This window comes from Cupriavidus sp. WGlv3 (genome assembly GCF_023952475.1).
In the GTDB taxonomy this organism is placed as follows: domain Bacteria; phylum Pseudomonadota; class Gammaproteobacteria; order Burkholderiales; family Burkholderiaceae; genus Cupriavidus; species Cupriavidus phytorum.
In genome coordinates, this window is record NZ_JALHRX010000012.1 from 1 (window position 1) to 55,637 (window position 55,637).

The 55,637-nt window shown below is 64.5% G+C and carries 60 protein-coding genes, 4 tRNA genes and 1 pseudogene (1 of these 65 running past the window's edge); 61 read left to right on the forward strand and 4 right to left on the reverse strand.

Translation table 11 applies throughout. The features are described 5' to 3' along the window. The first annotated feature begins 244 nt into the window (after positions 1–244). The 19 genes from MKD38_RS19435 (at position 245) to rpsJ (ending at position 21,880) form a co-directional block, all read left to right on the forward strand. Positions 245–330 (forward strand) — tRNA-Tyr (locus MKD38_RS19435). 51 nt (positions 331–381) lie between these two features. After that, a tRNA-Gly gene (locus tag MKD38_RS19440) sits at positions 382–455 on the forward strand. Positions 456–494: 39 nt separating this feature from the next. After that, positions 495–569, forward strand: a tRNA-Thr gene (locus MKD38_RS19445). A 45-nt stretch (positions 570–614) separates the two neighbouring features. Beyond that, entirely contained in the window at positions 615–1,805 is a 1,191-nt protein-coding gene (gene tuf / locus MKD38_RS19450) for an elongation factor Tu (RefSeq protein WP_252679083.1), read from the forward strand. An 83-nt stretch (positions 1,806–1,888) separates the two neighbouring features. Further along, positions 1,889–1,964: transfer RNA gene (locus MKD38_RS19455), tRNA-Trp, on the forward strand. A 59-nt stretch (positions 1,965–2,023) separates the two neighbouring features. Continuing rightward, a complete protein-coding gene (secE, locus tag MKD38_RS19460) occupies positions 2,024–2,404 on the forward strand; it encodes a preprotein translocase subunit SecE (RefSeq protein WP_029049797.1) in 381 nt (126 codons plus the stop codon). A gap of 10 nt (positions 2,405–2,414) precedes the next feature. Beyond that, entirely contained in the window at positions 2,415–2,996 is a 582-nt protein-coding gene (gene nusG, locus MKD38_RS19465; protein WP_010810468.1) for a transcription termination/antitermination protein NusG, read from the forward strand. A gap of 162 nt (positions 2,997–3,158) precedes the next feature. Next, the gene (gene rplK / locus MKD38_RS19470; protein WP_010810467.1) at positions 3,159–3,590 is read left to right on the forward strand and encodes a 50S ribosomal protein L11; all 432 of its coding nucleotides are present in this window, start codon (positions 3,159–3,161) and stop codon (positions 3,588–3,590) included. Then, positions 3,591–4,286, forward strand: coding sequence for a 50S ribosomal protein L1 (rplA, locus tag MKD38_RS19475; protein ID WP_252679084.1), 696 nt, complete (start codon positions 3,591–3,593; stop codon positions 4,284–4,286). It abuts the gene before it with no gap. Positions 4,287–4,693: 407 nt separating this feature from the next. Further along, a complete protein-coding gene (rplJ, locus tag MKD38_RS19480) occupies positions 4,694–5,215 on the forward strand; it encodes a 50S ribosomal protein L10 (RefSeq protein ID WP_115705207.1) in 522 nt (173 codons plus the stop codon). Between the two features lie 69 nt (positions 5,216–5,284). Further along, entirely contained in the window at positions 5,285–5,659 is a 375-nt protein-coding gene (gene rplL / locus MKD38_RS19485) for a 50S ribosomal protein L7/L12 (RefSeq protein WP_010810464.1), read from the forward strand. A gap of 429 nt (positions 5,660–6,088) precedes the next feature. Then, positions 6,089–10,195: a DNA-directed RNA polymerase subunit beta gene (gene rpoB / locus MKD38_RS19490; RefSeq protein WP_252679086.1), complete on the forward strand. Its 4,107-nt coding sequence runs from the start codon at positions 6,089–6,091 to the stop codon at positions 10,193–10,195. Positions 10,196–10,309: 114 nt separating this feature from the next. Next, positions 10,310–14,551 carry a DNA-directed RNA polymerase subunit beta' gene (rpoC, locus tag MKD38_RS19495; protein ID WP_116338083.1) on the forward strand — a complete coding sequence of 1,414 codons (4,242 nt, stop codon included), beginning with the start codon at positions 10,310–10,312 and terminating at the stop codon, positions 14,549–14,551. A 185-nt stretch (positions 14,552–14,736) separates the two neighbouring features. Continuing rightward, positions 14,737–16,584 carry a DNA helicase RecQ gene (gene recQ / locus MKD38_RS19500; protein ID WP_252679089.1) on the forward strand — a complete coding sequence of 616 codons (1,848 nt, stop codon included), beginning with the start codon at positions 14,737–14,739 and terminating at the stop codon, positions 16,582–16,584. 338 nt (positions 16,585–16,922) lie between these two features. After that, on the forward strand, positions 16,923–17,300 hold the full coding sequence (gene rpsL / locus MKD38_RS19505) for a 30S ribosomal protein S12 (RefSeq protein ID WP_010810460.1): 378 nt from the start codon (positions 16,923–16,925) through the stop codon (positions 17,298–17,300). A 224-nt stretch (positions 17,301–17,524) separates the two neighbouring features. Further along, positions 17,525–17,995, forward strand: a complete 471-nt coding sequence (rpsG, locus tag MKD38_RS19510) for a 30S ribosomal protein S7 (protein WP_010810459.1) — start codon at positions 17,525–17,527, stop codon at positions 17,993–17,995. Positions 17,996–18,112: 117 nt separating this feature from the next. Continuing rightward, a complete protein-coding gene (fusA, locus tag MKD38_RS19515; RefSeq protein ID WP_115705200.1) occupies positions 18,113–20,221 on the forward strand; it encodes an elongation factor G in 2,109 nt (702 codons plus the stop codon). An 82-nt stretch (positions 20,222–20,303) separates the two neighbouring features. Beyond that, positions 20,304–21,494, forward strand: a complete 1,191-nt coding sequence (tuf, locus tag MKD38_RS19520) for an elongation factor Tu (protein WP_252679083.1) — start codon at positions 20,304–20,306, stop codon at positions 21,492–21,494. Positions 21,495–21,571: 77 nt separating this feature from the next. Beyond that, complete coding sequence (rpsJ, locus tag MKD38_RS19525) at positions 21,572–21,880, forward strand: 30S ribosomal protein S10 (protein ID WP_006160488.1); 309 nt, start codon at positions 21,572–21,574, stop codon at positions 21,878–21,880. Positions 21,881–21,983: 103 nt separating this feature from the next. Here rpsJ and MKD38_RS19530 read toward each other — a convergent pair whose 3' ends face one another. After that, positions 21,984–22,997 carry an AraC family transcriptional regulator gene (locus MKD38_RS19530; RefSeq protein ID WP_252679090.1) on the reverse strand — a complete coding sequence of 338 codons (1,014 nt, stop codon included), beginning with the start codon at positions 22,995–22,997 and terminating at the stop codon, positions 21,984–21,986. Positions 22,998–23,276: 279 nt separating this feature from the next. Here MKD38_RS19530 and MKD38_RS19535 point away from each other — a divergent pair, with 279 nt between their 5' ends. The 34 genes and pseudogenes from MKD38_RS19535 to dsbD all read left to right on the forward strand — a co-directional run bounded on the left by MKD38_RS19535 (position 23,277) and on the right by dsbD (position 44,302). Next, positions 23,277–24,506 (forward strand): dienelactone hydrolase family protein, encoded by a 1,230-nt coding sequence (locus tag MKD38_RS19535; protein ID WP_252679091.1) that lies wholly within the window; start codon positions 23,277–23,279, stop codon positions 24,504–24,506. A gap of 89 nt (positions 24,507–24,595) precedes the next feature. Then, positions 24,596–25,384 (forward strand): SDR family oxidoreductase, encoded by a 789-nt coding sequence (locus MKD38_RS19540; RefSeq protein ID WP_252679093.1) that lies wholly within the window; start codon positions 24,596–24,598, stop codon positions 25,382–25,384. A gap of 33 nt (positions 25,385–25,417) precedes the next feature. Beyond that, entirely contained in the window at positions 25,418–26,659 is a 1,242-nt protein-coding gene (locus MKD38_RS19545; protein WP_252679094.1) for a styrene monooxygenase/indole monooxygenase family protein, read from the forward strand. Between the two features lies 1 nt (position 26,660). Continuing rightward, a complete protein-coding gene (locus MKD38_RS19550) occupies positions 26,661–27,161 on the forward strand; it encodes a flavin reductase family protein (RefSeq protein ID WP_252679104.1) in 501 nt (166 codons plus the stop codon). 303 nt (positions 27,162–27,464) lie between these two features. Then, positions 27,465–28,115, forward strand: a complete 651-nt coding sequence (gene rplC / locus MKD38_RS19555) for a 50S ribosomal protein L3 (protein ID WP_010812397.1) — start codon at positions 27,465–27,467, stop codon at positions 28,113–28,115. A 12-nt stretch (positions 28,116–28,127) separates the two neighbouring features. Further along, positions 28,128–28,748 carry a 50S ribosomal protein L4 gene (gene rplD, locus MKD38_RS19560; RefSeq protein ID WP_022536862.1) on the forward strand — a complete coding sequence of 207 codons (621 nt, stop codon included), beginning with the start codon at positions 28,128–28,130 and terminating at the stop codon, positions 28,746–28,748. Further along, positions 28,745–29,059, forward strand: coding sequence for a 50S ribosomal protein L23 (gene rplW, locus MKD38_RS19565; protein WP_006576245.1), 315 nt, complete (start codon positions 28,745–28,747; stop codon positions 29,057–29,059). Before rplD ends, rplW begins: the two co-directional genes overlap by 4 nt. 2 nt (positions 29,060–29,061) lie before the next feature. Further along, entirely contained in the window at positions 29,062–29,892 is an 831-nt protein-coding gene (rplB, locus tag MKD38_RS19570) for a 50S ribosomal protein L2 (protein ID WP_115705188.1), read from the forward strand. Positions 29,893–29,914: 22 nt separating this feature from the next. Continuing rightward, positions 29,915–30,190, forward strand: coding sequence for a 30S ribosomal protein S19 (rpsS, locus tag MKD38_RS19575; protein ID WP_115705186.1), 276 nt, complete (start codon positions 29,915–29,917; stop codon positions 30,188–30,190). A 9-nt stretch (positions 30,191–30,199) separates the two neighbouring features. Then, positions 30,200–30,529 carry a 50S ribosomal protein L22 gene (rplV, locus tag MKD38_RS19580; RefSeq protein WP_003271370.1) on the forward strand — a complete coding sequence of 110 codons (330 nt, stop codon included), beginning with the start codon at positions 30,200–30,202 and terminating at the stop codon, positions 30,527–30,529. 9 nt (positions 30,530–30,538) lie between these two features. Then, complete coding sequence (gene rpsC, locus MKD38_RS19585; RefSeq protein WP_115705184.1) at positions 30,539–31,336, forward strand: 30S ribosomal protein S3; 798 nt, start codon at positions 30,539–30,541, stop codon at positions 31,334–31,336. A 2-nt stretch (positions 31,337–31,338) separates the two neighbouring features. Beyond that, a complete protein-coding gene (gene rplP, locus MKD38_RS19590) occupies positions 31,339–31,755 on the forward strand; it encodes a 50S ribosomal protein L16 (protein ID WP_006576240.1) in 417 nt (138 codons plus the stop codon). 11 nt (positions 31,756–31,766) lie between these two features. Beyond that, positions 31,767–31,961: a 50S ribosomal protein L29 gene (gene rpmC, locus MKD38_RS19595; protein ID WP_010812390.1), complete on the forward strand. Its 195-nt coding sequence runs from the start codon at positions 31,767–31,769 to the stop codon at positions 31,959–31,961. After that, positions 31,958–32,236 (forward strand): 30S ribosomal protein S17, encoded by a 279-nt coding sequence (gene rpsQ, locus MKD38_RS19600; protein ID WP_010812389.1) that lies wholly within the window; start codon positions 31,958–31,960, stop codon positions 32,234–32,236. Before rpmC ends, rpsQ begins: the two co-directional genes overlap by 4 nt. A gap of 281 nt (positions 32,237–32,517) precedes the next feature. Then, the gene (gene rplN, locus MKD38_RS19605) at positions 32,518–32,886 is read left to right on the forward strand and encodes a 50S ribosomal protein L14 (RefSeq protein WP_010812388.1); all 369 of its coding nucleotides are present in this window, start codon (positions 32,518–32,520) and stop codon (positions 32,884–32,886) included. A 9-nt stretch (positions 32,887–32,895) separates the two neighbouring features. Then, on the forward strand, positions 32,896–33,204 hold the full coding sequence (rplX, locus tag MKD38_RS19610) for a 50S ribosomal protein L24 (RefSeq protein ID WP_010812387.1): 309 nt from the start codon (positions 32,896–32,898) through the stop codon (positions 33,202–33,204). 25 nt (positions 33,205–33,229) lie between these two features. Then, a complete protein-coding gene (gene rplE, locus MKD38_RS19615; protein WP_010812386.1) occupies positions 33,230–33,772 on the forward strand; it encodes a 50S ribosomal protein L5 in 543 nt (180 codons plus the stop codon). Between the two features lie 9 nt (positions 33,773–33,781). Continuing rightward, positions 33,782–34,087, forward strand: a complete 306-nt coding sequence (gene rpsN / locus MKD38_RS19620) for a 30S ribosomal protein S14 (protein ID WP_011299304.1) — start codon at positions 33,782–33,784, stop codon at positions 34,085–34,087. A 27-nt stretch (positions 34,088–34,114) separates the two neighbouring features. Further along, a complete protein-coding gene (gene rpsH / locus MKD38_RS19625; protein ID WP_010812384.1) occupies positions 34,115–34,510 on the forward strand; it encodes a 30S ribosomal protein S8 in 396 nt (131 codons plus the stop codon). A 10-nt stretch (positions 34,511–34,520) separates the two neighbouring features. After that, positions 34,521–35,054, forward strand: coding sequence for a 50S ribosomal protein L6 (gene rplF, locus MKD38_RS19630; protein ID WP_116320346.1), 534 nt, complete (start codon positions 34,521–34,523; stop codon positions 35,052–35,054). Between the two features lie 11 nt (positions 35,055–35,065). After that, positions 35,066–35,422, forward strand: a complete 357-nt coding sequence (gene rplR, locus MKD38_RS19635; RefSeq protein ID WP_010812382.1) for a 50S ribosomal protein L18 — start codon at positions 35,066–35,068, stop codon at positions 35,420–35,422. A gap of 21 nt (positions 35,423–35,443) precedes the next feature. Then, the gene (rpsE, locus tag MKD38_RS19640; protein WP_006160449.1) at positions 35,444–35,962 is read left to right on the forward strand and encodes a 30S ribosomal protein S5; all 519 of its coding nucleotides are present in this window, start codon (positions 35,444–35,446) and stop codon (positions 35,960–35,962) included. A 10-nt stretch (positions 35,963–35,972) separates the two neighbouring features. Continuing rightward, entirely contained in the window at positions 35,973–36,155 is a 183-nt protein-coding gene (rpmD, locus tag MKD38_RS19645) for a 50S ribosomal protein L30 (RefSeq protein ID WP_010812381.1), read from the forward strand. Between the two features lie 19 nt (positions 36,156–36,174). Continuing rightward, the gene (rplO, locus tag MKD38_RS19650) at positions 36,175–36,609 is read left to right on the forward strand and encodes a 50S ribosomal protein L15 (RefSeq protein WP_012354135.1); all 435 of its coding nucleotides are present in this window, start codon (positions 36,175–36,177) and stop codon (positions 36,607–36,609) included. Between the two features lie 47 nt (positions 36,610–36,656). Beyond that, positions 36,657–38,000, forward strand: coding sequence for a preprotein translocase subunit SecY (gene secY / locus MKD38_RS19655; protein ID WP_062801963.1), 1,344 nt, complete (start codon positions 36,657–36,659; stop codon positions 37,998–38,000). 23 nt (positions 38,001–38,023) lie between these two features. After that, positions 38,024–38,242, forward strand: coding sequence for a translation initiation factor IF-1 (infA, locus tag MKD38_RS19660; protein ID WP_010812378.1), 219 nt, complete (start codon positions 38,024–38,026; stop codon positions 38,240–38,242). Positions 38,243–38,272: 30 nt separating this feature from the next. After that, the gene (gene rpmJ / locus MKD38_RS19665; protein WP_008642959.1) at positions 38,273–38,389 is read left to right on the forward strand and encodes a 50S ribosomal protein L36; all 117 of its coding nucleotides are present in this window, start codon (positions 38,273–38,275) and stop codon (positions 38,387–38,389) included. A gap of 19 nt (positions 38,390–38,408) precedes the next feature. After that, positions 38,409–38,774, forward strand: coding sequence for a 30S ribosomal protein S13 (gene rpsM, locus MKD38_RS19670; RefSeq protein WP_010812377.1), 366 nt, complete (start codon positions 38,409–38,411; stop codon positions 38,772–38,774). Positions 38,775–38,798: 24 nt separating this feature from the next. Beyond that, positions 38,799–39,197 (forward strand): 30S ribosomal protein S11, encoded by a 399-nt coding sequence (gene rpsK / locus MKD38_RS19675; protein WP_010812376.1) that lies wholly within the window; start codon positions 38,799–38,801, stop codon positions 39,195–39,197. Positions 39,198–39,501: 304 nt separating this feature from the next. After that, positions 39,502–40,125, forward strand: a complete 624-nt coding sequence (rpsD, locus tag MKD38_RS19680; RefSeq protein ID WP_252679108.1) for a 30S ribosomal protein S4 — start codon at positions 39,502–39,504, stop codon at positions 40,123–40,125. A 165-nt stretch (positions 40,126–40,290) separates the two neighbouring features. Further along, positions 40,291–41,271 carry a DNA-directed RNA polymerase subunit alpha gene (locus tag MKD38_RS19685; RefSeq protein ID WP_010812374.1) on the forward strand — a complete coding sequence of 327 codons (981 nt, stop codon included), beginning with the start codon at positions 40,291–40,293 and terminating at the stop codon, positions 41,269–41,271. A gap of 135 nt (positions 41,272–41,406) precedes the next feature. After that, positions 41,407–41,802 (forward strand): 50S ribosomal protein L17, encoded by a 396-nt coding sequence (gene rplQ / locus MKD38_RS19690; RefSeq protein WP_010812373.1) that lies wholly within the window; start codon positions 41,407–41,409, stop codon positions 41,800–41,802. 125 nt (positions 41,803–41,927) lie between these two features. Then, positions 41,928–42,275, forward strand: a pseudogene (cutA, locus tag MKD38_RS19695) (divalent-cation tolerance protein CutA); the annotation flags it as partial. A 101-nt stretch (positions 42,276–42,376) separates the two neighbouring features. Next, a complete protein-coding gene (gene dsbD / locus MKD38_RS19700) occupies positions 42,377–44,302 on the forward strand; it encodes a protein-disulfide reductase DsbD (RefSeq protein ID WP_252679112.1) in 1,926 nt (641 codons plus the stop codon). A 30-nt stretch (positions 44,303–44,332) separates the two neighbouring features. Here the strand turns inward: dsbD and MKD38_RS19705 are convergent, their stop codons facing one another. From MKD38_RS19705 to yihA, 3 genes are all read right to left on the reverse strand, one after another. Further along, positions 44,333–45,553 (reverse strand): magnesium transporter CorA family protein, encoded by a 1,221-nt coding sequence (locus tag MKD38_RS19705; protein ID WP_252679114.1) that lies wholly within the window; start codon positions 45,551–45,553, stop codon positions 44,333–44,335. A gap of 17 nt (positions 45,554–45,570) precedes the next feature. Continuing rightward, a complete protein-coding gene (hemB, locus tag MKD38_RS19710; RefSeq protein WP_252679116.1) occupies positions 45,571–46,563 on the reverse strand; it encodes a porphobilinogen synthase in 993 nt (330 codons plus the stop codon). A 252-nt stretch (positions 46,564–46,815) separates the two neighbouring features. Then, the gene (yihA, locus tag MKD38_RS19715; protein ID WP_252679131.1) at positions 46,816–47,517 is read right to left on the reverse strand and encodes a ribosome biogenesis GTP-binding protein YihA/YsxC; all 702 of its coding nucleotides are present in this window, start codon (positions 47,515–47,517) and stop codon (positions 46,816–46,818) included. Positions 47,518–48,013: 496 nt separating this feature from the next. Between yihA and MKD38_RS19720 the strand changes: the two genes are divergently transcribed. The 8 genes from MKD38_RS19720 to msrQ form a co-directional block, all read left to right on the forward strand. Beyond that, positions 48,014–48,673, forward strand: coding sequence for a c-type cytochrome (locus tag MKD38_RS19720; protein ID WP_112776690.1), 660 nt, complete (start codon positions 48,014–48,016; stop codon positions 48,671–48,673). A 188-nt stretch (positions 48,674–48,861) separates the two neighbouring features. Beyond that, a complete protein-coding gene (locus MKD38_RS19725; RefSeq protein WP_252679133.1) occupies positions 48,862–51,081 on the forward strand; it encodes a cytochrome c biogenesis protein ResB in 2,220 nt (739 codons plus the stop codon). 49 nt (positions 51,082–51,130) lie between these two features. Continuing rightward, positions 51,131–52,297, forward strand: a complete 1,167-nt coding sequence (gene ccsB, locus MKD38_RS19730; protein WP_252679441.1) for a c-type cytochrome biogenesis protein CcsB — start codon at positions 51,131–51,133, stop codon at positions 52,295–52,297. 158 nt (positions 52,298–52,455) lie between these two features. After that, complete coding sequence (locus MKD38_RS19735) at positions 52,456–52,893, forward strand: COG4315 family predicted lipoprotein (protein WP_252679136.1); 438 nt, start codon at positions 52,456–52,458, stop codon at positions 52,891–52,893. 51 nt (positions 52,894–52,944) lie between these two features. Beyond that, positions 52,945–53,484, forward strand: a complete 540-nt coding sequence (locus MKD38_RS19740) for an RNA polymerase sigma factor (RefSeq protein WP_115705171.1) — start codon at positions 52,945–52,947, stop codon at positions 53,482–53,484. After that, on the forward strand, positions 53,481–54,344 hold the full coding sequence (locus MKD38_RS19745) for an anti-sigma factor family protein (RefSeq protein WP_252679139.1): 864 nt from the start codon (positions 53,481–53,483) through the stop codon (positions 54,342–54,344). Before MKD38_RS19740 ends, MKD38_RS19745 begins: the two co-directional genes overlap by 4 nt. A 169-nt stretch (positions 54,345–54,513) precedes the next feature. Further along, complete coding sequence (msrP, locus tag MKD38_RS19750; RefSeq protein WP_252679141.1) at positions 54,514–55,515, forward strand: protein-methionine-sulfoxide reductase catalytic subunit MsrP; 1,002 nt, start codon at positions 54,514–54,516, stop codon at positions 55,513–55,515. After that, on the forward strand, positions 55,515–55,637 hold the beginning of the coding sequence (gene msrQ / locus MKD38_RS19755) for a protein-methionine-sulfoxide reductase heme-binding subunit MsrQ (RefSeq protein WP_252679144.1). Its footprint extends 576 nt past the window's final position; 123 of the gene's 699 nt are visible here — the first part of the coding sequence; it begins with the start codon at positions 55,515–55,517; its stop codon lies off the right edge, out of view. The genes msrP and msrQ overlap by 1 nt, the downstream gene beginning before the upstream one ends.

A 55,637-nucleotide genomic window follows, 5' to 3' on the forward strand; every position in this document is an offset into this window, starting at 1 on the left:
GCTTTTCCGTCGCCCGTTCGCGCGACGCCTCGCAACTCCGCCAGGCCGCTCCAGAGCCTCCAGGAGCCGTCCGACAAAGCCCCTATAGGGTGAGAACGCAGAAATCCAAACTGCGCTTGTGGGAGCGGTCAGGCAGCGCCAGACGCGAAGCCGGAACGGCCTCCCGATCCATGGCAGCACAGCATCCGCAACGGAAAGTGCTTGACAGGAGCGGCGAGGAAGCCCATAATCGATAGTTCTCTGCGGAGAGGTGCCCGAGTGGCTAAAGGGGGCAGACTGTAAATCTGTTGGCTTACGCCTACGCTGGTTCGAATCCAGCCCTCTCCACCAGAATGCAAGACAGCAGCCGGCAACGCCGGTGAAGAAGCAGGAAAGACCCGGGCGGGTGTAGCTCAATGGTAGAGCAGAAGCCTTCCAAGCTTACGACGAGGGTTCGATTCCCTTCACCCGCTCCAGTCGCGCGGTTGCTGTCATAAAGTAGTACGTCTAGTTTCGCCCATGTGGCTCAGTGGTAGAGCACTCCCTTGGTAAGGGAGAGGTCGGCAGTTCGATCCTGCCCATGGGCACCAAATACCACGCACTGGCAATATCGCTACCGAGACAGGAGTCGCGAAATGGCAAAGGAAAAGTTCGAGCGGACCAAGCCGCACGTGAACGTTGGTACGATTGGTCACGTTGACCATGGCAAGACCACGCTGACCGCAGCGATCGCCACGGTGCTGGCAGCGAAGTTCGGCGGTGCCGCCAAGAAGTACGACGAAATCGACGCAGCGCCGGAAGAAAAGGCCCGCGGTATTACCATCAATACCGCCCACGTCGAATACGAGACGGCCAACCGCCACTACGCGCACGTTGACTGCCCGGGCCACGCCGACTACGTCAAGAACATGATCACCGGTGCCGCCCAGATGGACGGCGCGATCCTGGTGTGCTCGGCCGCTGACGGCCCGATGCCGCAGACCCGCGAGCACATCCTGCTGGCCCGCCAGGTCGGCGTGCCGTACATCATCGTGTTCCTGAACAAGTGCGACATGGTGGACGACGCCGAACTGCTCGAGCTGGTCGAGATGGAAGTGCGCGAGCTGCTGTCGAAGTACGAGTTCCCCGGCGACGACACCCCGATCATCAAGGGTTCGGCCAAGCTGGCGCTGGAAGGCGACAAGGGCGACCTGGGCGAAGAAGCCATCATGCGCCTGGCCGAAGCGCTGGACACCTACATCCCGACGCCGGAGCGTGCCGTTGACGGTACCTTCCTGATGCCGGTGGAAGACGTGTTCTCGATCTCGGGTCGCGGCACCGTGGTGACCGGCCGTATCGAGCGCGGCGTGGTGAAGGTCGGCGAAGAAATCGAAATCGTCGGTATCAAGCCGACCGTGAAGACCACCTGCACCGGCGTGGAAATGTTCCGCAAGCTGCTGGACCAGGGCCAGGCTGGCGACAACGTCGGTCTGCTGCTGCGCGGCACCAAGCGTGAAGACGTCGAGCGCGGCCAGGTGCTGTGCAAGCCGGGTTCGATCAAGCCGCACACCCACTTCACCGGCGAGGTGTACATCCTGTCGAAGGACGAGGGCGGCCGTCACACCCCGTTCTTCAACAACTATCGCCCGCAGTTCTACTTCCGTACCACCGACGTGACCGGCTCGATCGAGCTGCCGAAGGACAAGGAAATGGTCATGCCGGGTGACAACGTGTCGATCACCGTCAAGCTGATCGCCCCGATCGCCATGGAAGAAGGCCTGCGCTTCGCTATCCGCGAAGGTGGCCGTACCGTCGGCGCCGGCGTCGTGGCAAAGATCCTCGACTAAGCTGTTCGATAGCGAATGCGGCACCAACCGGCCGCATTCGTTGCCAGAGGGGTTGGCGCAAGCGTCGACCCCGAAGTTGTTTTAGGGGTATAGCTCAACTGGCAGAGCGTCGGTCTCCAAAACCGAAGGTTGGGGGTTCGATTCCCTCTGCCCCTGCCAAATCAATCAGCCGCGTCGCGAGGAGCAATCGTGACGCGGCTTAGTCTCGTTTGCGAAACATGGCCAATCCCAATGTTGAAACCGTGAACGCCAACAGCGGCAAGTGGATGCTCGGCGTCGCGGTGCTGCTGGTGGTTGCCGGCGTCATCGGTTTCTATGCACTCGCACAGCAACCGTCCTATGTACGTGGCGCTGCGCTGTTCGGCGGTATTGCACTGGGCGTCGTCGTTGCACTGGTGTCTGCACCGGGCAAGGACTTCATTGGGTTCGCCAAAGAATCGTATCGGGAAGTTCGCAAGGTCGTCTGGCCGACGCGCAAGGAATCCGGGCAGATGACCGGACTGGTCTTTGTCTTTGTCGTCATCATGGCACTGTTCCTGTGGTCGGCGGACAAGCTCATCGAGTGGATTGTGTTTTCGCTCGTACTGGGCTGGAAATAAGAGGTAGCACATGACGGATAACGCTCAGCAGGAAACCACCGCGCCGGAATCGCCTTCGTCGAAGAAGCGCTGGTATGTCGTGCATGCCTACTCCGGCATGGAGAAGAGCGTGCAACGCGCGCTGCAGGAGCGCATCGAGCGCGCCGAGATGCAGGACAAGTTTGGCCGCATCCTGGTGCCGTCCGAGGAAGTGGTCGAAATCAAGGGTGGCCACAAGTCGGTCACCGAACGTCGTTTCTTCCCCGGCTACGTGCTGGTGGAAATGGAGATGACCGACGAGACCTGGCACCTGGTGAAGAACACCAGCAAGGTCACTGGTTTCGTGGGCGGCGCCCGCAATCGCCCGAGCCCGATTTCGCAGCGCGAAGTCGACAAGATCATGACCCAGATGCAGGAAGGGGTCGAGAAGCCGCGTCCAAAGACGCTGTTCGAAGTGGGCGAAATGGTGCGCGTCAAGGATGGCCCGTTCACCGACTTCAACGGCAACGTCGAAGAAGTGAACTACGAGAAATCGCGCCTGCGCGTCTCGGTCACCATCTTCGGGCGGGCCACGCCGGTCGAGCTCGAGTTCGGCCAGGTCGAGAAGGTTTAAGGAATTTGCCGGTTGTCGGCCGCAAGGTCGGCAACGGGCAACGGCAGTGCCCCAGGGCACTGCCAAAGAGGAGCGTGAGGCCGTGCCACCGGTGCGGCGACAGCGCGTTACGACTCAACAGGATCGCAACCCCTCCGTGGAGCGGTCCGGATTGGAGTAGAGATGGCCAAGAAGATCATTGGCTTTATCAAGCTGCAGATTCCGGCTGGTAAGGCAAATCCCTCCCCGCCCGTTGGTCCCGCACTGGGTCAGCGTGGTCTGAACATCATGGAGTTCTGCAAGGCGTTCAACGCCCAGACCCAGGGTATGGAACCCGGTCTGCCGGTGCCGGTGGTGATTACCGCCTTCGCCGACAAGAGCTTCACCTTCGTGATGAAGTCGCCGCCGGCGACCGTGCTGATCAAGAAGGCAGCCGGCATCACCAAGGGTTCGCCGAAGCCCCACACCGACAAGGTTGGCAAGATCACCCGCGCCCAGGCTGAAGAAATCGCCAAGGCCAAGAACGCTGACCTGACCGCCGCCGACCTGGACGCCGCCGTGCGTACCATCGCCGGTTCGGCTCGTTCGATGGGCATTACCGTGGAGGGTCTGTAAATGGCTAAGGTTTCCAAGCGCGTCGCCGCCAACAAGGCGAAGATCGAGCGTACCAAGTTCTACCCGATCGACGAGGCCCTGGGCCTGGTGAAGGGCTGCGCCTCGGCGAAGTTCGACGAGTCGATCGATGTGGCCGTGCAACTGGGCATCGACGCCAAGAAGTCGGACCAGGTGGTTCGTGGTTCCGTGGTGCTGCCCGCCGGTACCGGCAAGTCGGTGCGCGTGGCTGTGTTCGCTCAAGGCGAAAAGGCCGAGGCCGCCAAGGCCGCCGGTGCCGACATCGTCGGCATGGAAGACCTGGCTGAGCAAGTCAAGGCCGGCAACCTGAACTTCGACGTCGTGATCGCTTCGCCGGATACGATGCGTATCGTCGGTACGCTGGGCCAGATCCTGGGCCCGCGCGGCCTGATGCCGAACCCGAAGGTTGGCACCGTGACCCCCGACGTGGCCCAGGCCGTGAAGAACGCCAAGGCCGGTCAGGTCCAGTTCCGTGTCGACAAGGCCGGTATCATCCACGCCACCATCGGCCGTCGTTCGTTCGAAGACACCGCGCTGAAGAGCAACCTGTCGGCGCTGCTGGACGCGCTGGTCAAGGCCAAGCCGGCCACCAGCAAGGGCGTTTACCTGCGCAAGATCGCCGTCTCGTCGACCATGGGCGTGGGCGTGCGTGTCGACCAGGCTACGCTGGCAGCCTGAGCTGACGGCAAATTGCTGACCGGAACCCGATAACACCGGTCGGCAAGAAGAATTGAAGATCCCGGCCGATGGCGGGGGTCATCTCCGGACCGCAAGGAATGGAGCAAGGCTTTGGGCAGTGGTGTCGTGATGGATGCGCAAGCATTGGCGGCACTGCTGGTTATCAAAGACCGCTGGTGTCCTTGTCCGCGGCAGTGATGCGGAAAGGGCTTAATCGGTCGGAGCAGGAGCGAAGGCTTCACGCCTGAGCCATGTCTTCCGGCCAGCCAGCGCAGATGGCGCACCCGAAGGGATTGAAGCAACCGGGCACTGACCCGGCTGATTCGGGCCAATCGGACGCCGTTCGTTTGTGCTGACGTGAAGGCTCCGGTATTGCCGGAGACACAGCGTCATTTTGGAGCTTAACCGTGCCACTCAATATTGAAGATAAGAAGGCCGTCGTTGCTGAGGTCTCGGCGCAAGTCGCCAAGGCCCAGACCATCGTCGTCGCCGAATATCGCGGCATTGCGGTTGGCGATCTGACCAAGCTGCGTGCTACCGCTCGCCAGCAAGGCGTGTACCTGCGCGTTCTGAAGAACACGCTGGCCCGCCGCGCCGTCGAAGGTACGCCGTTTGCAGGCCTCGCAGAGCAGATGACCGGTCCGCTGATCTACGGTATTTCCGAAGATGCAGTGGCCTCGGCCAAGGTTCTGAACGACTTCGCCAAGACCAACGACAAGCTGGTCCTGCGCGCCGGGTCGTATGACGGCAAGGTTCTCGACGCTGCCGCCGTGAAGGCGCTGGCCTCGATCCCGAGCCGCGACGAACTGATTGCTCAGCTGCTGGGCGTGATGCAGGCACCGGTGTCGGGCTTCGCCCGTCTGCTGGCTGCCCTGGCCGCCAAGAAGGAAGAAGGCGCTCCCGCGGAAGCGGAAGCTGCCGGCGCCTAAGGCAATCCAGGCCGCGCATCGAAAGATCGCATTACCGATACCGAATCAAATCTAGTAGGAGTATTTCAAATGGCAATCACCAAAGACGACATCCTGGAAGCCGTTGGCGCGATGTCCGTGATGGAACTGAACGACCTGGTCAAGGCGTTCGAAGAGAAGTTTGGCGTGTCGGCTGCTGCCATGGCCGTGGCTGCTGCTCCGGGCGCTGGCGGTGCTGCTGCTGCCGAAGAGCAGACCGAGTTCAACGTGATCCTGGCCGAAGTCGGCGCCAACAAGGTCGGCGTGATTAAGGCTGTTCGCGAAATCACCGGTCTGGGCCTGAAGGAAGCCAAGGACCTGGTCGATGGCGCACCGAAGCCCGTCAAGGAAGGCGTGGACAAGGCCGCTGCTGCCGAAGCCAAGAAGAAGCTGGAAGACGCCGGCGCCAAGGTCGACGTCAAGTAATGCTGTACTCGCGTGCCCTCGCGGCACGCGAATGGGGCTGGCAAAGGGAAATTTCCCGGCGCCAGCCTTTTTGCGCTTGTGCGATTGTGTTTTAGTCACCACTCGGCACAGCGCCGATTGCGGAAAAAGTGATGTTTGCGATTCGCGGCGAGGTTCGATTTGCCGGCGATTCAGCAGAGGCCAAACATCAGTGGCACACTAAGTGGTTGCTGCTGATGTTTGTCTTCTGAACCGACTGCAGAAGACAAGTTTGGTCGGGTGTCCCCCGGGCGAGTACAGGCGTTGCGCTGAAGCGACGACCACACCGCCCGCAGCGTGCGGACACCGTCAGCCAGAGGTTGGTAGCGGCCAACCGCCAAATCCCCTCCCAGTCGCTGAACACCTCAGGCGCGGCCAGGTCCAGCCGTCCTGCGATGATTCGGAGATCCCATGGCGTACAGCTTCACCGAAAAGAAGCGCATTCGCAAAAGCTTTGCGAAGCGCGCTACGGTACATCAGGTTCCATTCCTGCTTGCCACCCAGATTGAATCCTACACCCAGTTCTTGCAAGCGGAAACGCCGACCGCGCGTCGCAAGACCGAAGGCCTCCAGGCCGCTTTCAACGCAATCTTCCCGATCTCCTCGCATAACGGGCTCGCCCGTATGGAGTTCGTCTCGTATCACCTGTCCAACCCGCCGTTCGACGTCAAGGAATGTCAACAGCGTGGCCTGACGTTCCATTCGGCCCTGCGTGCCAAGGTTCGCCTGATCATCAACGATCGCGAGAACCCGGGCAAGGTCAAGGAAGTGAAGGAGCAGGAAGTCTACATGGGCGAGATTCCGCTCATGACTTCCACGGGTTCGTTCGTCATCAACGGCACCGAGCGTGTCATCGTCTCGCAGCTGCACCGCTCGCCGGGCGTGTTCTTCGAGCACGACAAGGGCAAGACCCACAGCTCGGGCAAGCTGCTGTTCTCGGCACGTATCATCCCCTACCGCGGTTCGTGGCTGGACTTCGAATTCGATCCGAAGGACATCCTGTACTTCCGCGTCGACCGCCGCCGCAAGATGCCGGTGACGATTCTGCTGAAGTCGATCGGCCTGACCCCGGAACAGATCCTGGCGCACTTCTTCGTGTTCGACAACTTCACGCTGCAGTCGGAAGGCGCGCAGCTGGAGTTCGTGCCCGAGCGCCTGCGCGGTGAAGTCGCGCGCTTCGACATCGCCGACAAGAACGGCCGCGTGGTGGTCGAGAAGGACAAGCGGATCAACGCCAAGCACATCCGCGACCTGGACTCCGCCGGCACCAAGCTGATCAGCGTGCCGGAAGACTATCTGCTGGGCCGCGTGCTGGCCAAGAACATCATCGACCCGGATACCGGCGAGGTGATTGCCAACGCCAACGACGAGCTGACCGAAGCGCTGCTGGAAAACCTGCGCGAAGCCGGCGTCAAGCAGATTCAGACCCTCTACACCAACGACCTGGACCAGGGCCCGTACATGTCGCAGACGTTGCGCGTGGACGAGACCGCCGACCAGACCGCCGCGCGTATCGCTATCTACCGCATGATGCGCCCGGGCGAGCCGCCGACCGAAGAAGCCGTGGAAGCGCTGTTCCAGCGCCTGTTCTACAGCGAAGAGTCGTACGACCTGTCGCGCGTTGGCCGCATGAAGGTCAACAGCCGCCTGGGCCGCCCCAGCGGCGAAGGCGCCATGGTGCTGCAGGACGAGGACATCCTCGAGACCATCAAGATCCTGGTCAACCTGCGCAACGGCAAGGGCGAGGTCGATGACATCGACCACCTGGGCAACCGTCGCGTGCGTTGCGTTGGCGAACTGGCCGAGAACCAGTTCCGCGCCGGCCTGTCGCGCGTGGAGCGTGCCGTCAAGGAACGTCTGGGCCAGGCCGAGACCGAGAACCTGATGCCGCACGACCTGATCAACTCGAAGCCGATCTCGTCGGCGATCCGCGAGTTCTTCGGTTCGTCGCAGCTGTCGCAGTTCATGGACCAGACCAACCCGCTGTCCGAGATCACGCACAAGCGTCGTGTCTCCGCACTGGGCCCGGGTGGCCTGACCCGCGAGCGCGCAGGCTTTGAAGTCCGCGACGTGCACCCGACCCACTACGGCCGCGTGTGCCCGATCGAAACGCCGGAAGGTCCGAACATTGGTCTGATCAACTCGCTGGCACTGTATGCGCGCCTGAACGAGTACGGCTTCCTGGAAACCCCGTACCGCAAGGTCGAGAACAGCAAGCTGACCGACCAGGTCGACTACCTGTCCGCGATCGAGGAAGGCAAGTACGTGGTGGCGCAGGCCAACGCGACGGTCGATGCCGACGGCAACCTGACCGACGAACTGGTGTCGGCGCGTGAAGGTTCCGAGCGTGAAACCCGTATGGTGACGCCGGACCGCGTGCAGTACATCGACGTGGCGCCGTCGCAGATCGTGTCGGCCGCTGCCTCGCTGGTGCCGTTCCTGGAGCACGATGACGCGAACCGTGCACTGATGGGCGCGAACATGCAGCGTCAGGCCGTGCCTTGCCTGCGTCCGGACAAGCCGCTGGTCGGCACCGGCATCGAGCGCACCGTTGCGGTCGACTCGGGTACTGCCGTGCAGGCCATGCGTGGCGGCCTGGTGGACTACGTCGACGCGATGCGTATCGTGATCCGCGTGAACGACGACGAAGCCGTGGCCGGTGAAGTCGGCGTGGACATCTACAACCTGATCAAGTACACGCGCTCGAACCAGAACACCAACATCAACCAGCGTCCGATGGTCAAGGTGGGCGACCACGTGGCCCGCGGCGACGTCATCGCCGACGGCGCCTCGACCGACCTGGGCGAACTGGCCCTGGGCCAGAACATGCTGGTGGCGTTCATGCCGTGGAACGGCTACAACTTCGAGGATTCGATCCTGATCTCGGAGCGTGTGGTGGCCGAAGACCGCTATACCTCGATCCACATCGAGGAACTGTCGGTCGTCGCCCGCGACACCAAGCTGGGACCGGAAGAAATCACGCGCGATATCTCGAACCTGGCCGAAGCCCAGCTGGCGCGCCTGGACGAGTCGGGCATCACCTACATCGGTGCTGAAGTCGAAGCCGGCGACGTGCTGGTGGGCAAGGTCACGCCGAAGGGCGAGACCCAGCTGACCCCGGAAGAGAAGCTGCTGCGCGCGATCTTCGGCGAGAAGGCGTCGGACGTGAAGGACACCTCGCTGCGCGTGCCGTCGGGCATGAGCGGCATCGTGATCGACGTCCAGGTCTTCACCCGCGAAGGCGTGACCCGCGACAAGCGTGCCCAGTCGATCATCGACGACGAACTGAAGCGCTACCGCCTGGACCTGAACGACCAGCTGCGTATCGTGGAAGGCGACGCGTTCCAGCGTCTGGAGCGTCTGCTGGTCGACAAGACCGTCAACGGCGGTCCGAAGAAGCTGGCCAAGGGTGCCAAGATCACCAAGGAGTACCTGGCGGACATCGACAAGTACCACTGGTTCGACATCCGCCCGGCCGACGAGGAACTGGCTGCCCAGCTGGAAGCCGTCAAGGAAGCCATCGAGCAGAAGCGCCACGAGTTCGACCTGGCCTTCGAAGAAAAGCGCAAGAAGCTGACGCAGGGCGACGAACTGCCGCCGGGCGTGATCAAGATGGTCAAGGTGTACCTGGCCGTCAAGCGCCGCCTGCAGCCTGGCGACAAGATGGCAGGCCGTCACGGTAACAAGGGTGTGGTGTCGAAGATCGTCCCGATCGAAGACATGCCGTACATGGCGGACGGTACCCCGGCCGACATCGTGCTGAACCCGCTGGGCGTGCCGTCGCGGATGAACGTGGGCCAGATCCTGGAAACCCACCTGGGCTGGGCCGCACGCGGCCTGGGCCAGCGCATCGGCGACATGCTCAAGGCCTCGGCCAAGGCGCAGGAACTGCGCACGCTGCTCTCCCAGATCTACAACGAGAGCGGCAAGCCGGAAGACCTGGACAGCCTCTCCGACGCCGAAGTGCTGGAACTGGCGACCAACCTGAAGAAGGGCGTGCCGTTTGCGACCCCGGTGTTCGACGGTGCCCACGAGGACGAAATCCGCCGCATGCTGGATCTGGCTTACCCGGACGACGTCGCCCGCGAAAAGGGCCTGACGGCTTCCAAGCAGCAGGTCACGCTGCACGACGGCCGCACCGGCGAAGCGTTCGAGCGTCCGGTCACGCTGGGTGTGATGCACATGCTGAAGCTGCACCACCTGGTCGACGACAAGATGCACGCACGTTCCACCGGCCCGTACTCGCTGGTGACGCAGCAGCCGCTGGGCGGCAAGGCCCAGTTCGGTGGCCAGCGTTTCGGTGAGATGGAAGTGTGGGCACTGGAAGCCTACGGCGCGTCGTACGTGCTGCAGGAAATGCTGACGGTCAAGTCCGATGACGTGAACGGCCGTACCAAGGTGTACGAGAACATCGTCAAGGGCGAGCACTCGATCGATGCCGGCATGCCGGAATCGTTCAACGTGCTGGTGAAGGAAATCCGCTCCCTGGGTATCGACATCGACCTCGATCGCTACTGATCGAGACGATGCGGGTGCCGGCCACGGCGGGCACCCACCAGCGAAGGATTTCCCACAGATTGAATGCCACGGCACCGGACAGACTCCGGCGCGGTGGCGAAACAAGGAGTTGCAATGAAAGCATTGCTCGATCTCTTTAAGCAGGTACAGCAGGAAGAGCAGTTCGACGCGATCAAGATCGGCCTGGCCTCGCCCGAGAAGATCCGTTCGTGGTCTTACGGCGAAGTGAAGAAGCCGGAAACGATCAACTACCGTACGTTCAAGCCGGAACGCGACGGCCTGTTCTGCGCCAAGATCTTTGGCCCGATCAAGGACTACGAGTGCCTGTGCGGCAAGTACAAGCGCCTGAAGCACCGTGGCGTGATCTGCGAGAAGTGCGGCGTTGAAGTGACGCTGGCCAAGGTGCGCCGCGAGCGCATGGGCCACATCGAACTGGCCGCGCCGACCGCACACATCTGGTTCCTGAAGTCGCTGCCGTCGCGCCTGGGCATGGTCCTGGACATGACGCTGCGCGACATCGAGCGCGTGCTGTACTTCGAAGCATTCGTGGTGATCGAACCCGGCATGACCCCGCTCAAGAAGAGCCAGATCATGTCCGAAGACGACTACCTCGCGAAGTGCGACGAGTACGGCGAGGGCGAGTTCGTCGCCATGATGGGTGCCGAGGGCATCCGTGAACTGCTGCGCGGCATCGACATCGAGAAGCAGATCGAACAGATCCGCGCCGAGCTGCAGGCCACCGGTTCCGAAGCCAAGATCAAGAAGTTCGCCAAGCGCCTGAAGGTGCTCGAGGCCTTCCAGCGTTCGGGCATCAAGCCCGAGTGGATGATCCTCGAGGTGCTGCCGGTGCTGCCGCCCGAGCTGCGCCCGCTGGTGCCGCTGGATGGCGGCCGCTTCGCGACCTCGGACCTGAACGACCTGTATCGCCGCGTCATCAACCGTAACAACCGCCTGAAGCGCCTGCTGGAGCTGAAGGCGCCTGAGATCATCGTGCGCAACGAAAAGCGCATGCTGCAGGAAGCGGTTGACTCGCTGCTGGACAACGGCCGTCGCGGCAAGGCGATGACCGGTGCTAACAAGCGTCCGCTGAAGTCCCTGGCCGAAATGATCAAGGGCAAGGGCGGCCGTTTCCGTCAGAACCTGCTGGGCAAGCGCGTCGACTACTCGGGCCGTTCGGTCATCGTGGTCGGCCCGACGCTCAAGCTGCACCAGTGCGGCCTGCCCAAGCTGATGGCGCTCGAGCTGTTCAAGCCGTTCATTTTCCACAAGCTGGAAACGATGGGCATCGCCACCACCATCAAGGCGGCGAAGAAGGAAGTCGAAAGCCAGACCCCGGTGGTGTGGGACATCCTCGAAGAGGTGATCCGCGAGCACCCGGTGATGCTGAACCGCGCGCCGACGCTGCACCGCCTGGGCATCCAGGCGTTCGAGCCGGTGCTGATCGAAGGCAAGGCGATCCAGCTGCACCCGCTGGTCTGCGCGGCGTTCAACGCCGACTTCGACGGTGACCAGATGGCTGTTCACGTGCCGCTGTCGCTGGAAGCGCAGATGGAAGCCCGCACCCTGATGCTGGCCTCCAACAACGTGCTGTTCCCGGCCAACGGCGACCCGTCGATCGTGCCGTCGCAGGACGTGGTGCTGGGCCTGTACTACACCACCCGCGACAAGATCAACGGCAAGGGCGAGGGCATGACCTTTGCCGACATCAGCGAAGTGATCCGCGCCTACGAGAACAAGGAAGTCGAACTGGCTTCGCGCGTGAACGTGCGTATCACCGAGTATGAGCTGGTCGACAAGGACGCCGAAGGCGACGCGCGTTTCGCGCCCAAGATCACGCTGCAGGCCACCACGGTCGGCCGCGCGATCCTGTCCGAGATCCTGCCCAAGGGCCTGCCGTTCTCGGTGCTGAACAAGCCGCTGAAGAAGAAGGAAATCTCGCGCCTGATCAACACGGCGTTCCGCCGCTGCGGCCTGCGCGAGACCGTGATCTTCGCCGACAAGCTGCTGCAGTCGGGTTTCCGCCTGGCGACCCGCGCCGGTATCTCGATCGCGATCGACGACATGCTGGTGCCGCCGGCCAAGGAAAAGATCATTGCCGAGGCCTCGGCCAAGGTGAAGGAATACGACAAGCAGTACATGTCGGGCCTGGTGACCGACCAGGAGCGCTACAACAACGTCGTGGACATCTGGGGCGCCGCCGGCGACCAGGTGGGCAAGGCGATGATGGAGCAGCTCCAGCACGAAGACGTGGTCGACCGCGAAGGCAAGACCGTGAAGCAGGAGTCGTTCAACTCCATCTACATGATGGCCGACTCGGGCGCACGGGGTTCCGCCGCGCAGATCCGCCAGCTGGCCGGCATGCGTGGCCTGATGGCCAAGCCGGATGGCTCGATCATTGAAACGCCGATTACGGCGAACTTCCGTGAAGGCCTGAACGTTCTGCAGTACTTCATCTCGACCCACGGTGCCCGTAAGGGCCTGGCCGATACGGCACTGAAGACCGCGAACTCGGGTTACCTGACCCGTCGTCTGGTCGATGTGACCCAGGATCTGGTCGTGGTCGAAGACGATTGCGGCACCTCCAACGGCGTGGCCATGAAGGCCCTGGTCGAAGGCGGTGAAGTGATCGAAGCCCTGCGCGACCGTATCCTCGGCCGCGTGACCGTGGCCGACGTGGTCAACCCGGAAACCCAGGAAACCGCGATCGAGTCCGGCACGCTGCTGGACGAAGACCTGGTCGAGCTGATCGACAACATCGGCGTCGACGAAGTCAAGGTCCGCACCCCGCTGTCGTGCGACACGCGCTACGGCCTGTGCGCCAAGTGCTACGGCCGCGACCTGGGCCGCGGCGTGCTGGTGAACTCGGGCGAAGCGGTGGGCGTGATTGCCGCCCAGTCGATCGGTGAGCCGGGCACGCAGCTGACCATGCGTACGTTCCACATCGGTGGTGCGGCATCGCGTGCGGCAGTGGCCTCGAGCGTGGAAGCGAAGGCGACCGGTACGGTCCGCTTCACCGCGACCATGCGCTACGTGACCAACGCCAAGGGCGAACTGATCGTGATCTCGCGTTCGGGCGAGGCGCTGATCACCGACGACCATGGCCGCGAGCGCGAGCGCCACAAGATCCCGTACGGCGCCACGCTGCTGGTGCAGGACGGCCAGTCGATCAAGGCCGGCACGCAGCTGGCCACGTGGGACGCGCTGACGCGCCCGATCGTTTCGGAATACTCGGGCACGATCAAGTTCGAGAACGTCGAAGAGGGCGTGACCGTCGCCAAGCAGATGGACGAAGTGACGGGCCTGTCGACCCTGGTGGTGATCGACGCCAAGCGTCGCACGGCTGCAACCAAGGGCATCCGCCCGCAGGTGAAGCTGCTCGACGCCAACGGCCAGGAAGTGAAGATCCCGGGCACGGACCACTCCGTGACCATCGGCTTCCAGGTCGGCGCGCTGATTACCGTGAAGGACGGCCAGCAGGTGCACGTGGGTGAAGTGCTCGCGCGTATCCCGACCGAATCGCAGAAGACCCGCGACATTACCGGTGGTCTGCCGCGTGTGGCCGAGCTGTTCGAAGCGCGTTCGCCGAAGGACGCCGCCGTGCTGGCGGAAGTCACCGGCACGACTTCGTTCGGCAAGGACACCAAGGGCAAGCAGCGCCTGGTCATCACCGACCTGGACGGCAATGCGCACGAGTTCCTGATCGCGAAGGAAAAGCAGGTGCTGGTGCACGACGGCCAGGTGGTGAACAAGGGCGAAATGATCGTGGAAGGTCCGGCGGACCCGCACGACATCCTGCGCCTGAAGGGCATCGAAGAGCTGGCGCACTACATCGTCGACGAAGTCCAGGACGTGTACCGTCTGCAGGGCGTGAAGATCAACGACAAGCACATCGAGGTGATCGTGCGCCAGATGCTGCGCCGCGTCCAGATCGCCGACGTGGGCGACACCAAGTTCATCCCGGGTGAACAGGTGGAGCGCTCGGAACTGCTCGACGAGAACGACCGCGTGATCGCCGAAGGCAAGCGTCCGGCGACCTACGAGAACCTGCTGCTGGGTATTACCAAGGCGTCGCTGTCGACCGACAGCTTCATCTCGGCGGCATCGTTCCAGGAAACCACGCGCGTGCTGACCGAAGCCGCGATCATGGGCAAGACCGACGACCTCCGTGGTCTGAAGGAAAATGTGATCGTCGGCCGTCTGATCCCGGCCGGTACCGGCCTGGCCTATCACCGTGCCCGCAAGGCGCGCGAGGCCTCCGAGCGCGAACGCGCCCAGGCGATCGCCGAAGAAGAGCAGTCGCTCTTCATCGAGCCGCCGGTGGTGCAGGCGACCGAGGGCGAAGGCGACAACGCCTGATCTCGTAGCAGCAATGGCCGCCGCAAGGCGGACCAAAGCCCGGCTGATCCAGCCGGGCTTTTTTTTTGTCCGCGCACGGCGGCGCCTTTCGTGAGAAACATCGGAGAGTTTGGCGCGCAGGTGCGGCGGCCGGCCCCCTTAGTGGTAAGGTTACGGCTTTTCCGGCTCCAGCATTTCCGTTGTCCATGTCGCAAGCACTGGCGATCCTCAAGGATGTCTTCGGTTACCACGCCTTCCGCGGGCGCCAGGCCGAGATCATCGACCACGTCGCCACGGGCGGCGATTGCCTGGTGCTGATGCCGACCGGCGGCGGCAAGTCGCTGTGCTACCAGATCCCGGCGCTGCTGCGCCAGCGTGCCGGCGATGGCGTCGGCATCGTGGTGTCGCCGCTGATCGCGCTGATGCAGGACCAGGTCGCGGCGCTGACCGAGGCCGGCGTGCGCGCCGCGGTGCTCAACTCGACGCTGACCGGGGCCGAGGCCTCGGCGGTCGAGCGCGACCTGCTGGCAGGGCGCATCGAGATTCTCTACGTGGCGCCGGAACGTCTGATGACGCCGCGCTTCCTTGACCTGCTGGAGCGCACCCGCGTCGGCCTGTTCGCGATCGACGAGGCCCACTGCGTGTCGCAATGGGGCCACGACTTCCGGCCCGAATACATCCAGCTGTCGGTGCTGCACGAGCGCTTCCCGTACGTGCCGCGCATCGCGCTGACCGCGACCGCCGACGCGCTGACGCGCGACGAGATCGTCGAGCGCCTGGCGCTGCACGACGCGCGCATCTTCATTTCCAGCTTCGACCGGCCCAACATCCGCTACCGCATCGTCGAGAAGGACAATGCGCGCCAGCAGTTGCTGGCCTTTATCAAGGCCGAACATACCGCGGCCGACGGCACCCATGACAGCGGCATCGTCTATTGCCTGTCGCGCAAGAAGGTCGAGGACACCGCGCAGTGGCTGAGCGGCCAGGGCATCAACGCGCTCGCCTACCATGCCGGCATGGACGCCCAGGTGCGCCAGCACCACCAGGCGCGCTTCCGCGAAGAGGAAGGGCTGGTAATGGTGGCGACGATCGCCTTCGGCATGGGCATCGACAAGCCCGACGTGCGCTTTGTCGCCCACCTGGATCTGCCCAAGAGCATGGAGGGCTATTACCAGGAAACCGGCCGCGCCGGCCGCGACGGGCTGCCCGCCAATGCCTGGATGGCCTACGGCCTGGGCGACGTGGTGCAGCAGAAGCGCATGATCGACGAGTCCGAGGCCGACGAGGCGTTCAAGCGTGTGTCGTCGTCCAAGCTCGACGCGTTGCTGGGCCTGTGCGAGACCGCGGGCTGCCGGCGCGTGCGCATCCTGGCCTATTTCAACGAGGCCAGCGAACCCTGCGGCAACTGCGATACCTGCCTCGAGCCGCCCGCCACGTGGGATGGCACGCGCGAGGCGCAGATGGCGCTGTCCTGCGTGTACCGCACCGCGCAGGCAAGTCGGATCCACTTTGGCGCGACCCACCTGGTCGACGTGCTGCGCGGCAATGCCTCGGAAAAGATCAAACAGTGGGGCCATGACAAGGTATCGACCTTTGGCATCGGCAAGGACCGCTCGGTGCATGAATGGCACACGGTGTTCCGCCAGCTGATTGCGCAGGGCTTGCTGACCATCGACCATGGCGGCCACGGCGCGCTGCTGCTGGGCGAACGCGCGCGCGAAGTGCTCAAGGGCGAGCGGCAGATCATCCTGCGACGCCAGGCTGCCAAGCCGGGCAAGTCCGGCGAGCGCGCGGCGCGCGGCACGCGCATCGACCATACCGCCGACATGGACGCCGATACGCTGGCCAACTGGGAGGCGCTGCGCCGCTGGCGTACCGAGGCCGCGCGCGAGCATGGCGTACCGGCCTACGTGATCTTCCATGACGCCACGCTGGCCGAACTGGCGCGCACCGCGCCGGATTCGCTGTCGGCGATGCAAGGCATTCCCGGAATTGGCGCCTCCAAGCTGGAGCGCTACGGGCAGGGCATCCTCGACACCCTGCGCGGGGCCTAGCCGCTACGGTCCGCCAGTCGGGTATACGGCTTGACGGTATACGATTCCGCTGCTAGGATGCCAGATTCGAGTTTTTGGCTTTGGATTTCGCTCGCCCGTCGGATAAGTGGCCTTCAGGTCGCGGCCGGCAAGCCTACCGGACTGGGTTTCTTCCATGGACGGGTGGCGGCAGACGCGGGATCCGGGTGCCGGCTCGCGCTCTTTGGCATGCTGTTACCGCACAGTCCCGTCTCCAGAGCGCCCGCTCACCTCTCCCGTCCAAAACCCGTAGTTGCCTCTCCAGCCTGGCGCATGCCGGCGCGAGGGGCGTTTTTCGTAAAACCAAGCTGGATTGAACAATGCCAACTATCAACCAACTGGTTCGCAAGCCGCGCGTCTCGGAAGTCGTCAAGAGCAAGAGCCCGGCGCTTGAGAACTGCCCCCAGCGTCGTGGCGTGTGCACCCGTGTGTACACCACGACGCCTAAGAAGCCGAACTCGGCACTGCGTAAGGTCGCCAAGGTGCGCCTGACCAACGGTTTCGAAGTCATTTCGTACATCGGCGGTGAAGGCCACAACCTGCAGGAACACTCGGTCGTGCTGATCCGCGGCGGTCGTGTGAAGGATCTGCCGGGTGTGCGTTACCACATCGTCCGTGGTTCGCTGGATCTGCAAGGCGTGAAGGACCGCAAGCAGGCCCGTTCGAAGTACGGCGCGAAGCGTCCGAAGGCAGCCTAAGTTTTGGCCGCCTGGGCCCGCGAGGCCCGAAGCAACAGACGATAGCCTGTGGCGTGAGTCATGGTGCTGTCACCAGGCGGCGGTACAACGGAGCGCCTTTTTGGCAACCGTGCCGTCGAGTAAGTGGTCACCCGGCGAATTTGCTGTCTTTGCATGCAAGCTAGTTGGTGGCCGGAGAGCGGGAAATTCTGACCGCGCTCTCAACTGAATCTAAAGGAAAGAAGATGCCACGTCGTCGTGAAGTCCCCAAGCGGGATGTTCTGCCTGATCCGAAGTTCGGCAACGTTGAAGTTGCCAAGTTCATGAACGTGCTGATGCTGGACGGCAAGAAGTCGGTTGCCGAACGTATCGTTTATGGCGCGTTCGACCAGATCGAAAAGAAGGCAGGCAAGGCCCCCATCGAGGTGTTCTCCGTTGCGATCAACAACGTGAAGCCGGTGGTGGAAGTGAAGAGCCGTCGCGTGGGCGGCGCCAACTATCAGGTTCCGGTCGAAGTCCGTCCGTCGCGTCGTTTGGCATTGGCGATGCGTTGGCTGCGCGAGGCCGCGAAGAAACGCAGCGAGAAGTCGATGGCGCTGCGCCTGGCAGGTGAGCTGCTGGAAGCATCGGAAGGCCGTGGCGGCGCGATGAAGAAGCGCGACGAAGTGCACCGCATGGCCGAAGCCAACAAGGCGTTCTCGCACTTCCGCTTCTAAAGCGAGCGAAAACATTGTTGGTTGCCGGGCGGGTTGTGTTTTTACACATCTCGCCCGTTTGTGTTAGGGGCGCGGGCCATGAGATGCCGGCGCCTCACGGACGAATAGAGGATTAAAGTGGCTCGTAAGACTCCCATCGAGCGTTACCGTAACATCGGTATTTCGGCTCACATTGACGCGGGTAAAACCACCACGACCGAGCGCATCCTGTTCTACACCGGTGTGAACCACAAGATCGGTGAAGTGCACGACGGCGCCGCCACCATGGATTGGATGGAGCAGGAGCAGGAGCGTGGTATTACCATCACCTCCGCTGCCACCACCGCCTTCTGGAAGGGCATGGCCGGCAACTACCCCGAGCACCGCTTCAACATCATCGACACCCCGGGCCACGTGGACTTCACCATCGAGGTGGAGCGTTCCATGCGCGTGCTGGACGGCGCCTGCATGGTGTACTGCGCAGTGGGTGGCGTGCAGCCGCAGTCCGAAACCGTCTGGCGTCAGGCCAACAAGTACAAGGTTCCGCGTCTGGCATTCGTCAACAAGATGGACCGTACCGGCGCGAACTTCTTCAAGGTCTACGACCAGCTGAAGACCCGCCTGAAGGCCAACCCGGTGCCCGTGGTGGTGCCGATCGGCGCTGAAGACGGCTTCCAGGGCGTCGTCGATCTGCTGGAAATGAAGGCGATCGTTTGGGACGAAGCCAGCCAGGGCGTGAAGTTCGAATACCAGGACATCCCGGCCGAGCTGCAAGCCACCGCTGACGAATGGCGCGAGAAGATGGTCGAGTCCGCCGCCGAAGCCAGCGAAGAGCTGATGGAAAAGTACCTGGGCGGCGAAGAGCTGACCCGCGCCGAGATCGTCAAGGCGCTGCGTGACCGTACCATCGCCTGCGAAATCCAGCCGATGCTGTGCGGCACCGCGTTCAAGAACAAGGGCGTGCAGCGTATGCTCGACGCCGTGATCGACTTCCTGCCGTCGCCGGTCGACATTCCGCCGGTTACGGGCACGGACGAGGACGACAGCGAGAAGAAGCTCGAGCGCAAGGCTGACGACAACGAAAAGTTCTCGGCACTGGCGTTCAAGATCATGACCGACCCGTTCGTTGGCCAGCTGATCTTCTTCCGCGTCTACTCGGGCAAGATCAATTCGGGCGACACCGTGTACAACCCGGTGAAGCAGAAGAAGGAGCGTCTGGGCCGTATTCTGCAGATGCACGCCAACCAGCGCGAAGAAATCAAGGAAGTGCTGGCCGGCGACATCGCCGCTGCGGTGGGCCTGAAGGATGCCACCACGGGCGATACGCTGTGCGATCCGGCTGCCCCGATCGTGCTCGAGCGCATGGTGTTCCCGGAGCCGGTGATCTCGCAGGCTGTCGAGCCGAAGACCAAGGCTGACCAGGAAAAGATGGGCATCGCCCTGAACCGCCTGGCCGCTGAAGATCCGTCGTTCCGCGTGCGTACCGATGAAGAATCGGGCCAGACCATCATTTCGGGCATGGGCGAGCTCCACCTCGAAATTCTGGTCGACCGCATGAAGCGCGAATTCGGCGTGGAAGCCAACATCGGCGCGCCGCAGGTGGCCTACCGCGAAACCATTCGCAAGACCGCCGAAGGCGTCGAGGGCAAGTTCGTCAAGCAGTCGGGCGGCCGCGGCCAGTACGGTCATGCTGTGATCACGCTGGAACCGCAAGAGCCGGGCAAGGGCTTCGAGTTCATCGACGCCATCAAGGGCGGTGTGATTCCTCGCGAATACATCCCGGCGGTCGAAAAGGGTATCGTCGACACGCTGACGGCCGGTATCCTGGCTGGCTTCCCGGTGGTGGACGTGAAGGTCACGCTGACGTTCGGTTCGTACCACGACGTGGACTCGAACGAAAACGCGTTCCGCATGGCCGGCTCGATGGCTTTCAAGGAAGCCATGCGCAAGGCCAGCCCGGTTCTGCTCGAGCCGATGATGGCCGTGGAAGTGGAAACGCCGGAAGACTACACCGGTACCGTGATGGGCGACTTGTCGTCCCGCCGCGGCATCGTGCAGGGCATGGACGACATGGTGGGCGGCGGCAAGATCATCAAGGCCGAAGTCCCGCTGTCGGAAATGTTCGGTTATTCGACGTCGCTGCGCTCGGCCACGCAAGGCCGCGCCACGTACACCATGGAATTCAAGCACTACGCCGAGGCGCCGAAGAACATCGCCGAAGCAGTGATGGCGGCCAAGGGCAAGTAAATAAGCTGTATGCCGCCGCACCCACCGGGGTGCGGCGGCGTGATGAATCGACAAGACTGCATTCCATTAGGAGCTGAAAAAAATGGCAAAGGAAAAGTTCGAGCGGACCAAGCCGCACGTGAACGTTGGTACGATTGGTCACGTTGACCATGGCAAGACCACGCTGACCGCAGCGATCGCCACGGTGCTGGCAGCGAAGTTCGGCGGTGCCGCCAAGAAGTACGACGAAATCGACGCAGCGCCGGAAGAAAAGGCCCGCGGTATTACCATCAATACCGCCCACGTCGAATACGAGACGGCCAACCGCCACTACGCGCACGTTGACTGCCCGGGCCACGCCGACTACGTCAAGAACATGATCACCGGTGCCGCCCAGATGGACGGCGCGATCCTGGTGTGCTCGGCCGCTGACGGCCCGATGCCGCAGACCCGCGAGCACATCCTGCTGGCCCGCCAGGTCGGCGTGCCGTACATCATCGTGTTCCTGAACAAGTGCGACATGGTGGACGACGCCGAACTGCTCGAGCTGGTCGAGATGGAAGTGCGCGAGCTGCTGTCGAAGTACGAGTTCCCCGGCGACGACACCCCGATCATCAAGGGTTCGGCCAAGCTGGCGCTGGAAGGCGACAAGGGCGACCTGGGCGAAGAAGCCATCATGCGCCTGGCCGAAGCGCTGGACACCTACATCCCGACGCCGGAGCGTGCCGTTGACGGTACCTTCCTGATGCCGGTGGAAGACGTGTTCTCGATCTCGGGTCGCGGCACCGTGGTGACCGGCCGTATCGAGCGCGGCGTGGTGAAGGTCGGCGAAGAAATCGAAATCGTCGGTATCAAGCCGACCGTGAAGACCACCTGCACCGGCGTGGAAATGTTCCGCAAGCTGCTGGACCAGGGCCAGGCTGGCGACAACGTCGGTCTGCTGCTGCGCGGCACCAAGCGTGAAGACGTCGAGCGCGGCCAGGTGCTGTGCAAGCCGGGTTCGATCAAGCCGCACACCCACTTCACCGGCGAGGTGTACATCCTGTCGAAGGACGAGGGCGGCCGTCACACCCCGTTCTTCAACAACTATCGCCCGCAGTTCTACTTCCGTACCACCGACGTGACCGGCTCGATCGAGCTGCCGAAGGACAAGGAAATGGTCATGCCGGGTGACAACGTGTCGATCACCGTCAAGCTGATCGCCCCGATCGCCATGGAAGAAGGCCTGCGCTTCGCTATCCGCGAAGGTGGCCGTACCGTCGGCGCCGGCGTCGTGGCAAAGATCCTCGACTAAGCACTTCCTGGGACATGCCCGCGGGCATGTCCCCATTCAACGGGCAGCTTGCCCAATCGCTCTTTTAAGGAAATATCATGCAGAACCAGAAGATCCGTATCCGCCTGAAGGCTTTCGACTATCGCCTGATCGACCAGTCGGCTGCCGAAATCGTGGATACCGCCAAGCGTACCGGCGCGATCGTCAAGGGCCCGGTGCCCCTGCCGACCCGCATCCAGCGCTTCGACATCCTGCGTTCGCCGCACGTCAACAAGACCAGCCGCGATCAGTTCGAGATCCGCACCCACCAGCGCCTGATGGACATCGTCGACCCGACCGACAAGACGGTTGACGCGCTGATGAAGCTCGACCTGCCGGCAGGCGTGGACGTCGAGATCAAGGTGTAACTATGTTTCGGGCCGCCCACGCGGCTTGATGCAGCAAAACGGCGAACCTCGGTTCGCCGTTTTTGTTTGGTGGCGCGCCGCACCGGCAGCGCCCGACAGGCCCTTACACGCTGCCGCGCCGGCGCAGCGTCTCGGCCGGGCACTCGCCGAACGCGCGCCGGTATTCGGCGCTGAAGCGCCCCAGGTGGGTAAAGCCCCAGCGCAGCGCGGCGCCCGTCACCGACGCCAGCGCCGCATCGTTGAGCAGGTCGTGCCGTACCCGGTCGAGCCGGACCGTGCGCAGATAGGCCATCGGGCTCAGCCCGCGATGCTCGCGGAACCCCGCATACAGGCTGCGCAGGCTGACGCCCGCGATCTCCGCCAGCAGCGCCGGCGTCAGCGCGGCGGCGGCATGAGCGTGGATATACTCCTCGACCACTTTCACATGGCGCGGCGCCAGTGGCTTGCCGTGCCGCTGCAGCGCCTCCGACAGGCTGTGCGGCTGCAGCGTCAGCAGCGCGCCGATCACCAGTTGCTCGAGCTGACATGCCGTCAGCGGATGGCGCGCCGCTGCCGGTGCCACCGACAGCATCTGCGCCAGATACTCCATCAATGAATACCAGCCGGCGCTGCGCCAGGCCATGGCGAGCTGGAAGCGCAGCGGCGGGTCCGGGCGATGTCCAAGATAGGCGGCGCACACGCGCTCCAGCGCGCTGCGCTCGATGCGCACGATCAGTTGGTCGTTGTCCGCGCTCCAGCGCATCAGCAGCGGATCGCTGGGCGTCAGCACGGAAGCGCAGTCCGGCGTCGACACGATCTGCTGCGCGCCGCAACGAATCTCAGCCTGGCCGCTGAGCGGCATCTGCACCAGCAGGAAGTCTCCGAGCGGCCCCGGGTCGATGGTGACATCGGCTCCGTAGGCGAGCCGGTTGAGCGACACCGCGCCCAGCGGGGCGTGGTGCATGCGGGCCGACAGGCTGGTCCCGCGGATATCGAGCCGGTGAGGCTTGAAGACCTTGCCGACCGCCGCGCGCGTCTGCCCGAGGTCGGTCGAGGCGAACACCTGGCGCCCGGCATCGTGTAGCAGGGCATGCGCCAGCGGCGCCGGCGCGCGGGCAGTCGGGGGCAGCTGCAACATGGTCTCGCTCCTCTGGCGTGGCCGCGGCGCTGGCTGGCGTCCACGGCGGCGGGCCGGGTCGCCATGCGCGCAGCATGGTCCACGCAACCACTATAGCGGATCGACCCGCGCGACCCTGGCCTTGCGTTGACCGAAGCCTGACTTTCCTGCACTAATCGGATAGCCGCTGCACTCGGCGGCTAGTTTGCTGCGGTGCGGAGCCACCATCATGGGATCCAGCACGGCAGCGCAACCCTCCACCAGCTGTCAGCCAACAGAGAACGACAAGGAGCGCAGGCCATGGGCCAGACCATCCAGATCCAGACCACCGAAGGCAGTTTCAGCGGCTATCTCGCCACCCCGGCGGCGGGCAAGGGCCCCGGCATCGTGCTGTGCCAGGAGATCTTCGGCGTCAATGCCACCATGCGCCAGGTGGCCGATTACTACGCCGAGGAGGGCTATACGGTGCTGGTGCCGGACCTGTTCTGGCGCATCGCACCCGGGGTTGAGCTGACCGACCGCGGCGAGGACTTCCAGCGCGCGCTCGGCCTCTATCAGCAGTTCGACGAAGCGAAGGGCGTGCAGGATGTGGGCGCGGCGCTGGAGACGTTGCGCGCGCGGACCGAATGCGTCGGCCGGACCGGCGTGCTGGGCTTCTGCCTGGGCGGCAAGCTGGCCTACCTGGCGGCCTGCCGGCTGCCCGACGTGGCCTGCGCAGTGGCGTACTACGGCGTCGGCATCGAGCACGCGCTGGCCGAGGCCGTCAACGTGCGGGGCCGCCTGGTGCTGCATATCGCCGAGAAGGACGGCTTCTGCCCGCCGCAGGCACAGGTGGCGATCCGCGAGGCGCTGGCCGGCCGGGACCACATCGAGGTGTACGTCTATGCCGGCGTCGATCATGCCTTTGCGCGCTCCGGCGGCGAGCATTTCGACAAGCCCTCGGCGCTGATGGCGCACCAGCGCTCGATCGCCGCGCTGCGCCGCGAGCTGGGTCCGCACTACGACTTCTCGGCGCTGTGGGACAAGCATTGCGAGTATGAATTCGCCACCCGCGATGTCGATGCGACCATGGCGACGATGGTGGCGCAGCCCTACGTGAACCATATCCCGACCATGACCGGTGGCGTCGGCCACGCGCAGCTGCGCCGCTTCTACCAAAACCATTTCGTCCACAGCAATCCGCCCGACACCACGCTGATCCCGCTGTCGCGCACGGTCGGCGCCTCGCAGATCGTCGACGAGCTGCTGTTCTGCTTTACCCACACCAGCGAGATCGACTGGATGCTGCCCGGCGTGCCGCCGACCGGCAGGCGCGTGGAGATCCCGCTGATCGCCATCGTCAAGTTCCGCGGCGACAAGCTGTACCACGAGCATATCTATTGGGACCAGGCCAGCGTGCTGGTGCAGATCGGCAAGCTGGATCCCGTGGGTTTGCCGGTGGCAGGCGTGGAGACCGCGCGAAAGCTGCTGGACGAGACCCTGCCGTCGAACACGCTGATGGCGCGCTGGCAGCAGAGCGAAGGCAAGTAAGCGGGCGGCAAGGAACGGGAGCAGGCCCGCAGAGGCCTGCCCCGCCCCGGACACCGGTGACCGAACCGGCGACCAACAAGGAGACAACCATGAAGGGATTGCAGGACAAGGTGGCCATCGTCACCGGCGGCGCCACGCTGATCGGCGCGGGCGTGGCACGGGCCTTCATCGAGGCCGGGGCGCGCGTGGCGATCTTCGATATCGACGCCGCCAATGGCGAGTGCGTCGCCGCGGAACTGGGCCAGGGCGCGCTGTTCATCGCGGCGGACATCACGCGGGACCAGCAGGTCCGCGATGCGGTGAGCCAGGTAGCGCAGCGTTTTGGCGGCGTCGATTTCCTGGTCAACCTGGCCTGCACCTATCTCGACGACGGCTTCCGCTCGAATCGTGCCGACTGGCTGGCGGCGCTCGATGTCAATGTGGTTTCCGGCGTGATGCTGGCGCAGGCGGTGCATCCGCTGATGCGCGCGCGCGGCGGCGGCGCCATCGTCAATTTCACCAGCATTTCCGCCCACGTGGCGCAGACCGGGCGCTGGCTCTATCCAGTATCGAAAGCCGCGATCGCGCAGCTGACGCGCAGCATGGCGATGGACCTGGCGCCCGACCGCATTCGCGTCAACGCGGTGTCGCCGGGCTGGACCTGGTGCCGCCTGATGGACGAGGTCAGCGGCGGCAACCGCGCCCGCACCGATGCGGTGGCCGCGCCGTTCCACCTGCTCGGCCGCGTCGGCGAGCCCGACGAAGTGGCGCAGGTGGTGCTGTTCCTCTGCTCCGACCACGCCAGCTTCGTCACCGGCGCCGACTATGCCGTTGACGGCGGCTACTCCGCCATGGGTCCGGAGCAGAACGTGCCTGCCATCGGCAAGCTGGCCGGCTGAACGCCCTACCACGATCCCTCAGGAGACCACCTCATGCACCAACGCATCGCCATCGTCGGAGCGGGCCAGTCGGGCCTGCAAATGGCCCTCGGGCTGCAGGCCCACGGCTACCGCGTCACGCTGCTGTCCAACCGCACGCCGGCACAGATCCGCGCGGGCAAGGTCATGTCCAGCCAGTGCATGTTCGACCGCGCGCTGCAGACCGAGCGCGAGCTCGGCCTGAACTGGTGGGACGATGCCTGCCCGCCGGTGCAGGGCATCGGCCTGGCCGTGCCCCATCCCGAGCTGCCCGGCGCCAAGGTCATCGACTGGGCCGCGCCGCTGGATCGTCCGGCGCAGGCGGTCGATCAGCGCCTGAAGATGCCGGCGTGGATGGAGGCCTTTGTGGCGCGCGGCGGCGACCTGCGCATCCTCGATGTCGGTGTCGACGAGCTTGAGGACCTGACCCGCGAGCATGACCTGGTGCTGCTGGCCGCGGGCAAAGGCGAGATTGTCAGCCGTTTCGAGCGCGATGCGTCGCGCAGCCCGTTCGACCGGCCCCAGCGCGCGCTGGCGCTGACCTATGTGACCGGCATGCTGCCGCGCGAGCCGTTCTCGCGGGTTTGCTTCAACTTGATTCCCGGCGTCGGCGAGTACTTCGTCTTTCCCGCACTGACGCTGTCGGGGCCGTGCGAAATCATGGTGTTCGAGGGCATCCCGGGCGGCCCGATGGACCGCTGGGCCGAGGCCAGCACGCCCGAACAGCACCTCGCTGAAAGCCTGCGCATCCTGCGCACCTATGCGCCGTGGGAAGCCGAGCGCTGCGCGCAGGTGGCGCTGACCGACGACAACGGCATCCTGTCGGGCCGCTTCGCGCCGACGGTACGCAAGCCGGTGCTGACGCTGCCGTCGGGGCGGCTGGTATTCGGCATGGCCGATGCCGTGGTGGTCAATGACCCGATCACCGGCCAGGGCTCCAACAATGCCGCCAAGTGCTGCAAGGTCTATCTCGATGCCATCGTCGGGCACGGCGAGCGGGCGTACGACCGCGACTGGATGGAACAGACCTTCGCCCGCTACTGGCAATACGCCGGCGATGTGGTGGCGTGGACCAACTCGCTGTTGACCCCGCCGCCGCCGCACATCCTGGCGCTGCTGGGCGCGGCGGGGCAGGCGCCGGCGCTGGCGGCCCGCATCGCCAACGGCTTCGACAATCCGCCCGACTACTTCCCCTGGTGGATGGATCCGCAGGCCTGCCACCAGCTGATCGACCACCACCTGCCGCAGGCCGCCTGAGATGGACACCATCAGCCATGCCGCCCCCTCGCTCGATCCGCGCGAACTGCGCCGCGTTTGCGGCCGCTACGCGACCGGCGTGGCGGTCATCGGTGCCTGTACGCCGCAGCGGCGGCCGGTCGGCATCACCGTCAACTCGTTCGCGTCGCTGTCGCTGGCGCCGCCATTGATCCTGTGGAGCCTGGCCAGGCATTCGCCCAATGCGGGCCTGTTCGCCCCGGGCGCGCCGTTCGGCGTCAGCATCCTGCGCGCCGGTCACGGCGAACTGGCGCGCCGCTTTGCCACGCCGTTGCCGGACAAGTTCGCCGGCATTGGCCATCGCCGCTGCCCGCAAGGCGTGCCTTACCTGGACGAGGCACTGGCGACGCTGTCGTGCCGGGTCGAGCGCGCCGATCCGGTGGGCGACCACCTGTTGATCGTCGGCGCCGTCGAAGCATTCACGGCAGGGGAGGGGGAGCCGCTGGTTTTCTATGGCGGCGACTTCGTCCGCATCGCGGCCTGACCTGCCTTTTTGCTGTGCCTGAGGGGCCGCTCGGATTGCGGCCCGTCGTCCCGATACCACAACCAGGCAACGCAAGCGTCACTGCTGCGCCGTCCCTGCCTACAACATTGCAGGGAAATCCGCAATTCATATTGCCCTTTCCAAACTGCTGCGATATAGTGTAAGGCTACCCATCGGGTAGTGGGCTGGCCATTTTGGCCGCGCGCAGTCTTGTTTAGCGCAAGTCCATCCGCGCACAAGCGCAAGCACAGTTTTCGTGTATCAATCAGCCCCGGCCAATCGCAGCTGGGAATGGAGCAAACCATGAGCCTTGGCCTTGTAGGTCGCAAGGTTGGCATGACCCGTATTTTCACGGACGACGGTGAAGCGATTCCCGTGACCGTGGTCGAGGTCGGCGACAACCGCGTGACGCAAATCAAGACGGACGAGACCGACGGTTACACCGCGGTTCAAGTCACCTTCGGCGCACGACGCGCAAGCCGCGTCACCAAGCCGCTGGCGGGTCACCTCGCCAAAGCCGGCGTGGAAGCCGGCGAAATCATCCGCGAATTCCGTATCGACGCAGCCAAGGCTGCCGAACTGCAAGCTGGCGGTTCGCTGTCGGTCGACCTGTTCGAAGTCGGTCAGAAGATCGACGTGCAGGGCGTGACCATCGGTAAGGGCTACGCCGGTACCATCAAGCGCTACCACTTCGCCTCCGGCCGTGCCACCCACGGTAACTCGCGCTCGCACAACGTGCCGGGCTCGATCGGTATGGCGCAGGATCCGGGCCGCGTGTTCCCGGGCAAGCGCATGACCGGTCACCTGGGCGATGTCACCCGCACCGTGCAGAACCTGGAGATCGCCAAGATCGACGCAGAGCGCAAGCTGCTGCTGGTCAAGGGCGCCATTCCCGGCTCCAAGAACGGCAAGGTCATCGTTACCCCGGCCGTCAAGGCCAAAGCCAAAGCTTAAGGAGCGCATGTAATGGAACTCAAGCTCCTCCAGGACAATGGCCAGATCGGCGCCGGCGTTGACGCGTCGCCCGAAGTGTTCGGCCGTGACTACAACGAAGCCCTCGTTCACCAGATCGTCGTCGCTTACCAGGCCAACGCTCGCAGCGGCAACCGTAAGCAAAAGGATCGTGAAGAGGTCAAGCACACGACCAAGAAGCCGTGGCGCCAGAAGGGTACGGGTCGCGCCCGTGCCGGTATGTCCTCGTCGCCGCTGTGGCGCGGGGGTGGCCGTATCTTCCCGAATTCGCCGGAAGAGAACTTCAGCCAGAAGGTCAACAAGAAGATGTTCCGTGCCGGCATGCGCTCGATTTACTCGCAGCTCGCACGTGAAGGTCGTATCAATGTGGTGGACGGTTTCACCGTCGACGCGCCCAAGACCAAGCTCTTGGCCGACAAGTTCAAGGCCATGGGCCTGGACTCGGTGCTGATCATCACCGACAGCCTCGACGAAAACCTCTACCTGGCTTCGCGCAACCTGCCGCACGTGGCAGTTGTCGAGCCGCGCCAGGCTGATCCGCTGTCGCTCGTGCACTACAAGAAGGTGCTGGTGACCAAGGCAGCCGTCGCGCAGATCGAGGAGTTGCTGAAATGACGCAAGTAGCCAAGAACGATCATCGTTTGATGCAGGTGCTGCTCGCGCCGGTGGTTTCCGAAAAGGCAACCCTGGTCGCCGACAAGAATGAACAAGTCGTGTTCGAAGTGGCTCGCGATGCCAACAAGGCAGAAGTGAAGGCCGCCGTCGAACTGCTGTTCAAGGTCGAGGTGCAGTCCGTTCAGATCCTGAACCAGAAGGGCAAGCAGAAGCGCTTTGGCCGTTTCATGGGGCGTCGCAACCACGTGAAGAAGGCCTACGTTTCGCTGAAGCCGGGTCAGGAAATCAATTTTGAAGCGGAGGCCAAGTAATCATGGCACTCGTCAAGACCAAGCCGACTTCCCCGGGTCGTCGCTCGATGGTGAAGGTGGTCAACAAGGACCTTCACAAGGGCGCCCCGCACGCTCCGCTGCTGGAAAAGCAATTCCAGAAGTCGGGCCGTAACAACAATGGTCATATCACCACCCGCCACAAGGGCGGTGGTCATAAGCACCACTACCGCGTGGTCGACTTCAAGCGCAACGACAAGGACGGCATCCCCGCCAAGGTCGAGCGCCTGGAATACGATCCGAACCGCAGCGCCAACATCGCGCTGGTCGTGTTCGCCGACGGTGAGCGCCGCTACATCATCGCCACCAAGGGCATGGTTGCCGGCCAACCGCTGATGAACGGCTCGGAAGCGCCGATCAAGGCGGGCAACAACCTGCCGATCCGCAACATTCCGGTCGGTACCACGATCAACAACGTGGAAATGCTGCCCGGCAAGGGTTCGCAGATCGCACGCGCCGCCGGCGGTTCCGCCGTGCTGCTGGCTCGTGAAGGCCTGTACGCCCAGGTTCGTCTGCGCTCGGGTGAAGTCCGCCGCGTGCACATCGAGTGCCGCGCCACCATCGGTGAAGTGGGCAACGAAGAGCACAGCCTGCGTGTCATCGGCAAGGCCGGTGCGACCCGCTGGCGCGGTATCCGCCCGACGGTGCGTGGTGTCGTGATGAACCCGGTGGATCACCCGCACGGTGGTGGTGAAGGCAAGACTGCTGCTGGTCGTGATCCGGTTTCGCCGTGGGGTACCCCGGCCAAGGGTTACCGTACCCGCAGCAACAAGCGCACGGACAGCATGATCGTCCAGAAGCGCCACAAGCGCTAATCGGTAGGTAGGAGCTAAAGATATGACTCGTTCCGCTAAAAAGGGTCCGTTCTGCGACGCCCACCTGCTGAAGAAGGTGGAAGTTGCAGTCAGCGGCAAGGACAAGAAGCCCATCAAGACGTGGTCGCGCCGCTCGACCATCATGCCGGAATTCATCGGCCTGACGATCGCCGTGCACAACGGCCGTCAGCACGTGCCGGTGTACGTGACGGAAAACATGGTTGGCCACAAGCTCGGCGAATTTGCGATTACCCGCACGTTCAAGGGCCACGCGGCTGACAAGAAAGCGAAGAGGTAAGGTGCCATCATGGAAGTGAAAGCGATTCATCGCGGTGCCCGCATCTCCGCCCAGAAGACGCGCCTGGTCGCTGACCAGATCCGTGGTCTGCCGATCGAGCGTGCGCTCAATGTCCTGACGTTCAGCCCGAAAAAGGCTGCCGGGATCGTGAAGAAGGTGGTCGAATCGGCCATCGCCAACGCCGAGCACAACGAAGGCGCCGACATCGACGAACTCAAGGTCAAATCGATCTACGTCGACAAGGCAACCTCGCTCAAGCGCTTCACGGCACGGGCAAAGGGCCGCGGCAACCGCATCGAGAAACAAACCTGTCACATCACTGTGACGCTCGGCAACTAAGGAGTCACGATGGGACAGAAGATTCATCCGACTGGCTTCCGTCTGGCTGTCAGCCGTAACTGGGCTTCGCGCTGGTACGCCAGCAACACGAAGTTCGCCGGCATGCTGAAGGAAGACATCGAAGTTCGCGACTTCCTGAAGAAGAAGCTCAAGAACGCATCGGTTGGCCGCGTCGTGATCGAGCGCCCCGCCCGCAATGCACGCATCACCATTTACAGCTCGCGTCCGGGCGTGGTGATCGGCAAGAAGGGTGAGGACATCGAACTGCTGAAGGCCGAACTGCAGCGTCGCATGGGCGTGCCCGTGCACGTGAACATCGAGGAAATCCGCAAGCCGGAAACCGATGCTCAGCTGATCGCCGATTCGATCACCCAGCAGCTCGAGCGCCGCATCATGTTCCGCCGCGCCATGAAGCGCGCCATGCAGAACGCGATGCGCCTGGGTGCCCAGGGCATCAAGATCATGAGCGCCGGCCGTCTGAACGGTATTGAAATCGCCCGTACCGAGTGGTACCGCGAAGGCCGTGTGCCCCTGCACACCCTGCGCGCCGACATCGACTACGGCTTCTCCGAAGCAGAAACCACCTACGGCATCATCGGTGTCAAGGTGTGGGTCTACAAGGGGGATCACCTCGGCCGCAATGACGCGCCGGTGGTGGAAGAGCCGCAAGACGAGCGTCGTCGTCGCCCGGGTCGTCCGGAAGGCCGCCGCCGTGAAGGCGAAGGCCGTCCGGGTGGCAACCGCCGTGGCGGTGCCGGTGCCGGTCGTCGCGCTGCGCCTGGCGCAGATGGGAAGAGTGGAGAATAACGATGCTGCAACCTAAGCGCAGAAAATACCGCAAGGAGCAGAAAGGCCGCAACACGGGTAAGGCTACCCGTGGCAACGCCGTGTCTTTCGGCGAATTCGGCCTGAAGGCAATGGGCCGTGGCCGTCTGACGGCTCGCCAGATCGAGTCGGCACGTCGTGCGATGACCCGTCACATCAAGCGTGGCGGCCGCATCTGGATCCGGATCTTCCCGGACAAGCCGATCTCGAAGAAGCCCGCCGAAGTCCGTATGGGTAACGGCAAGGGCAATCCGGAATACTACGTGGCTGAAATCCAGCCGGGCAAGATGCTGTACGAAATGGATGGCGTGAGCGAAGAGCTGGCGCGTGAGGCGTTCCGCCTCGCGGCGGCCAAGCTGCCGATCGCCACCAATTTCGTGGTGCGCCAGGTCGGGACGTAAGGAGAGCAGGAATGAAAGCATCCGAACTTCGCGGCAAGGACGCCGCAGGCCTGAACCAGGAGCTCTCCGAGCTGCTGAAGGCCCAATTTAGCCTGCGCATGCAAAAGGCAACCCAACAGCTGCAGAACACCAGCCAGCTGAAGAAGGTTCGCAAGGACATCGCGCGCGTGCAAACCGTGCTGACTCAAAAGGCGAACGCGAAATGACTGAAGCTGCACAAACGGAAAAGTCGCTTCGCCGTACCCTGGTCGGCCGTGTCGTGAGCGACAAGATGGACAAGACCGTTACGGTCTTGGTGGAAAACCGCGTCAAGCATCCCCTGTACGGCAAGTACGTGCTGCGTTCCAAGAAGTACCACGCACACGACGAAGCCAACCAGTACAAGGAAGGCGACAAGGTCGAAATCCAGGAAGGCCGTCCGCTGTCGCGGACCAAGTCCTGGGTGGTTTCCCGGCTGGTAGAGGCTGCACGCGTCATCTAAGAACAACACGTTCTTAGCTTGACTTGCAAGTCCAGGATTATGTAGCTATAATCCTGGACTTCCGCTTTATTGCGTTCGCCTTAGCTGTACCACCCGGGCGGGCCTGTTGAGCGAGCCAGGGTCAGGCGGCCCCGATAGTTTTTCATTGGGATTGCCGGGCTCCTACCGACTTCAAAGTTGATCAACCCATACGGTGCTGGCGCAAGGCCGGAACCGACGGGACCAAGACTGACCGACGGGCGCTATCGCACCTGGCGGATTAAGTTGGGAAGACAAACACCATGATTCAGACAGAAAGCCGGCTCGAAGTGGCCGATAACACTGGTGCGCGCGAAGTGCTGTGCATCAAGGTGCTGGGTGGCTCCAAGCGCCGCTACGCAAGCGTTGGCGACATCATCAAGGTGACCGTCAAGGACGCAGCGCCGCGCGGTCGCGTCAAGAAGGGCGACATCTACAACGCCGTCGTCGTGCGTACCGCCAAGGGCGTGCGCCGCGCTGACGGTTCGCTGATCAAGTTCGACGGCAACGCCGCCGTCCTGCTGAACAACAAGCTCGAGCCGATCGGCACCCGTATCTTCGGGCCGGTGACTCGTGAACTCCGTACCGAGCGCTTCATGAAGATCGTGTCGCTCGCTCCGGAAGTGCTGTAAGGAGCCGCCATGAACAAGATTCGCAAAGGCGACGAAGTCATCGTGCTGACCGGCAAGGACAAGGGCAAGCGCGGTACCGTGCAAGCCGTCCTCGGCGACAAGGTTGCGGTGCAAGGCGTGAACATCGCCAAGAAGCATGCCCGCCCGAACCCGATGCTGGGCACTACCGGTGGTGTGGTCGACAAGGTCATGCCGCTGCATATTTCCAACGTTGCGCTCGTGGATGCCAATGGCAAGCCGTCGCGCGTCGGCATCAAGGTGGAAGACGGCAAGCGCGTGCGCGTGCTGAAGACCACCGGCGCCGTCGTGGCAGCTTGATTCTGGGCACGTATAGGAGTTGAGCATGGCAGCACGTCTGCAAGAGTTTTACAAAGAACAGGTTGTGCCGAAGCTGATCGAGCAGTTCGGCTACAAGTCGGTCATGGAAGTGCCGCGCATCACCAAGATCACCCTGAACATGGGTCTTGGCGAAGCCATCAATGACAAGAAGATCATTGAAAACGCCGTGGGCGACCTGACCAAGATCGCCGGTCAGAAGCCGGTCGTGACGAAGGCCAAGAAGGCCATCGCCGGCTTCAAGATCCGCCAGGGCTACCCCATCGGTGCGATGGTGACCCTGCGCGGCGAGCGCATGTTCGAATTCCTCGATCGTTTCGTCACCGTGGCCCTGCCGCGCGTGCGTGACTTCCGTGGTGTGTCGGGCCGCTCGTTCGACGGTCGTGGCAACTACAACATCGGTGTGAAAGAGCAGATCATTTTCCCCGAAATCGAGTACGACAAGATCGACGCACTGCGTGGTCTGAACATCAGCATCACGACGACGGCGAAGAACGACGAGGAAGCCAAGGCCCTCCTCGGCGCGTTCAAGTTCCCGTTCCGCAATTAAGGGGTAACCGTGGCTAAACTGGCTCTGATTGAACGTGAGAAGAAGCGCGCCAAGCTGGCGGCGAAGTTCGCCCCCAAGCGCGCTGCCCTCAAGGCCATTATCGACGACCAAGAAAAGTCGGAAGAAGAGCGTTATATGGCGCGCCTCGAGCTGCAACAGCTCCCGCGCAACGCGAACCCGACTCGCCAGCGTAACCGCTGCGCGATCACCGGTCGTCCCCGCGGTACCTTCCGCAAGTTTGGCCTGGCGCGTAACAAGATCCGCGAAATCGCCTTCAAGGGCGAAATCCCGGGTCTGACGAAAGCCAGCTGGTAATTACGCACAGGCTACAGGAGAAACAGTATGAGCATGAGCGATCCTATCGCCGATATGCTGACGCGCATCCGCAACGCCCAGGGCGTGCAGAAAGCGTCGGTTGTCATGCCGTCGTCGAAGCTGAAAGTGGCAATCGCCAAGGTCCTGAAGGACGAAGGCTATATCGACGACTACGCCGTCCAGGAAGATGGCGGCAAGGCACAACTGAGCATCGGTCTCAAGTACTACGCCGGCCGTCCGGTGATCGAGCGCATCGAGCGCGTCTCGAAGCCCGGCCTGCGCGTGTACAAGGGCCGCAGCGACATTCCGCAAGTGATGAACGGCCTCGGTGTGGCGATCATCTCGACCCCGCAGGGTCTGATGACCGACCGCAAGGCTCGCGCCACCGGCGTGGGCGGCGAAGTTCTCTGCTACGTCGCTTAAGGAGAGAACCATGTCCCGTGTAGGTAAGGCTCCCATCGCGCTCCCCAAGGGCGCGGAAGTGAACGTGGCAGCTGGCGTGCTCTCCGTGAAGGGCCCGCTGGGTACGCTGTCCCAGCCGATTCACAGCCTGGTCAAGGTCAATGTCGAGAACGACACGCTGACCTTCTCGCCGGCTGACGAGTCGCGTGAAGCAAACGCCCTGCAAGGCACCATGCGCGCCCTGGCGGCGAACATGGTCAAGGGCGTGACCACCGGTTTCGAGCGCAAGCTGAACCTCGTTGGCGTGGGTTACCGTGCCCAGCTGCAAGGTGCTGCGCTGAAGCTCCAGCTTGGTTTCTCGCACGACGTGATCCATGAGATGCCGGAAGGCGTGACGGCGGCAACGCCGACGCAGACCGAGATCATCATCAAGGGTGCGGACAAGCAGAAAGTCGGTCAGGTTGCCGCGGAAGTCCGCGCGTACCGTCCGCCCGAGCCCTACAAGGGCAAGGGTGTGCGTTACAGCGACGAGCGCGTCATCCTGAAGGAAACCAAGAAGAAGTAAGGGGTGCAATGATGAACAAGAAAGACGCTCGTTTGCGCCGTGCACGTCAGACCCGCGCCAAGATCGCGGAGATGAAAGTCAATCGTCTGACCGTGTTCCGTACGAATTCGCATATTTACGCCCAGGTCTTCTCGGAGTGCGGCACCAAGGTGCTGGCTTCGGCTTCGACCGCAGAGGTGGAAGTGCGCAAGGAACTGGATGGCAAGGGCGCTACCGCCGCTGCCGCTACCGTCGTGGGCAAGCGCATCGCCGAGAAGGCGAAGGCTGCCGGCGTGGAAACCGTCGCGTTCGATCGCGCCGGCTTCCGTTTCCATGGCCGCGTGAAGGCCCTGGCAGACGCCGCCCGCGAAGCTGGCCTGAAGTTCTAAGCGCATAAAGAGAGATACGTCATGGCAAAGATGCAAGCAAAAGTCCAACAGGACGAACGCGACGACGGCCTCCGCGAGAAGATGATCTCGGTCAACCGTGTCACCAAGGTGGTGAAGGGTGGCCGGATTCTCGGTTTCGCTGCGCTGACCGTGGTTGGTGACGGCGATGGCCGCATCGGCATGGGCAAGGGCAAGGCCAAGGAAGTGCCTGTCGCCGTTCAGAAGGCAATGGACGAAGCCCGTCGCAAGATGGTCAAGGTCTCGCTGAAGAACGGCACGCTGCAACACGAAGTCGTTGGCAAGCACGGCGCCGCCAAGGTGCTGATGATGCCCGCCAAGGAAGGTACCGGCGTGATCGCCGGCGGCCCGATGCGCGCGATCTTCGAAGTGATGGGCGTCACCAACGTGGTGACCAAGTCGCACGGCTCCACCAACCCGTACAACATGGTTCGCGCCACGCTGGACGGCCTTCAGAAGATGAGCACGCCGGGCGAAATCGCCGCCAAGCGTGGCAAGTCGGTCGAAGACATCCTGGGTTAAGGTGAACGCAATGTCGCAGAAAACCGTAAAAGTGCAACTCGTGCGCAGCCTGATCGGCACGCGCGAGGATCATCGCGCCACCGTTCGTGGCCTGGGCCTGCGCCGCATCAACTCGGTGTCGGAGCTGCAGGACACGCCCGCCGTGCGCGGCATGATCAACAAGGTCTCGTACCTGGTCAAGGTTCTGGCCTGATCGGGACTTGGAGAGCAAGATGCAACTGAACAACCTGAAACCGGCTGCCGGTTCGAAGCACGCCAAGCGTCGCGTCGGCCGCGGTATCGGCTCCGGCCTGGGCAAGACCGCCGGTCGCGGTCACAAGGGTCAGAAGTCGCGTTCGGGCGGCTTCCACAAGGTGGGCTTCGAAGGCGGCCAGATGCCGCTGTATCGTCGCCTGCCGAAGCGCGGCTTCACCTCGCTGACCAAGGCGTTCACCGCCGAAGTCACGCTGCGTGACATCGAGCGCCTGGAAGCGGCCGAAGTCGACCTGCTGGTCCTGAAGCAGGCTGGCCTGGTCGGCGACCTGGTCAAGAGCGCCAAGGTCATCAAGGCCGGCGAGCTGACCCGCAAGGTGACGATCAAGGGTCTGGGCGCCACCGCTGGCGCCAAGGCCGCGATCGAAGCCGCCGGCGGCCAGATCGCAGCCTGATACGGCAGCATTCATCGCAGCATAGGCAGTCATAGTCGGAGCATCGTTTGGCCACGGCGAAACCCAATGCAAGCGCGCAAGCCAGGAACACGGCGAAGTACGGCGACCTCAAGCGCCGGCTGATGTTTCTGGTGCTGGCCCTGATCGTGTACCGCATCGGCGCTCATATTCCGGTGCCCGGTATCGATCCGGAGCAGCTTGCGAAGCTTTTCCAGAGTCAGTCGGGTGGCATCCTCGGGATGTTCAACCTGTTCTCGGGCGGGGCGCTGTCGCGCTTTACCGTCTTCGCGCTCGGCATCATGCCGTACATCTCGGCGTCGATCATCATGCAGTTGCTGACGATCGTGCTGCCGCAGCTGGAGTCGCTGAAGAAGGAAGGGCAGGCAGGGCAGCGCAAGATCACGCAGTACACGCGCTACGGCACCGTGGTTCTGGCCACGTTCCAGGCGCTGTCGATCGCGGTCGCGCTGGAGTCGCAGCCGGGGCTGGTGCTGGATCCGGGCCTGATGTTCCGGGCCACGGCAGTGATCACGCTGGTGACCGGCACGATGTTCCTGATGTGGCTGGGTGAGCAGATCACCGAGCGCGGTCTGGGCAACGGCATCTCGATCATCATCTTCGGCGGTATCGCGGCGGGCCTGCCCAATGCGATCGGCGGACTGTTCGAACTGGTCCGCACGGGTTCCATGAGCATCATCGCGGCGATCTTCATCGTGGCGATCGTGATCGGTGTGACCTTCGCCGTGGTGTTCGTCGAGCGTGGCCAGCGCAAGATCCTGGTGAACTATGCCAAGCGTCAGGTCGGCAACAAGGTGTACGGCGGCCAGTCGTCGCACCTGCCGCTGAAGCTGAACATGGCAGGGGTGATTCCGCCGATCTTCGCATCGTCGATCATCCTGTTCCCGGCGACGATCGCGGGCTGGTTTACGTCTGACTCGACGGGTACGGTCGGCCGGTTCATCAAGGACCTGGCTGCCACGCTGTCGCCGGGCCAGCCGGTCTACATCCTGCTTTACGCTGCTGCGATTGTATTTTTCTGCTTCTTCTACACGGCCCTGGTGTACAACAGCCGTGAAGTGGCAGACAACCTGAAGAAAAGCGGTGCCTTCATTCCGGGCATTCGTCCGGGCGAGCAGACGACGCGCTATATCGACAAGATCCTGGTGCGTTTGACGCTGGCTGGTGCGATCTACATCACACTGGTCTGCCTGTTGCCGGAATTCCTGGTGCTGCGCTGGAACGTTCCGTTCTATTTCGGCGGAACCTCCCTGCTGATCATCGTGGTCGTCACGATGGACTTCATGGCCCAGGTTCAGTCCTATGTCATGTCGCAGCAGTATGAGTCGCTGCTGAAGAAGGCGAATTTCAAGGGCAATCTGACCTTGCGCTGACTTCGGATCGGTACAGGCTAGGTATGGCTAAAGACGACGTCATCCAGATGCAGGGCGAGGTCCTGGAAAACCTGCCCAATGCGACGTTCCGAGTCAAGCTGGAGAATGGCCATGTAGTGCTGGGCCATATCTCCGGCAAGATGAGAATGAACTACATCCGGATTCTTCCGGGTGACAAGGTGACGGTCGAGCTGACCCCATATGATCTGTCGCGCGCACGAATCGTCTTCCGGACGAAGTGAGCGAACAGGAATTGAAGGAAGAGGAAAATTATGAAAGTGCTGGCTTCTGTTAAGCGCATTTGCCGCAACTGCAAAATCATCAAGCGCAACGGTGTCGTGCGCGTGATCTGCTCGTCGGATCCCCGCCACAAGCAACGCCAAGGCTAATCGGAAAGAGGATTGACGAATGGCACGTATCGCAGGGGTTAACATCCCGAACCACAAGCACACCGAAATCGGCCTGACGGCCATTTATGGTGTCGGCCGCTCGCGCGCTCGCAAGATTTGCGAGGCCACCGGTGTACCGTTTGACAAGAAGGTCAAGGATCTGACCGACGCCGACCTGGAAAAGCTTCGTGACGAAGTGGGCAAGGTCACGGTCGAGGGTGACCTGCGTCGTGAAACCACGATGAACATCAAGCGTCTGATGGACCTTGGTTGCTATCGTGGCATGCGTCACCGCAAGGGCCTGCCCATGCGCGGTCAGCGTACCCGTACCAACGCCCGTACCCGCAAGGGTCCGCGCAAGGCCGGCGTGGCTCTGAAGAAGTAAAGCCGAAGGCAGAGGAAGAAACTAATGGCAAAAGGTCCGAATAACGCCGCTCGCGCGCGTAAAAAGGTCAAGAAGAACGTTGCCGACGGCATTGCGCACGTCCACGCTTCGTTCAACAACACCATCATCACGATCACCGATCGCCAGGGCAATGCCCTGTCGTGGGCGACCGCCGGTGGCCAGGGCTTCAAGGGTTCGCGCAAGTCGACCCCGTTCGCTGCCCAGGTCGCTGCCGAAAACGCCGGCCGCGTGGCGCAAGACCAGGGCATCAAGAACCTGGAAGTGCGTATCAAGGGTCCCGGCCCGGGTCGTGAATCGGCTGTCCGCGCGCTGAACGCGCTGGGCATCAAGATCGCGATCATCGAAGACGTCACGCCGATTCCGCACAACGGCTGCCGTCCGCCGAAGCGCCGCCGCATCTGATGCGTTGGCGCGTCCGGAGCCGGCGGGTTTACCTGCCGGTTTTGGATATGGTAGTATCGCGCGCTGACCTGCTGCATTTCAATGCGGCAGGTTTTTGTTTTGCGTCGGAGCAGTGGCTTTCGCGGCACATTGCGATGCCGGCGCATTGGTAAATGCTTGCAGCGACGCCTCCGGCAACGGAGCGCGCTTAATAAGCCCACCGTCCGTCACGGTCTGGCGCGTGCCTCCATGCACCGCGGCAGCACTGCGTTGGCGGACTCACGGCGCGTCCTGAAGGCGCCGTGATCGATTAAAGGAAGACAACGTGGCACGTTATACCGGCCCGAAGGCCAAACTTTCCCGCCGTGAAGGCACCGACCTGTTCCTGAAGAGCTCGCGCCGCTCGCTGGCCGACAAGTGCAAGCTGGACAGCAAGCCGGGCCAGCATGGCCGCACCTCGGGTGCCCGCACCTCGGACTACGGCAACCAGCTGCGCGAAAAGCAGAAGGTCAAGCGCATCTACGGCGTGCTCGAGCGCCAGTTCCGCCGCTACTTCGCCGAAGCCGACCGCCGCAAGGGCAACACCGGCGAAAACCTGCTGCAACTGCTGGAATCGCGCCTGGACAACGTGGTGTACCGCATGGGCTTCGGCTCGACCCGCGCTGAAGCGCGTCAGCTGGTGTCGCACAAGGCGATCCTGGTGAACGGCCAGACCCTGAACGTGCCGTCGGCCCAGGTCAAGTCGGGCGACATCATCACCATCCGCGAGCAGTCGAAGAAGCAGGTCCGTATCGCCGAAGCACTGTCGCTGGCCGAGCAGTCGGGCTTCCCGACCTGGGTCGCAGTGGATGCCAAGAAGTTCGAAGGCACCTTCAAGCAAGTCCCGGATCGCGCCGATATCTCGGGCGACATCAACGAAAGCCTGATCGTCGAACTGTACTCGCGTTAATCCGCGAGCACCCGGCCCAGAGCTTGCGTTCGTCGCAAAGCTTCTCCTTCAGCCCGACGCGCCTGGCGCGCGTCGGGCTTCGCCCATCGTTACGATGGGATTTCCAGGTTCCAAACGTCAGCCTTATCGGTGTAACGAGCCGAGGGTATTGAAAAGGACAACCTAATGCAAACAGCACTCCTCAAGCCAAAAATTATCGCCGTCGAGCCTCTGGGCGACCATCACGCCAAAGTCGTGATGGAGCCGTTCGAGCGCGGCTACGGCCATACGCTCGGTAACGCCCTGCGTCGCGTGCTGCTGTCGTCGATGGTCGGTTATGCCCCGACCGAAGTCACGATCGCTGGGGTGGTCCACGAGTATTCCACCATCGACGGCGTGCAGGAAGACGTCGTCAACCTGCTGCTCAACCTGAAGGGCGTGGTGTTCAAGCTGCACAACCGCGACGAAGTCACGGTGTCGCTGCGCAAGGATGGCGAAGGCGTGGTCACGGCCGCCGATATCGAGCTGCCGCACGACGTCGAGATCATCAACCCGAACCACGTGATCGCGCATCTGTCGGCCGGCGGCAAGCTGGACATGCAGATCAAGGTCGAGCAGGGCCGCGGCTATGTGCCGGGCAACGTGCGCAAGTTCGGCGACGAATCCGGCAAGGTCATCGGCCGCATCGTGCTGGACGCCTCGTTCTCGCCGGTGCGCCGCGTGTCGTACGCGGTTGAATCCGCTCGTGTGGAGCAGCGTACCGACCTCGACAAGCTGGTGATGAATATCGAAACCGACGGCGTGATCTCGCCCGAGGAAGCGATCCGCCAGTCGGCCCGCATTCTGGTCGACCAGCTGTCCGTGTTCGCCGCGCTGGAAGGCACCGAGTCGGCCGCCGAGGCCGCTTCGAGTCGCACCCCGCAGATCGACCCGATCCTGCTGCGCCCGGTCGACGACCTGGAGCTGACGGTGCGTTCGGCCAACTGCCTGAAGGCCGAAAACATCTACTACATCGGCGACCTGATCCAGCGTACCGAGAACGAGCTGCTCAAGACCCCGAACCTGGGTCGCAAGTCGCTCAACGAGATCAAGGAAGTCCTCGCCTCGCGTGGCCTGACCCTCGGCATGAAGCTCGAGAACTGGCCGCCCGCAGGTCTGGAGAAGTAATCGTGGTGCGGGGCCTCCGTCCCGCATCGCAGCAACCGCCCCGGCTTTGGCCGGGGCATGTATGACTACCGGCCCGCGTCCAGCCGCATCGGACGATAGAAGAGCTGGTCAAACACTTAACTGAAAGGAATCATCATGCGTCACCGTCATGGTCTGCGGAAACTGAACCGCACCTCGTCGCACCGTCTCGCGATGCTGCGCAACATGTCCAACTCGCTGTTCCAGCACGAGCTGATCAAGACCACCGTGCCCAAGGCCAAGGAACTGCGCAAGGTTGTCGAGCCGCTGATCACGCTGGCCAAGAAGGACACCGTTGCCAACCGCCGCCTGGCTTTCGCCCGCCTGCGCGACCGCGACATGGTCACCAAGCTGTTCACCGAACTGGGCCCGCGCTATGCCACCCGTCCGGGCGGCTACACCCGCATCCTGAAGTTCGGCTTCCGTCAGGGCGACAACGCGCCGATGGCGCTGGTCGAGCTGGTGGATCGTCCGGAAATCACCGAAGCCCCGGCCGAAGAAGCCGCGGAATAAGTGCGTTTCCTGCCCGCTGCCGTCGCGCGACGGTTGCGGGCACACCGCTTACAATCGAGCCAGGCAATCGCCTGGCTCTTTTGTTTTGGGCGGGCCGGATGCAGACGGCCGCAGGGAGAGTGTCGATGCAAAGCCATACAGAGCAGGGTGCCGGTACGGACGAGGTGCTCGTCGTCGTCACCAATGCACCCGATGCCGATACCGCGGCGCGTCTGTCGCGAGCCGTGCTGCAGGCGCGCGCCGCTGCCTGCGTGAACCGTCTGGCGCCGGTCGAATCCGAGTACTGGTGGCAGGGCAAGCTCGAGCAGGCGCGGGAATGGCCGCTGCTGATCAAGACCACGCGCGCGCGCTACGCTGCGCTCGAGGCCGTGATCCGGCAACATCACCCCTATGACGTCCCGGAGCTGCTCGCGTGGCCCGTGGCAGCGGGCTACGGGCCGTACCTGGCATGGGTACGTAGCGAAACCGCCGGCGTGCCGGCGCAGCCAGGAACGGCGGCACCGGGCGGCGATGCCCGCGGGGCAGCACCAGGTATGGCAGCGCCCCAGGATCAAGACCAACAGGAATCGGATTCATGAACATCGGTTTGGCACGGCGGGTGGGCACGCCCGCGCAGATGTGGGTGCGGCATATTGCCGCAGCGCTGCTGGCGGCACTGGCCTGGCTGTGCCTGGCGGGCAGCCTCCACGCCGCCACCGAGGACGACTTCCTGCCGCCCGAGCAAGCCTTTCGCTTTGCCGCCAGCCAGCCTGACGACAAGACCATCGAAGTGCGCTTTGACGTCGCGCCGGGCTACTACATGTACCGTGAGCGCTTTGCCTTCGCCGCGCAGCCGGCCGGGGTGAAGCTGGGCGCGCCGGCCTACCCGCAGGGCAAGGTCAAGTTCGACGAGACCTTCGGCAAGGAGATGGAGACCTACCGCGACAGCGTGGTCATCCGCGTGCCGGTCGAGGCCGCGCCAGCCGACGGCAAATGGACGCTGACGGTGACCTCGCAGGGCTGCGCCGACAAGGGCCTGTGCTATCCGCCGATGGAAAGCGTCTACAAGGTGGGCGGCAGCGCGCTGGCCGACCTGTTCGGCAAGCGCGGTCGCAGCGACGCCCCGGCGGCCGAGCCGGTTCCGGCGCCCGCGGTGCCAGCGGTTCCCGCAGTACCGGGTTCGGCCGCGACCCTGCGCGCCGACGACAGCGACCGCATCGCCGGCGCACTGGCCAGCCGCAACCTCGGCCTGATCGGGGCGCTGTTCTTCGGCCTGGGCCTGCTGCTGACCTTTACCCCATGCGTGCTGCCGATGGTGCCGATCCTGTCGTCGATCGTGGTCGGCGAGCACGTCACGCGCGGCCGCGCGCTACTGGTGTCGCTGGCCTATGTGCTGGGCATGGCGGTGGTGTACACCGCGGTCGGCGTGGCCGCGGGCCTGCTCGGCGAGGGGCTGTCGGCCGCGCTGCAGACGCCCTGGGTGCTGGGCGCCTTCGCGGCGCTGATGGTGGCGCTGGCGCTGTCGATGTTTGGCCTGTACGAACTGCAACTGCCGCAGCGCTGGCAGACCCGGCTGACGGAATCGTCCAACCGCCGCCAGGGTGGCCAGGTGGCGGGGGCCGCGGCGATGGGCGCGATCTCCGCGCTGATCGTCGGCCCCTGCGTGACGGCGCCGCTGGCGGGTGCGCTGGCCTATATCGCGCAGAGCCGCGATGCCGTGATCGGCGGCGCCGCGCTGTTCGCGATGGCGCTGGGCATGGGCGTGCCGCTGGTGCTGGTCGGCGTGGGCGCGGGCAACCTGTTGCCGCGCGCCGGCCGCTGGATGGAGGTGACCAAGCGCTTCTTCGGCTTCCTGCTGCTGGGCGTGGCGCTGTGGATGCTGGGGCCGGTGCTGCCTGCGTGGGCCACGATGCTGCTGCTGGCGGCGCTGTTGCTGGTGGCGGCGGTGTTTCTCGGTGCCTTCGACGGGCTGGGACCGGATCCGCGCAACCTGGTGCGGGTGGGCAAGGGCGTGGGCGTGCTGTTTGCCATCGCCGCTGCGATCGTGCTGATCGGCGTCGCTTCGGGCGGACGCGACCCGCTGCAGCCGCTGTCGCATTTGAGCGTGGCGCGTACCGGCGGCGAAAGCGCCGGCGCTGCGGCGGCGGTGCGTTTCGAGCGCGTGCGCAGCGTGGCCGAACTCGACGCCCGCGTGGCGCAGGCCGCCGCCGCGGGCAAGCCGGTGCTGCTGGATTTCTATGCCGACTGGTGCGTCAGCTGCAAGGAAATGGAGCGCATGACCTTCGTCGATCCGCGCGTGCGCGCGCGGCTGTCGGAGCTCGTGCTGCTGCAGGCGGACGTGACCGCCAACAATGCCGACGACAAGGCCTTGCTCAAGCGCTTCGGCCTGTTCGGGCCGCCCGGCATCATCCTGTTCGGCCCGGATGGTCGCGAGCGCCCGGTGCGCGTGATCGGCTACCAGTCGGCCAACCGCTTCCTGGAAAGCCTGGAGCGCGCTTTCGGCACGCGCACGCGTACCTGAGGCGTAACCGAGGCGTACCCAGGCCTGCGGCTAGCGCTCCAGCTGCCGCGCCAGCGCCCACAGCGCCGCCAGTACCACCGCCACCGCGCCCATCAGGCCGATCGACCACCAGAAGCCCTGCGGCTCTTGCAGCCACGGCATGCGCTCGAAGTTCATGCCGAAGACGCCGGTGATCAGCGTCAGCGGCATGAACAGCGCCGTGATCAGCGTCAGCGCGCGCATGGTGCGGTTGGTCCGGTGCGCCACCGCCGAGAAGTGAATCTGCACCGCCGATTCGATCGAATCCTCCAGCCGGCGCGCATGCGCCAGCACCCGCTGGATATGCTCCATCACGTCGTTGATGCGCACCAGCAGCACCTCGTCGCGCCCCGGCGCATTGGCCGCGCCGCCGGGCTGGTCGCTGCTGTAGCGGTTGTCGAGCAGGCTGTCGCGGAATTCCTGCAGCGCGTCGCGCTGCTCCTCGCTCAGGTGTTCCAGCTTGCGCAGCTGGATGCGCGCATCCAGCAGGCCCTCCCAGCTGGAGAAGCTGCGGCGCGAGTTCAGCAGCGCGCGCTGCCAGCGGTCAAGCTGGCGCGTCAGCGGCGCGCGCAGTTCCAGGTAGCGGTCGACCATGGCGTTAAGCAGCCGCAGCATCAGGTCTTCGGGCCGGCTCGGCGGACGGATGCCGTGCAGCAGCGACTGACCGTTGCCACGCGCGGGCGCGGCTTGTGGACGCGGGGCCTGGCACAGCTCGAGCAAACGCTGGCGCACCTGGTCGATGGTGCGCGACGGCCCCGAGCGTACCGTCACCAGCACGGTGTCGAACATGAAGAACGTGACCGGCTGGGTATCGATCTTGGCCAGTGCCGGCAGGAAGCCGGGCGCATAACGCTTCTGCCGGGCCGCTGCCTCGGCCGCGGGCGGCCTGGTGGTGCTAGCGGTGCCGGCGGCGTCCTGCGGCTCGGCCTCGACAATGGCGCGGCTGGTTTCGAAGGTCAGCTTGCGGAAGATCACCATGTCGTACGCATGGGTCGTATCGAAGTACGACGGATGCGCGGCGTTGGTGGCGTCGGCCAGGTGCAGGTCGAGGATGGGCGCGCCGGCCAGCTGGCGCACCTGTTCACGCCAGGCGTCGGGCGCCGCGGTGACCTCTTCGGTGGAAAAATCCGCCCACACGAACAGTGACGCGGCATTGCCAGACAGAAAGCTGCTCGCCTCGGTGAGCGAGGCGAGCGGGTGTACCTGGCTCGCTGAGAAACCTAGCAACTCCATGCGCGGTCGCCCGGCCGTCAGGCCTGCAGCAGCCGCGCGGCGTCGCGCGCGAAATAGGTCAGGATGCCGTCGGCGCCGGCGCGGCGGAAGGCCAGCAGCGATTCCATCATGACCTTGTCGTGGTCCAGCCAGCCGTTCTGCGCGGCGGCCTTGAGCATCGCGTACTCGCCGCTGACCTGGTAGACGTAGGTGGGGAAGCGGAACTCGTCCTTGACGCGGCGCACGATGTCCAGGTACGGCATGCCGGGCTTGACCATCACCATGTCGGCGCCTTCCAGGATGTCCTGCGCCACTTCGCGCAGGGCCTCGTCGGTGTTGGCCGGATCCATCTGGTAGGTCATCTTGTTGCCCTTGCCCAGGTTGGCGGCCGAGCCCACCGCGTCGCGGAACGGGCCGTAGAACGCCGACGCGTACTTGGCCGAGTACGCCATGATGCGGGTATGGATATGGCCGTTGTCTTCCAGCGCGGTGCGCACCGCGCCGATGCGGCCGTCCATCATGTCGGACGGCGCGACGATGTCGACCCCGGCCTCGGCCTGCGCCAGTGCCTGGCGCACCAGGATCTCCACCGTCGCATCGTTGATCACGTAGCCGTTGTCGTCGAGCACGCCGTCCTGGCCATGGCTGGTGTACGGGTCGAGCGCCACGTCGCACAGCACGCCGAGCTCGGGGAAGCGGTCCTTCAGCACGCGCACGGCGCGCGGCACCAGCCCGTCGGGGTTGGTGGCCTCGATGCCGTCGGGCGTCTTCAGCGACGGGTCGATCACCGGGAACAGCGCGAGCACGGGGATGCCGAGCTTGACGCAGTCTTCGGCCACCGGCATCAGCTGGTCGACCGAGACGCGCTCCACGCCCGGCATCGAGGCCACGGCCTGGCGCTGGTTCTGGCCGTCGAGGATGAAGACCGGGTAGATCAGGTTGTCCGGGGACAGGCGATGCTCGCGCATCATGCGGCGGGAGAAATCATCGCGGCGCATGCGGCGCGGGCGGAACTCGGGGAAGGTGGACATGGCGGCTTCTTGACGGAAGAGGACGGAATGCAGGGCCGGCAAGCGCGGCGCGCGCAGCGTCGTGCGGCTGGCTGAAGAAAAACTAAACTTTTGTGCGTGCCCGCCATCATACTCGCGGACACTTTACGTTGCGCGCTGCGTGGCGCGGTGTCCCCCCGCTACTCCTCCCTGAGCGGGTACCCGCCCCACCGGCGGGAAAGTTTGTCCCCGTTGCTTGCGACGGGGCTTTTTTTTGCGCGCCCGCTGCCAGGATTACGCGGCCGGATCGGACGCAGGGGGCACCGGCTTCGCGGCGGCGGGCTCGCGTTCCACCTTTTGCGCTTCTGGCAGGTTCAGCCAGCCGGCGATCACGCCCTGCGCCTCTTCGATGCCGCGGCGCTTCAGGCTGGAGAACAGCTGCGCCGTCATCGGCACCGGCGTTTCCAGTTGCTCGGCATAGCCTTGCAGCATCTTGCGGGTCTCGCGCAGGGCCTTGGCATTGTCGCTGTTGGTGAGCTTGTCGGCCTTGGTCAGCAGCACGTGGATCGGTCGTCCGGTGGGCAGGAACCACTCGACCATCTGGCAGTCGAGATCCGTGAACGGCCGGCGCGCATCCATCATCAGGATCAGGCCGGCGAGCTGCTGGCGGGTCTGTACGTAATCGCTGAGCAGGCCCTGCCAGTGGTACTTGGCCGAGCCCGAGACCTCGGCATAGCCGTAGCCCGGCAGGTCGACCAGGAACGCGAGCGGGTCGGGCGCCTTGACCGGCGCCACCGAGAAATAGTTGATGTGCTGGGTGCGCCCGGGCGTGCGCGACGAGAACGCCAGCCGCTTCTGGTTGCACAGGATGTTGATGGCGGTGGACTTGCCCGCGTTGGAGCGGCCGGCGAACGCGACTTCGGGCACGGCCGTGGCGGGCAGGTCGCGCAGGTGGTTCACGGTGATGAAGAAGCGGGCCTGGTGAAGAAGGGACATGCGCTAGAGCAGTGGGGCGGGCCGCGGAGGCCGCGCGCAAGCGCATGCCGGGGCCGGGGTCTCGCCAGGGTGGGATGGCTGCGGCCTGGGCCGCCCGCCGGGCTTGACCTGGCGCACCCCAAACGGGCACGACAAGGCGCAAGGCATCAATCCGGCACATAACTTATTGTACAATACGCCGGTTTACGGTCTCCTGAACGGGTGACGCGTGGCATCCATGCCGCGTGCCTCGGCTGCCGTCGTCCGGGCGGGAAGCCTAGTGTGTCGTTCCATCGTGGGCAAGGCCTTGCCCCGCATTGCGCATTGCACCGAACGGTGCGGCGGCTGCGGAAGCGGGCTGGCGGGGTCTGCCGCCACGGCCAGCGTTGCGCGGATCGGTCAGCCGCACGCGGGTCGCCACGATTCCCAGCCTTTTCACCGGCGCGTCCTCACCGCCGGCAAAGCGCCGGAGCGGCACGCATCACGGTATCCAAAACAATTCAGAGAAGGTGTGCGAATGAACCGCATTGCGAAGATTCTGGGTGTCCTGGCTCTGGCCGTTCCTGCCGCCGCCCTTTCCGGTCTGGCATCTGCCGCAGAGCAGGCCGCCGCGAAGGCGGACCCGGCCAAGGGTGAAACGCTGTACACGCAAGGTGCCCCCGATCGCAATGTGCCCGCCTGCCTGAGCTGCCACGGTGCCGCCGGCAACAGCGCGGCAGCCGCCAATCCCAAGCTGGCCGCGCAGCATCCGGAATACGTCCACAAGCAGCTGGCCGACTTCAAGGCCAAGGCCCGCAGCAACGCGATCATGGTGCCGATGGCGTCGGTGCTGACCGACGAGGAAATGCGCAACGTCGGCGCCTACCTCGCCAAGCAGTCGCTCAAGCCGGCCACCGCCAAGAACAAGGACAGCATCGAAGCCGGCCAGAAGATCTACCGCGCCGGCATCGCCGCCAAGGGCGTGCCGGCCTGCGCCGCCTGCCATGGCCCCGCCGGCGCAGGCATGCCGGCGCAGTATCCGCGCATCGGCGGCCAGTGGGCCGACTATACCGAGGCACAACTGGTGGCATTCCGCCAGGGCACCCGCAAGAACAACCCGGTCATGACGACCATCGCCGCCAAGATGTCGGATGCCGAGATCAAGGCGGTGGCGGACTACGTCGCCGGGGTTCGCTGACGATCCGGGATTCCGCGACGCTGGCGCCTTTGCGCGCCGGCGCATCGGTTGAGCGGCCGCCGCCGGATGGCGCGGCCAGGCATGCAACCGAACGCGCTTGTCACAATCGAAAAGGGTGGCCTGCTTGCCAAAGCATGTCCACCCTTTATTCATTTCCAGGCCGTACGCTGTTTTAGGTTTCACTGCACATGTCGACCGCTTCCACTTCAGGGCTGCACCTGAAGACCTCTCACCGCGTGCTGCGCGACGCGGTCGAATTGTTGTCCTCGATGCGCTTTGCGATCGCGCTGCTGACGGTGATCTCCATCGCCAGCGTGATCGGCACCGTGCTCAAGCAGAACGAGCCGTACCCGAACTACGTCAACCAGTTCGGACCGTTCTGGGCCGATGTGTTCCACACGCTGTCGCTGCAGAAGGTTTACGGGTCGTGGTGGTTCCTGCTGATCCTGGCCTTCCTGGTGGTGTCCACCAGCCTGTGCCTGGTGCGCAACGCGCCCAAGATGATCGCGGACATGCGCTCATGGAAGGACCATGTGCGCGAGCGCAGCCTGCGCGCTTTCCATCATCGCGGCGAGTTCGACGGCGCGCGTGCCCGCGCTGAGGCCGTCGGCCGGCTGACGGCATTGCTGACCAACCGCGGCTACCGCGTCAAGGCGGTCGAGCACGACGGCGCCACGCTGCTGGCGGCCAAGGCCGGCGCAGCCAACAAGGCCGGCTATATCCTGGCGCACACCGCCATCGTGGTGATCTGCATCGGCGGCCTGCTCGACGGCGACCTGCTGATCCGCGCGCAGATGTGGCTGGGCGACAAGACCCCGCTCCGCGGCAACGCGGTAATCAGCGAGATCCCGCCGCAGCACCGGCTGTCGGTGAACAACCCGGGCTTCCGTGGCAACGCCTACGTGCCCGAGGGCTCGACCGTCTCCACCGCCATCCTCAACATTGCCGACGGAGCGCTGGTGCAGGACCTGCCGTTCGCGATCACGCTGAAGAAGTTCAAGGTCGACTTCTACGAGACCGGCATGCCCAAGCTGTTTGCCTCGGACGTGGTCGTGACCGATCGCGCCACCGGCAAGCGCACCGAGGCCACCATCAAGGTGAACGAGCCGCTGATCGTCGACGGCATCGCCATCTACCAGTCCAGCTTCGAGGACGGCGGCTCGCGCCTGAAGTTCGTCGGCTACCCGATGCAGGGCAGCGGCCATGCCACTTTCACCATCGACGGCGCGGTGGGCGGCAACAAGCCGCTGGCGGGCACCGGCACCAGCGCGGACAGCGACGGACTGACGGTGGAGTTCAGCGACTTCCGGCTGATGAATATCGAGAACGTCACCGATGCCTCGGGCAAGCCCGATGCGCGCGGCGTGGCGCGCAAGTCCTTCAACGAAACGCTGGACAAGCATCTCGGCGCCGCCGCCAGTACCGACCGCGCCAAGACCCTGCGCAATGTCGGCCCGTCGGTGCAGTACAAGCTGCGCGACCGCACCGGACAGGCGCGCGAGTACAACAACTACATGGTGCCGGTGCAGATGGACGGCCAGTCGGTGTTCCTGGCCGGCATGCGCGAGTCGCCCAGCGAGCAGTTCCGCTACCTGCGCATTCCCGCCGATGACCAGGGCAGCGTGGTCGACTGGATGCGGCTGCGCGCCGCGCTGCAGGACCGCGCACTGCGCGGCGAGGCCGCGCGCCGCTTTGCGCTGGCTTCGATGCCAGGCGACGACAAGGCCGAGCTGCGCCGTCAGCTGGCCGAAAGCGCGCTGCGCGCGCTCGACCTGTTCGCGGGGGCGACGCGTCCCACACCGGATTCGCCGCCGGGCGGCTTCACCGCCATCGCCGCCTTCCTGGAAAAGTCCGTGCCGCCGGCCGAGCAGCAGAAGGCCGCCGATGTGCTGCTGAAAATCCTGAACGGTTCGATGTGGGAGCTGTGGCAGCTCGCGCGCGCCCAGGACCAACTGCCGGTGGTAGCCAACAGTGCCCAGAGCGGCGCCTTCCTGCAGCAGGCCATCAATGCGCTGTCGGATAGTTTCTTCTACGGCGCACCGGTGTTCCTGCAGCTCGACGACTTCCAGGAAATCAAGGCCAGCGTGTTCCAGCTGACCCGTGCGCCGGGCAAGAACATCGTGTATCTTGGCTGTCTACTGCTGGTGTTGGGCGTGTTCGCGATGTTCTATATCCGCGAGCGCCGGGTCTGGGTCTGGGTGAAGGACAAGTCCACCGACCTGTCTGCCGACCGGCCCGCCGCGGGCAACACCGGCGACGGCGATGCCGGCAGCCATGTGCTGATGGCGATGTCGACTCAGCGCCGCACCATGGATTTCGAAAAGGAATTCACGGCGCTGCGCGACGACATCGGCCGCGCCGCAGGGGGCCGCAGCGCCGCCCAGGAGCCCGCCGGCACTCCCCACTGAATCGAGCAGGTACGCTATGTCCTCTAATGTGAAACAGGCCGGTCCCGCCATGCGCGGCACCCCGCGCGCCGACACCGGCGCCGAGGAGGCCTACCTCGAACCTTCCTTCCTGCGCCGCCTGAGCTGGGTGGACTGGCTGTTCGCGCTGGCGCTGGCCGCGGGCGCCGGCGTGGCGCTGGCGCAATACGGGCAATGGATGGACGGCTACGACAAGGCCGTGCTGATCGGCGCCGTGCCCACCTTCGCGCTGCTCGGCTGGCACTGGAAGCCGGTGCGGCCGCTGATGGTAGCGCTGGCGGTGCTGTCGCTGTTCGCGATCCAGCTCTACCAGGGCCAGCTCGCGCGCGCCGAACAGGCCTTCTTTCTCAAGTACTTCCTGTCGAGCCAGTCGGCCATCCTGTGGATGAGCGCACTGGTGTTCCTGTCCACGCTGTTCTACTGGGTTGGGCTGGCGACGCGCTCGGGCACGGGCTACAGCCTCGGCAGCAAGCTGTGCTGGGGCGCGGTGGTGCTGGGCTTCACCGGCATGCTGGTGCGCTGGTACGAGTCCTACCTGCTCGGCGCCGACATCGGACACATCCCCATCTCGAACCTGTACGAAGTCTTCGTGCTGTTCACGCTGATCACTTCGCTGTTCTACCTGTACTACGAAGGCCGTTACGCCACGCGCGCGCTGGGCCCGTTCGTGATGCTGGTGGTGTCGGCCGCGGTGGGCTTCCTGCTGTGGTACACGGTCAGCCGCAATGCGCAGGAGATCCAGCCGCTGGTGCCCGCGCTGCAGAGCTGGTGGATGAAGATCCATGTGCCGGCCAACTTTATCGGCTACGGCACCTTTGCGCTGGCGGCGATGGTCGCGGTGGCCTACCTGCTCAAGCAGCGCGGCGTGCTGGCCGAGCGCCTGCCGTCGCTGGAGCTGCTCGACGACGTGATGTACAAGGCGATCGCGGTTGGCTTTGCCTTCTTCACCATCGCCACCATCCTCGGCGCGCTGTGGGCGGCCGAGGCCTGGGGCGGCTACTGGAGCTGGGACCCCAAGGAAACCTGGGCGCTGATCGTCTGGCTCAACTACGCGGCCTGGCTGCATATGCGGCTGATGAAGGGGCTGCGCGGCACGGTGGCGGCCTGGTGGGCGCTGGTCGGCCTGCTGGTGACGACTTTTGCGTTCCTGGGCGTAAACATGTTCCTGTCGGGCCTGCACAGCTACGGCGAACTCTGACGCGCGCATGCTGCGATGCAAAAGACCTGCCTTCGGGCAGGTTTTTTTTCGACTTTTTTCAATTTTTTTGGCCGCTGCGGGAATAAAGAGATCACATCCAGTGTTTACTGGAGGGACGGTGCCGGCTGGCGGCACCGAATTGCATGGAGAACAAGATCATGGCAAGTCTGCGTCATAACGCTGCTGCATCCCTGGTTCGTCCCGGCGCGCTCGCGCTCGGCTGCGCGGCCGTCCTGCTCGCCGGTTGTGCCGGCATGGGCATGGGCGGGGGCAGCGCCGGCAATCTGCCGCCCACGGTCAAGGTGACCAATGGCGTGCTGACCGATCCGCAGGGGCTGACGCTGTACACCTTTGACCGCGACACCGCCGGCAGCGGCAAGAGCGCCTGCAACGGGCCCTGCGCGACCAACTGGCCGCCGCTGATGGCGGCCCCGGGCACCAGCGGTTCGGGCCAGTACACCATCATCACGCGCGATGACGGCAGCAAGCAGTGGGCCTATCGCGGCCAGCCGCTGTACCGCTTCGCCAAGGACGCCAAGCCGGGCGATCGCACCGGCGACAACGTCAACAACGTCTGGCACGTGGTCAAGCCCTGACGCGGCGGCAGCCAACTCCAGAGCCACCACAACCACCACAGCCACCCGGGCATGGAAGGGTTTGACGGCCAGCTCGTTGCGCTGGCGCCGCGGCTGCGGCGCCATGCGCGCGGCCTCACCGGCGACGCGGCGCTGGCCGACGACCTGGTGCAGGACACGCTCGAGCGCGCGCTGCGCTACCGCTGGCGCTTCCGCCTGCGCCCCGGCGCGTGGTGGGGCGACGGCGCCGATGGCCTGCTGCCGTGGTTGCTGACGCTGATGCACCGCCTGCGCCTGAACGCTTTGCGCCGCAAGGACCTGGTGGTGGCCACCGACACCCTGCCCGAGGTCAGCGGCCCCGCCGAAGACCCGGGCCTGCGCCGCGACCTGTCGCAGGCGCTGGCACAGCTGCCCGAGCCGCAGCGCGCGGTGCTGCTGCTGGTCAGCCTGGAACAATTGACCTACGCCGAGGCCGCACGCGTGCTGGACATCCCTCAAGGCACGGTGATGTCACGGCTGGCGCGGGCACGCGAACAAATGCGGCGGCTGCTCGACGGCGCGGCGCCGAACCGAACTGCCACGGCCGCCAATGCGCTGCAACGGGTGAAATGATGGCGGGCATCCACGAAGCCGATCTCCACGCCTATGCCGATGGCCAGCTGGCCGGCGCGCGCCGCGCCGCCGTCGAGGCCTACCTGGCGCAGCACCCGGACGCGGCGGCACAGGTGGCCGCCTGGCGCCGGCAGGCCGAGGCGCTGCACCGCGCGCTCGACCCCGTACTCAATGAACCGGTGCCCCTGGCGGCCTTGCCGCCGGGTTTGCACGGCGACCAGGGACGCAACCGCGGCCGCGACGGCCGGCGCGATGGCGCCCGGCCCTGGACGCGCTGGACCATGGCGATGGCGGCCACCTGCGCGTCGCTCGCGCTGCTGGCCGTCGGCGGTACGCTGGGCTGGCTGGCGCATGGCCGCCTTGGCGGCAGCACGCTGGTGCTCGCGCCCGGCGAGCGCTTTGCGCGCGAGGCGCTCGCCACGCACGCGGTCTACGCCCCGGAGATGCGCCACCCGGTGGAAGTCGCGGCAACCGATGAGGCCCACCTGGTCGCCTGGCTGTCCCGGCGCCTGGGCACGGCGCTGCAAGTGCCCGACCTGCGCGCGCAGGGCTTTCACCTGATTGGCGGCCGGCTGGGCGTGGCCGAGGGCGGCCCGTCGGCCATCCTGATGTATGAAGCCGATGACGGCACGCGCCTGTCGCTGCAGCTGCGGCGGATGGCGCAGGGCACCCCCGATACCGGCTTCCGCGTCGAGCGCATGCCCGGCGAGGGCGCGCGCCGGCGGGCACCGGGCCGCGACCCGATGATGGCGTTCTACTGGGTCGACCGCGATCTGGGCTTTGCGCTGGCGGGGCCCCTGGAACGCGCGCGGCTGCTGACGCTGGCGCAGGTGGTGTACCAGCAATACCAGGGCGGATAACGCACCCGCGCCGCGCTTGCGGCACATGCCAGGCGCAGGCCTGCGTCATTTCGACGCCATCACAAAAAACTGTCAGGACTGGCCCGCACTCCACGACCAAGCCCGGAGTCCAACCCTGCAAGCACGCCGCGCCGCCGGCGCCGGCACCACCAGGCAATCGAGGAAAACCATGCTGATTCCTTCCCCCAAATGGCTGCGCGGCGGCGACATTGCCGCCAGCGAGATCACGCCGCGCCATGTCTTCGAAGCGCGCCGCCGCATGCTGGCGCTCGCTGCCGCCGGTGCTGCCGGCGGCACGCTGGCGCCGTGGTTCGCGCGCCAGGCCTTCGCGCAAGGGCAGCATGGCGCCCGGCTGCCCGCCACCCCCAACAACGCCTACGTCATCACCGAGAAGCGCACGCCGTACGAAGAGGTGACCACCTACAACAACTTCTACGAGTTCGGCACCGACAAGTCCGACCCGGCGCGCCACGCCGGCACGCTGCGTCCGCGTCCGTGGCAGGTGGCGGTCGAAGGACTGGTGAAGAAGCCGAAGGTCTATGACCTGGACGAGCTGACCAAGCTGGCGCCGATGGAGGAGCGCGTCTATCGGCTGCGCTGCGTCGAGGGCTGGTCGATGGTGATCCCTTGGATCGGCTATCCGCTGGCCGAGCTGATCCGCCGGGTCGAGCCGCAGCCGGGCGCGAAGTACGTGCAGTTCATCACGCTGGCCGACAAGAAGCAGATGCCTGGCCTCAGCAGCGGCGTGCTCGACTGGCCGTACAGCGAGGGCCTGCGCATGGATGAGGCCATGCATCCGCTGGCGTTGCTGACCTTCGGCCTGTACGGCGAGGTGCTGCCCAACCAGAACGGCGCGCCGGTGCGCATGGTGCTGCCGTGGAAATACGGCTTCAAGAGCGCCAAGTCGATCGTGAAGATCCGCTTTGTCGACAAGCAGCCGCCGACCAGCTGGAACCTGGCCGCGCCGCAGGAATACGGCTTCTACTCGAACGTGAACCCGGATGTCGACCATCCGCGCTGGAGCCAGGCCACCGAGCGCCGCATCGGCGAAGAGCGCGGCAGCGGCTTTGGCGCGCTGTTCGCGCCCAAGCGCAAGACCCTGCCGTTCAATGGCTATGGCCAGCAGGTGGCGGCGTTGTACCAGGGCATGGACCTGAAGAAGTTCTTCTGATGCAAGGCGAGCGCATGGCAACCTCTTCCCCCACCGCCGCGGCCGCCGTGCGCAAGCCGGCGGGCCTGGCAACGCTGTCGCCGCAGCGGGTGCGCGCGCTCAAGCTGGCGCTGTGGCTGCTG

Coding starts and splice junctions, on each gene's coding strand:
- tuf (WP_252679083.1), top strand. CDS start 615: ATGGCAAAGGAAAAGTTCGAGCGGACCAAGCCGCACGTGAACGTTGGT.
- secE (WP_029049797.1), top strand. CDS start 2,024: ATGGCCAATCCCAATGTTGAAACCGTGAACGCCAACAGCGGCAAGTGG.
- nusG (WP_010810468.1), top strand. CDS start 2,415: ATGACGGATAACGCTCAGCAGGAAACCACCGCGCCGGAATCGCCTTCG.
- rplK (WP_010810467.1), top strand. CDS start 3,159: ATGGCCAAGAAGATCATTGGCTTTATCAAGCTGCAGATTCCGGCTGGT.
- rplA (WP_252679084.1), top strand. CDS start 3,591: ATGGCTAAGGTTTCCAAGCGCGTCGCCGCCAACAAGGCGAAGATCGAG.
- rplL (WP_010810464.1), top strand. CDS start 5,285: ATGGCAATCACCAAAGACGACATCCTGGAAGCCGTTGGCGCGATGTCC.
- rpoB (WP_252679086.1), top strand. CDS start 6,089: ATGGCGTACAGCTTCACCGAAAAGAAGCGCATTCGCAAAAGCTTTGCG.
- rpoC (WP_116338083.1), top strand. CDS start 10,310: ATGAAAGCATTGCTCGATCTCTTTAAGCAGGTACAGCAGGAAGAGCAG.
- recQ (WP_252679089.1), top strand. CDS start 14,737: ATGTCGCAAGCACTGGCGATCCTCAAGGATGTCTTCGGTTACCACGCC.
- rpsL (WP_010810460.1), top strand. CDS start 16,923: ATGCCAACTATCAACCAACTGGTTCGCAAGCCGCGCGTCTCGGAAGTC.
- rpsG (WP_010810459.1), top strand. CDS start 17,525: ATGCCACGTCGTCGTGAAGTCCCCAAGCGGGATGTTCTGCCTGATCCG.
- tuf (WP_252679083.1), top strand. CDS start 20,304: ATGGCAAAGGAAAAGTTCGAGCGGACCAAGCCGCACGTGAACGTTGGT.
- rpsJ (WP_006160488.1), top strand. CDS start 21,572: ATGCAGAACCAGAAGATCCGTATCCGCCTGAAGGCTTTCGACTATCGC.
- MKD38_RS19530 (WP_252679090.1), bottom strand. CDS start 22,997: ATGTTGCAGCTGCCCCCGACTGCCCGCGCGCCGGCGCCGCTGGCGCAT.
- MKD38_RS19535 (WP_252679091.1), top strand. CDS start 23,277: ATGGGCCAGACCATCCAGATCCAGACCACCGAAGGCAGTTTCAGCGGC.
- MKD38_RS19540 (WP_252679093.1), top strand. CDS start 24,596: ATGAAGGGATTGCAGGACAAGGTGGCCATCGTCACCGGCGGCGCCACG.
- MKD38_RS19545 (WP_252679094.1), top strand. CDS start 25,418: ATGCACCAACGCATCGCCATCGTCGGAGCGGGCCAGTCGGGCCTGCAA.
- MKD38_RS19550 (WP_252679104.1), top strand. CDS start 26,661: ATGGACACCATCAGCCATGCCGCCCCCTCGCTCGATCCGCGCGAACTG.
- rplC (WP_010812397.1), top strand. CDS start 27,465: ATGAGCCTTGGCCTTGTAGGTCGCAAGGTTGGCATGACCCGTATTTTC.
- rplD (WP_022536862.1), top strand. CDS start 28,128: ATGGAACTCAAGCTCCTCCAGGACAATGGCCAGATCGGCGCCGGCGTT.
- rplW (WP_006576245.1), top strand. CDS start 28,745: ATGACGCAAGTAGCCAAGAACGATCATCGTTTGATGCAGGTGCTGCTC.
- rplB (WP_115705188.1), top strand. CDS start 29,062: ATGGCACTCGTCAAGACCAAGCCGACTTCCCCGGGTCGTCGCTCGATG.
- rpsS (WP_115705186.1), top strand. CDS start 29,915: ATGACTCGTTCCGCTAAAAAGGGTCCGTTCTGCGACGCCCACCTGCTG.
- rplV (WP_003271370.1), top strand. CDS start 30,200: ATGGAAGTGAAAGCGATTCATCGCGGTGCCCGCATCTCCGCCCAGAAG.
- rpsC (WP_115705184.1), top strand. CDS start 30,539: ATGGGACAGAAGATTCATCCGACTGGCTTCCGTCTGGCTGTCAGCCGT.
- rplP (WP_006576240.1), top strand. CDS start 31,339: ATGCTGCAACCTAAGCGCAGAAAATACCGCAAGGAGCAGAAAGGCCGC.
- rpmC (WP_010812390.1), top strand. CDS start 31,767: ATGAAAGCATCCGAACTTCGCGGCAAGGACGCCGCAGGCCTGAACCAG.
- rpsQ (WP_010812389.1), top strand. CDS start 31,958: ATGACTGAAGCTGCACAAACGGAAAAGTCGCTTCGCCGTACCCTGGTC.
- rplN (WP_010812388.1), top strand. CDS start 32,518: ATGATTCAGACAGAAAGCCGGCTCGAAGTGGCCGATAACACTGGTGCG.
- rplX (WP_010812387.1), top strand. CDS start 32,896: ATGAACAAGATTCGCAAAGGCGACGAAGTCATCGTGCTGACCGGCAAG.
- rplE (WP_010812386.1), top strand. CDS start 33,230: ATGGCAGCACGTCTGCAAGAGTTTTACAAAGAACAGGTTGTGCCGAAG.
- rpsH (WP_010812384.1), top strand. CDS start 34,115: ATGAGCATGAGCGATCCTATCGCCGATATGCTGACGCGCATCCGCAAC.
- rplF (WP_116320346.1), top strand. CDS start 34,521: ATGTCCCGTGTAGGTAAGGCTCCCATCGCGCTCCCCAAGGGCGCGGAA.
- rplR (WP_010812382.1), top strand. CDS start 35,066: ATGAACAAGAAAGACGCTCGTTTGCGCCGTGCACGTCAGACCCGCGCC.
- rpsE (WP_006160449.1), top strand. CDS start 35,444: ATGGCAAAGATGCAAGCAAAAGTCCAACAGGACGAACGCGACGACGGC.
- rpmD (WP_010812381.1), top strand. CDS start 35,973: ATGTCGCAGAAAACCGTAAAAGTGCAACTCGTGCGCAGCCTGATCGGC.
- rplO (WP_012354135.1), top strand. CDS start 36,175: ATGCAACTGAACAACCTGAAACCGGCTGCCGGTTCGAAGCACGCCAAG.
- infA (WP_010812378.1), top strand. CDS start 38,024: ATGGCTAAAGACGACGTCATCCAGATGCAGGGCGAGGTCCTGGAAAAC.
- rpmJ (WP_008642959.1), top strand. CDS start 38,273: ATGAAAGTGCTGGCTTCTGTTAAGCGCATTTGCCGCAACTGCAAAATC.
- rpsM (WP_010812377.1), top strand. CDS start 38,409: ATGGCACGTATCGCAGGGGTTAACATCCCGAACCACAAGCACACCGAA.
- rpsK (WP_010812376.1), top strand. CDS start 38,799: ATGGCAAAAGGTCCGAATAACGCCGCTCGCGCGCGTAAAAAGGTCAAG.
- MKD38_RS19685 (WP_010812374.1), top strand. CDS start 40,291: ATGCAAACAGCACTCCTCAAGCCAAAAATTATCGCCGTCGAGCCTCTG.
- rplQ (WP_010812373.1), top strand. CDS start 41,407: ATGCGTCACCGTCATGGTCTGCGGAAACTGAACCGCACCTCGTCGCAC.
- dsbD (WP_252679112.1), top strand. CDS start 42,377: ATGAACATCGGTTTGGCACGGCGGGTGGGCACGCCCGCGCAGATGTGG.
- MKD38_RS19705 (WP_252679114.1), bottom strand. CDS start 45,553: ATGGAGTTGCTAGGTTTCTCAGCGAGCCAGGTACACCCGCTCGCCTCG.
- hemB (WP_252679116.1), bottom strand. CDS start 46,563: ATGTCCACCTTCCCCGAGTTCCGCCCGCGCCGCATGCGCCGCGATGAT.
- yihA (WP_252679131.1), bottom strand. CDS start 47,517: ATGTCCCTTCTTCACCAGGCCCGCTTCTTCATCACCGTGAACCACCTG.
- MKD38_RS19720 (WP_112776690.1), top strand. CDS start 48,014: ATGAACCGCATTGCGAAGATTCTGGGTGTCCTGGCTCTGGCCGTTCCT.
- MKD38_RS19725 (WP_252679133.1), top strand. CDS start 48,862: ATGTCGACCGCTTCCACTTCAGGGCTGCACCTGAAGACCTCTCACCGC.
- ccsB (WP_252679441.1), top strand. CDS start 51,131: ATGCGCGGCACCCCGCGCGCCGACACCGGCGCCGAGGAGGCCTACCTC.
- MKD38_RS19735 (WP_252679136.1), top strand. CDS start 52,456: ATGGCAAGTCTGCGTCATAACGCTGCTGCATCCCTGGTTCGTCCCGGC.
- MKD38_RS19740 (WP_115705171.1), top strand. CDS start 52,945: ATGGAAGGGTTTGACGGCCAGCTCGTTGCGCTGGCGCCGCGGCTGCGG.
- MKD38_RS19745 (WP_252679139.1), top strand. CDS start 53,481: ATGATGGCGGGCATCCACGAAGCCGATCTCCACGCCTATGCCGATGGC.
- msrP (WP_252679141.1), top strand. CDS start 54,514: ATGCTGATTCCTTCCCCCAAATGGCTGCGCGGCGGCGACATTGCCGCC.